This is a genomic window from Arthrobacter sp. Soc17.1.1.1 (assembly GCF_036867195.1).
Lineage (GTDB): Bacteria > Actinomycetota > Actinomycetes > Actinomycetales > Micrococcaceae > Arthrobacter_D.
Map to the genome: position 1 here is coordinate 1 of NZ_JBAJII010000001.1, position 56,588 is coordinate 56,588.

Annotated in this window: 52 protein-coding genes and 4 tRNA genes (1 of these 56 running past the window's edge); 30 read left to right on the top strand and 26 right to left on the bottom strand. The window is 69.6% G+C overall.

Features of this window, described 5'->3' with window-relative positions; translation table 11 throughout:
• The 12 genes from dnaA to V6S67_RS00060 all read left to right on the top strand — a co-directional run bounded on the left by dnaA (position 1) and on the right by V6S67_RS00060 (position 12,953).
• Entirely contained in the window at positions 1-1,413 is a 1,413-nt protein-coding gene (gene dnaA, locus V6S67_RS00005) for a chromosomal replication initiator protein DnaA (protein ID WP_334208293.1), read from the top strand.
• A 497-nt stretch (positions 1,414-1,910) separates the two neighbouring features.
• Entirely contained in the window at positions 1,911-3,035 is a 1,125-nt protein-coding gene (gene dnaN, locus V6S67_RS00010; RefSeq protein WP_334208294.1) for a DNA polymerase III subunit beta, read from the top strand.
• 65 nt (positions 3,036-3,100) lie between these two features.
• Positions 3,101-3,991: a phosphogluconate dehydrogenase (NAD(+)-dependent, decarboxylating) gene (gene gnd, locus V6S67_RS00015; protein ID WP_334208295.1), complete on the top strand. Its 891-nt coding sequence runs from the start codon at positions 3,101-3,103 to the stop codon at positions 3,989-3,991.
• 10 nt (positions 3,992-4,001) lie between these two features.
• Positions 4,002-5,285, top strand: coding sequence for a DNA replication/repair protein RecF (recF, locus tag V6S67_RS00020; protein WP_334208296.1), 1,284 nt, complete (start codon positions 4,002-4,004; stop codon positions 5,283-5,285).
• Positions 5,278-5,904 (top strand): DUF721 domain-containing protein, encoded by a 627-nt coding sequence (locus V6S67_RS00025; RefSeq protein WP_334208297.1) that lies wholly within the window; start codon positions 5,278-5,280, stop codon positions 5,902-5,904. The genes recF and V6S67_RS00025 overlap by 8 nt, the downstream gene beginning before the upstream one ends.
• A 242-nt stretch (positions 5,905-6,146) precedes the next feature.
• Positions 6,147-8,174: a DNA topoisomerase (ATP-hydrolyzing) subunit B gene (gene gyrB / locus V6S67_RS00030; protein ID WP_334208298.1), complete on the top strand. Its 2,028-nt coding sequence runs from the start codon at positions 6,147-6,149 to the stop codon at positions 8,172-8,174.
• Between the two features lie 140 nt (positions 8,175-8,314).
• On the top strand, positions 8,315-10,984 hold the full coding sequence (gene gyrA, locus V6S67_RS00035) for a DNA gyrase subunit A (protein ID WP_334208299.1): 2,670 nt from the start codon (positions 8,315-8,317) through the stop codon (positions 10,982-10,984).
• Positions 10,981-11,517: a DUF3566 domain-containing protein gene (locus V6S67_RS00040; RefSeq protein ID WP_334208300.1), complete on the top strand. Its 537-nt coding sequence runs from the start codon at positions 10,981-10,983 to the stop codon at positions 11,515-11,517. The genes gyrA and V6S67_RS00040 overlap by 4 nt, the downstream gene beginning before the upstream one ends.
• Before the next feature lie 86 nt (positions 11,518-11,603).
• Positions 11,604-11,677: transfer RNA gene (locus V6S67_RS00045), tRNA-Ile, on the top strand.
• A 37-nt stretch (positions 11,678-11,714) separates the two neighbouring features.
• Entirely contained in the window at positions 11,715-11,831 is a 117-nt protein-coding gene (locus tag V6S67_RS00050; protein WP_334208301.1) for a DLW-39 family protein, read from the top strand.
• A gap of 44 nt (positions 11,832-11,875) precedes the next feature.
• Positions 11,876-11,948: transfer RNA gene (locus V6S67_RS00055), tRNA-Ala, on the top strand.
• A gap of 87 nt (positions 11,949-12,035) precedes the next feature.
• Entirely contained in the window at positions 12,036-12,953 is a 918-nt protein-coding gene (locus V6S67_RS00060; RefSeq protein ID WP_334208302.1) for a DMT family transporter, read from the top strand.
• 95 nt (positions 12,954-13,048) lie between these two features.
• Here the strand turns inward: V6S67_RS00060 and V6S67_RS00065 are convergent, their stop codons facing one another.
• Entirely contained in the window at positions 13,049-13,957 is a 909-nt protein-coding gene (locus V6S67_RS00065) for a hypothetical protein (RefSeq protein WP_334208303.1), read from the bottom strand.
• A 177-nt stretch (positions 13,958-14,134) separates the two neighbouring features.
• On the opposite strand from V6S67_RS00065, the gene V6S67_RS00070 reads away from it, so the two are divergent.
• Together V6S67_RS00070 and V6S67_RS00075 are read left to right on the top strand one after the other, a co-directional pair.
• A complete protein-coding gene (locus V6S67_RS00070; RefSeq protein ID WP_334208304.1) occupies positions 14,135-14,677 on the top strand; it encodes a peptidylprolyl isomerase in 543 nt (180 codons plus the stop codon).
• 4 nt (positions 14,678-14,681) lie between these two features.
• Positions 14,682-15,557 (top strand): rhomboid family intramembrane serine protease, encoded by an 876-nt coding sequence (locus V6S67_RS00075; protein WP_334208305.1) that lies wholly within the window; start codon positions 14,682-14,684, stop codon positions 15,555-15,557.
• A 237-nt stretch (positions 15,558-15,794) separates the two neighbouring features.
• Here V6S67_RS00075 and V6S67_RS00080 read toward each other — a convergent pair whose 3' ends face one another.
• Positions 15,795-16,043 (bottom strand): cell division protein CrgA, encoded by a 249-nt coding sequence (locus V6S67_RS00080; RefSeq protein ID WP_334208306.1) that lies wholly within the window; start codon positions 16,041-16,043, stop codon positions 15,795-15,797.
• A 188-nt stretch (positions 16,044-16,231) separates the two neighbouring features.
• Between V6S67_RS00080 and V6S67_RS00085 the strand changes: the two genes are divergently transcribed.
• Genes V6S67_RS00085 through V6S67_RS00095 form a run of 3 tightly spaced genes read left to right on the top strand, consistent with a single transcriptional unit; the run spans position 16,232 to position 17,844 of the window.
• Positions 16,232-17,029 (top strand): class E sortase, encoded by a 798-nt coding sequence (locus tag V6S67_RS00085; RefSeq protein WP_442884841.1) that lies wholly within the window; start codon positions 16,232-16,234, stop codon positions 17,027-17,029.
• Between the two features lie 5 nt (positions 17,030-17,034).
• Positions 17,035-17,196: a hypothetical protein gene (locus V6S67_RS00090; protein ID WP_334208308.1), complete on the top strand. Its 162-nt coding sequence runs from the start codon at positions 17,035-17,037 to the stop codon at positions 17,194-17,196.
• 3 nt (positions 17,197-17,199) lie between these two features.
• Positions 17,200-17,844 (top strand): aminodeoxychorismate/anthranilate synthase component II, encoded by a 645-nt coding sequence (locus V6S67_RS00095; RefSeq protein WP_334208309.1) that lies wholly within the window; start codon positions 17,200-17,202, stop codon positions 17,842-17,844.
• A gap of 105 nt (positions 17,845-17,949) precedes the next feature.
• Here the strand turns inward: V6S67_RS00095 and pknB are convergent, their stop codons facing one another.
• Genes pknB through V6S67_RS00130 form a run of 7 tightly spaced genes read right to left on the bottom strand, consistent with a single transcriptional unit; the run spans position 17,950 to position 27,373 of the window.
• Complete coding sequence (pknB, locus tag V6S67_RS00100) at positions 17,950-19,851, bottom strand: Stk1 family PASTA domain-containing Ser/Thr kinase (RefSeq protein WP_334208310.1); 1,902 nt, start codon at positions 19,849-19,851, stop codon at positions 17,950-17,952.
• A 34-nt stretch (positions 19,852-19,885) separates the two neighbouring features.
• Entirely contained in the window at positions 19,886-21,670 is a 1,785-nt protein-coding gene (locus tag V6S67_RS00105; protein ID WP_334208311.1) for a protein kinase domain-containing protein, read from the bottom strand.
• On the bottom strand, positions 21,667-23,109 hold the full coding sequence (locus V6S67_RS00110) for a peptidoglycan D,D-transpeptidase FtsI family protein (protein WP_334208312.1): 1,443 nt from the start codon (positions 23,107-23,109) through the stop codon (positions 21,667-21,669). The genes V6S67_RS00105 and V6S67_RS00110 overlap by 4 nt, the downstream gene beginning before the upstream one ends.
• On the bottom strand, positions 23,106-24,527 hold the full coding sequence (locus tag V6S67_RS00115; RefSeq protein ID WP_334208313.1) for an FtsW/RodA/SpoVE family cell cycle protein: 1,422 nt from the start codon (positions 24,525-24,527) through the stop codon (positions 23,106-23,108). Before V6S67_RS00115 ends, V6S67_RS00110 begins: the two co-directional genes overlap by 4 nt.
• Positions 24,520-26,103 (bottom strand): PP2C family protein-serine/threonine phosphatase, encoded by a 1,584-nt coding sequence (locus V6S67_RS00120; protein WP_334211476.1) that lies wholly within the window; start codon positions 26,101-26,103, stop codon positions 24,520-24,522. The genes V6S67_RS00115 and V6S67_RS00120 overlap by 8 nt, the downstream gene beginning before the upstream one ends.
• Positions 26,104-26,147: 44 nt before the next feature.
• Entirely contained in the window at positions 26,148-26,636 is a 489-nt protein-coding gene (locus V6S67_RS00125) for an FHA domain-containing protein FhaB/FipA (protein ID WP_334208314.1), read from the bottom strand.
• Positions 26,633-27,373, bottom strand: coding sequence for a DUF3662 and FHA domain-containing protein (locus tag V6S67_RS00130; RefSeq protein ID WP_334208315.1), 741 nt, complete (start codon positions 27,371-27,373; stop codon positions 26,633-26,635). Before V6S67_RS00130 ends, V6S67_RS00125 begins: the two co-directional genes overlap by 4 nt.
• Before the next feature lie 319 nt (positions 27,374-27,692).
• Here V6S67_RS00130 and V6S67_RS00135 point away from each other — a divergent pair.
• A tRNA-Leu gene (locus tag V6S67_RS00135) sits at positions 27,693-27,775 on the top strand.
• A 79-nt stretch (positions 27,776-27,854) separates the two neighbouring features.
• Here V6S67_RS00135 and V6S67_RS00140 read toward each other — a convergent pair.
• The 4 genes from V6S67_RS00140 to V6S67_RS00155 form a co-directional block, all read right to left on the bottom strand.
• Positions 27,855-31,274 carry an error-prone DNA polymerase gene (locus V6S67_RS00140; protein ID WP_334208316.1) on the bottom strand — a complete coding sequence of 1,140 codons (3,420 nt, stop codon included), beginning with the start codon at positions 31,272-31,274 and terminating at the stop codon, positions 27,855-27,857.
• Between the two features lie 54 nt (positions 31,275-31,328).
• Positions 31,329-32,999, bottom strand: coding sequence for a DNA polymerase Y family protein (locus V6S67_RS00145; RefSeq protein WP_334208317.1), 1,671 nt, complete (start codon positions 32,997-32,999; stop codon positions 31,329-31,331).
• Positions 32,996-33,832, bottom strand: coding sequence for a hypothetical protein (locus V6S67_RS00150; protein WP_334208318.1), 837 nt, complete (start codon positions 33,830-33,832; stop codon positions 32,996-32,998). The genes V6S67_RS00145 and V6S67_RS00150 overlap by 4 nt, the downstream gene beginning before the upstream one ends.
• A gap of 187 nt (positions 33,833-34,019) precedes the next feature.
• Positions 34,020-34,412 carry a DUF5997 family protein gene (locus V6S67_RS00155; protein WP_334208319.1) on the bottom strand — a complete coding sequence of 131 codons (393 nt, stop codon included), beginning with the start codon at positions 34,410-34,412 and terminating at the stop codon, positions 34,020-34,022.
• A gap of 55 nt (positions 34,413-34,467) precedes the next feature.
• Between V6S67_RS00155 and V6S67_RS00160 the strand changes: the two genes are divergently transcribed.
• Both V6S67_RS00160 and V6S67_RS00165 read left to right on the top strand, forming a co-directional pair.
• The gene (locus V6S67_RS00160) at positions 34,468-35,181 is read left to right on the top strand and encodes a LysR substrate-binding domain-containing protein (protein WP_334208320.1); all 714 of its coding nucleotides are present in this window, start codon (positions 34,468-34,470) and stop codon (positions 35,179-35,181) included.
• A gap of 82 nt (positions 35,182-35,263) precedes the next feature.
• Positions 35,264-36,940, top strand: coding sequence for an FAD-binding dehydrogenase (locus tag V6S67_RS00165; protein ID WP_334208321.1), 1,677 nt, complete (start codon positions 35,264-35,266; stop codon positions 36,938-36,940).
• A 55-nt stretch (positions 36,941-36,995) separates the two neighbouring features.
• On the opposite strand, the gene V6S67_RS00170 is transcribed toward V6S67_RS00165, so the two are convergent.
• From V6S67_RS00170 to V6S67_RS00185, 4 genes are all read right to left on the bottom strand, one after another.
• Positions 36,996-37,760, bottom strand: coding sequence for an SDR family NAD(P)-dependent oxidoreductase (locus V6S67_RS00170; RefSeq protein ID WP_334208322.1), 765 nt, complete (start codon positions 37,758-37,760; stop codon positions 36,996-36,998).
• Between the two features lie 11 nt (positions 37,761-37,771).
• A complete protein-coding gene (locus V6S67_RS00175) occupies positions 37,772-37,963 on the bottom strand; it encodes a hypothetical protein (RefSeq protein WP_334208323.1) in 192 nt (63 codons plus the stop codon).
• A gap of 130 nt (positions 37,964-38,093) precedes the next feature.
• On the bottom strand, positions 38,094-38,618 hold the full coding sequence (locus tag V6S67_RS00180) for a gluconokinase (protein ID WP_334208324.1): 525 nt from the start codon (positions 38,616-38,618) through the stop codon (positions 38,094-38,096).
• Between the two features lie 110 nt (positions 38,619-38,728).
• Positions 38,729-39,223 carry a Dps family protein gene (locus V6S67_RS00185; protein ID WP_334208325.1) on the bottom strand — a complete coding sequence of 165 codons (495 nt, stop codon included), beginning with the start codon at positions 39,221-39,223 and terminating at the stop codon, positions 38,729-38,731.
• Between the two features lie 208 nt (positions 39,224-39,431).
• Here V6S67_RS00185 and V6S67_RS00190 point away from each other — a divergent pair, with 208 nt between their 5' ends.
• Positions 39,432-39,968, top strand: coding sequence for an SRPBCC family protein (locus tag V6S67_RS00190; RefSeq protein ID WP_334211477.1), 537 nt, complete (start codon positions 39,432-39,434; stop codon positions 39,966-39,968).
• A gap of 53 nt (positions 39,969-40,021) precedes the next feature.
• On the opposite strand, the gene pstS is transcribed toward V6S67_RS00190, so the two are convergent.
• The 5 genes from pstS to V6S67_RS00215 form a co-directional block, all read right to left on the bottom strand.
• The gene (gene pstS, locus V6S67_RS00195) at positions 40,022-41,134 is read right to left on the bottom strand and encodes a phosphate ABC transporter substrate-binding protein PstS (RefSeq protein WP_334208326.1); all 1,113 of its coding nucleotides are present in this window, start codon (positions 41,132-41,134) and stop codon (positions 40,022-40,024) included.
• A 74-nt stretch (positions 41,135-41,208) separates the two neighbouring features.
• Positions 41,209-41,430, bottom strand: a complete 222-nt coding sequence (locus V6S67_RS00200; RefSeq protein WP_334208327.1) for a hypothetical protein — start codon at positions 41,428-41,430, stop codon at positions 41,209-41,211.
• A gap of 102 nt (positions 41,431-41,532) precedes the next feature.
• On the bottom strand, positions 41,533-42,330 hold the full coding sequence (locus V6S67_RS00205; RefSeq protein ID WP_334208328.1) for an SDR family oxidoreductase: 798 nt from the start codon (positions 42,328-42,330) through the stop codon (positions 41,533-41,535).
• A gap of 117 nt (positions 42,331-42,447) precedes the next feature.
• Positions 42,448-42,927, bottom strand: a complete 480-nt coding sequence (locus V6S67_RS00210) for an Hsp20/alpha crystallin family protein (protein WP_334208329.1) — start codon at positions 42,925-42,927, stop codon at positions 42,448-42,450.
• Between the two features lie 226 nt (positions 42,928-43,153).
• Positions 43,154-43,227 (bottom strand) — tRNA-Val (locus tag V6S67_RS00215).
• Positions 43,228-43,402: 175 nt separating this feature from the next.
• Here V6S67_RS00215 and V6S67_RS00220 point away from each other — a divergent pair.
• From V6S67_RS00220 to V6S67_RS00230, 3 genes are all read left to right on the top strand, one after another.
• A complete protein-coding gene (locus V6S67_RS00220; protein WP_334208330.1) occupies positions 43,403-43,654 on the top strand; it encodes a DUF2630 family protein in 252 nt (83 codons plus the stop codon).
• Positions 43,654-44,322: a haloacid dehalogenase type II gene (locus tag V6S67_RS00225; RefSeq protein ID WP_334208331.1), complete on the top strand. Its 669-nt coding sequence runs from the start codon at positions 43,654-43,656 to the stop codon at positions 44,320-44,322. Before V6S67_RS00220 ends, V6S67_RS00225 begins: the two co-directional genes overlap by 1 nt.
• 93 nt (positions 44,323-44,415) lie before the next feature.
• On the top strand, positions 44,416-45,024 hold the full coding sequence (locus tag V6S67_RS00230) for a flavodoxin family protein (RefSeq protein WP_334208332.1): 609 nt from the start codon (positions 44,416-44,418) through the stop codon (positions 45,022-45,024).
• Between the two features lie 13 nt (positions 45,025-45,037).
• Here V6S67_RS00230 and V6S67_RS00235 read toward each other — a convergent pair whose 3' ends face one another.
• The 4 genes from V6S67_RS00235 to ku form a co-directional block, all read right to left on the bottom strand.
• A complete protein-coding gene (locus V6S67_RS00235; RefSeq protein WP_334208333.1) occupies positions 45,038-45,850 on the bottom strand; it encodes an ABC transporter permease subunit in 813 nt (270 codons plus the stop codon).
• Entirely contained in the window at positions 45,840-46,787 is a 948-nt protein-coding gene (locus V6S67_RS00240; RefSeq protein WP_334208334.1) for an ABC transporter ATP-binding protein, read from the bottom strand. Before V6S67_RS00240 ends, V6S67_RS00235 begins: the two co-directional genes overlap by 11 nt.
• 127 nt (positions 46,788-46,914) lie before the next feature.
• Positions 46,915-47,166, bottom strand: a complete 252-nt coding sequence (locus V6S67_RS00245) for a hypothetical protein (protein ID WP_334208335.1) — start codon at positions 47,164-47,166, stop codon at positions 46,915-46,917.
• Entirely contained in the window at positions 47,166-48,005 is an 840-nt protein-coding gene (ku, locus tag V6S67_RS00250) for a non-homologous end joining protein Ku (protein WP_334208336.1), read from the bottom strand. Before ku ends, V6S67_RS00245 begins: the two co-directional genes overlap by 1 nt.
• A gap of 68 nt (positions 48,006-48,073) precedes the next feature.
• Here ku and V6S67_RS00255 point away from each other — a divergent pair, with 68 nt between their 5' ends.
• The 6 genes from V6S67_RS00255 to V6S67_RS00280 all read left to right on the top strand — a co-directional run.
• Positions 48,074-48,580, top strand: coding sequence for an SRPBCC domain-containing protein (locus tag V6S67_RS00255; protein WP_334208337.1), 507 nt, complete (start codon positions 48,074-48,076; stop codon positions 48,578-48,580).
• 75 nt (positions 48,581-48,655) lie between these two features.
• On the top strand, positions 48,656-51,199 hold the full coding sequence (locus V6S67_RS00260; RefSeq protein WP_334208338.1) for an ATP-dependent DNA ligase: 2,544 nt from the start codon (positions 48,656-48,658) through the stop codon (positions 51,197-51,199).
• 62 nt (positions 51,200-51,261) lie between these two features.
• Positions 51,262-53,646: a phosphoketolase family protein gene (locus tag V6S67_RS00265; protein ID WP_334208339.1), complete on the top strand. Its 2,385-nt coding sequence runs from the start codon at positions 51,262-51,264 to the stop codon at positions 53,644-53,646.
• A 93-nt stretch (positions 53,647-53,739) separates the two neighbouring features.
• The gene (locus tag V6S67_RS00270) at positions 53,740-55,104 is read left to right on the top strand and encodes an SLC13 family permease (protein ID WP_334208340.1); all 1,365 of its coding nucleotides are present in this window, start codon (positions 53,740-53,742) and stop codon (positions 55,102-55,104) included.
• A gap of 65 nt (positions 55,105-55,169) precedes the next feature.
• Positions 55,170-56,387, top strand: coding sequence for a CaiB/BaiF CoA transferase family protein (locus V6S67_RS00275; protein WP_334208341.1), 1,218 nt, complete (start codon positions 55,170-55,172; stop codon positions 56,385-56,387).
• A protein-coding gene (locus V6S67_RS00280) for a carboxyl transferase domain-containing protein (RefSeq protein WP_334208342.1) crosses the window boundary here: on the top strand, positions 56,384-56,588 show its start. The gene runs 1,292 nt beyond the window's last position; only the first 205 of its 1,497 coding nucleotides appear in the window; it begins with the start codon at positions 56,384-56,386; its stop codon lies off the right edge, out of view. The genes V6S67_RS00275 and V6S67_RS00280 overlap by 4 nt, the downstream gene beginning before the upstream one ends.

The window sequence follows — 56,588 nt, forward strand, 5'->3', positions numbered from 1 at the left end:
GTGGGTACAGATGAGGTCAATGACGTCGGGAGCTCCTGGCGTAAAGTCATCCGGACCCTGGAACACGACGATCGGGTAACACCCCGCCAGCGGGGATTCATGGTGCTGGCCCAGGCCCAGGGGCTGATCGGCACCACCATGCTCATCGCCGTCCCGAACGAGCTGACCCGCGAGGTCCTGCAGACCCAGCTCAAGGGAGCCCTCGACGAGGCACTGCGCGAGGTGTTCCGCGAGGACATCCAGTGCGCGTTCGTCATCGACCCCGAACTCACGCCCGTCCGGGAGGAGACCCCGGAGCAGGAGCCCGTGCAGGTCTCGCCGGAACCGAAGGGCGAGACCAAGCCGTCCCCGACGCCGCCCAGCAACTCCTCGGAGTTCGGGCGGCTCAACCCCAAGTACATCTTCGACACGTTCGTGATCGGATCGTCGAACCGCTTCGCGCATGCAGCTGCGGTCGCGGTGGCGGAGGCGCCGGCGAAGGCGTACAACCCGCTGTTCATCTACGGTGACTCCGGGCTGGGCAAGACGCACCTCCTCCACGCCATCGGCCACTATGCCCGGCACCTCTATACCGGTATCCGTGTGCGCTACGTGAATTCCGAGGAGTTCACCAACGACTTCATCAACTCGATCCGCGACGACGAGGGGTCGAGCTTCAAGCAGACCTACCGCAACGTGGACATCCTGCTCATCGACGACATCCAGTTCCTCTCCGGCAAGGACAGGACGATGGAGGAGTTCTTCCACACTTTCAATGCGCTGCACAACCACAACAAGCAGGTGGTCATCACCTCCGACATGCCGCCCAAGCAGCTGATCGGGTTCGAGGAGCGCATGCGGTCGCGCTTCGAGTGGGGCCTGCTGACGGACATCCAGCCTCCGGAACTCGAGACGCGCATCGCGATCCTCCGGAAGAAGGCGATCAGCGACAGCCTGAGCGCACCCGACGACGTCCTCGAGTACATCGCCTCGAAGATCGCCACCAACATCCGCGAACTCGAGGGTGCCCTCATCCGCGTGACCGCCTTCGCGAGCCTCAACCGCCAGACGGTCGACGTGAACCTGGCCGAGATCGTCCTGAAGGACCTCATCTCGGACGACGGCGCACAGGAGATCACGTCGACGGTGATCATGGCGCAGACGGCCGACTACTTCCAGATCAGCATGGAGGAACTCTGCAGCAAGTCGCGGACGAGGACGCTGGTGACGGCACGGCAGATCGCGATGTACCTGTGCCGGGAGCTGACGGACATGTCCCTGCCGAAGATCGGGCAGGAGCTCGGGGGCCGGGACCACACGACGGTCATCCACGCGGATCGCAAGATCCGCGAGCTGATGGCGGAGCGCCGAGCGATCTTCAACCAGGTCACGGAGCTCACCAACCGCATCAAGCACAAGCAGCGCGAGGCCTGACCGCACCGCTACCCGAATTCCACGGCTGTAATTAACAGGTGTGGACACAGCTGTGGATAACCAGGGGCGGATCGGCCCTCAACCTGAGGAAAACCCCCGTCCTGCCTGTGGATCCGCAGAATGACAAGGATTTCGCCCACAGTCGCCACCAGCCGGCCGTCGCCCGACCTCACACGTTATCCACAGCCCGGATCCGCGCCGGAGCCGCGATCAGGGCACTTATCCACAGTATCCACAGCAGTTATTAACACTACGAACCTTAAACTTCAAAAGTTCTTCAGATAACACTCCACGTTCCGTTCGTCCCCCGCCCGGCCCGTCCTGCTTCGCCTCGTGCTGCCCGTCCTGCTGCGCCGGACGGCAACCCGGCTAAGCTGTCACGCAGTAGGGTTGTGGTTTCCGTGCCCGGGCACCTCCGTGGACGACCCCGACCCGACCATCCGCCGGTGATTCGCCGGGGGCTGTTTTTTTGATCTGGCGAAAGGCGGCACTGCTCCGTGAAATTCAGAGTTGAGCGGGATGTACTTGCGGAGGCTGTGTCCTGGACCGCTCGATCGCTGTCCCCCCGGCCTCCCGTCCCCGTCCTCGCGGGACTGCTCATCAAGGCCGAGTCCGGCTCACTGAGCCTCGCCAGTTTCGACTACGAGATCTCGGCACGGCTCGAGATCGCGGCCGACGTCCTGGAGGAAGGCACCATCCTTGTCTCGGGCCGTCTTCTCGCCGATATCTGCAGGAGTCTTCCGTCCGCACCGGTCGAGGTCGCGACCGACGGGTCCAAGGTGACCCTGACGTGCCGGAACAGCCGCTTCAACCTGGCCACCATGCCCGAGGGCGAGTACCCGGAACTGCCGAAACTGCCCGCCGTCAGCGGTGTGGTCGACGGCGACGCATTCTCGCAGGCCGTTTCGCAGGTGATCATCGCGGCGAGTCGTGACGACACCCTCCCGATCCTCACCGGCGTCCGGATGGAGATCGAGGACGACCTGATCACCCTCCTGGCCACCGACAGGTACCGGCTCGCCCTCCGCGAGGTCTCCTGGAAGCCGTCCACACCCGGGATCTCGACCAGCGCGCTCGTCAAGGCGAAGACGCTCAACGAGGTGGCGAAGACACTGGGCGGGGCCGGCGACCTGAACATCGCGCTGTCCGACGATTCCGAACTCATCGGCTTCGAGTCCGGCGGACGCAGGACCACCTCCCTGCTGGTCGACGGTGACTACCCGAAGATCCGTTCGCTCTTCCCGGACAAGACCCCCATCCACGCAACCGTGCAGACGAGCACGCTCGTCGAGGCCGTCCGGCGCGTCTCGCTGGTCGCGGAACGGAACACCCCCGTGCGCCTGGCCTTCCAGCAGGGCCAGGTCACCCTCGACGCCGGCACGGGCGAGGACGCCCAGGCATCGGAAGCCATCGAGGCCACCCTCGACGGCGACGACATCACGGTCGCGTTCAATCCGCACTACCTCAGCGAGGGCCTCGGCGCGTTCAGCAGCCCCTACGTGCGGTTCTCCTTTACCTCACCTCCCAAGCCCGCGGTGATCTCGGCCCAGGATGACGCCTCGGGCGAGGACAGGGAAGACTATAGGTACCTGCTGATGCCCGTACGGCTGCCCAACCAGTAGCAGCCCCGGCAGGTATCCCGACCGGCCGGATCGCCGGTCGGTCCCATCGTCAGAAAGAGAAGCTCATGCACATCGGCCTCATTGGACTCGGCAAAATGGGATTCAACATGAGGGAGCGTCTCCGCGGCAAGGGCATCGAGGTCACCGGCTTCGACCGCAACCCCGACCGCACCGACGTGCAGAGCATCGAGGAACTCGTGGCGGCGCTTCCCGCGCCGCGCATCGTCTGGGTCATGGTCCCCGCCGGCCAGATCACCGATGCCGTGATCAAGGACCTCTCGGAGGCCCTGTCCGAGGGTGACCTCGTGATCGACGGTGGCAATTCCAAGTTCACGGACGACCAGATCCACGCCGCGCTGCTGGCGCAGAAGGGCATCCGGTTCCTCGACTGCGGCGTCTCCGGCGGGGTCTGGGGCCTCGAGAACGGCTACGGCCTCATGGCCGGCGGCGTGCAGGACGACGTGGAACGCGCCATGCCCGTCTTCGACGCCCTGCGTCCCGAGGGCGAACGCGCCGAGAGCTTCGTCCACGTGGGCGATGTGGGGGCCGGACACTACGCGAAGATGGTCCACAACGGGATCGAGTACGGCCTGATGCAGTCCTACGCCGAGGGCTACGAGCTGCTCGAGGCCAAGGACATCGTCAAGGACGTCCACGGCACCTTCGCCGCCTGGCAGAAGGGCACCGTGGTGCGGTCGTGGCTGCTGGACCTCCTCGTCAAGGCCCTGCAGGAGGACCCGGGGCTGTCGCAGATCGCCGGTTTCGTCGAGGATTCGGGTGAGGGCCGGTGGACCGTCGAGGAAGCCATCGCCAACTCCGTGCCGGCTCCGGCCATCACCGCCGCGCTCTTCGCGCGCTTCACCTCGCGGCAGGAGGACTCGCCGTCCATGAAGATGGTGGCGGCGCTCCGCAACCAGTTCGGTGGCCACGCGGTGAAGCCCGCCCAGCCGAAGTAGGCAGCTCCCGGTGTACGTGGAGCACCTCTCACTCACCGGGTTCCGGAGCTACGAACAGCTCGACACGGCGATCGAACCCGGCATCACGGTGTTCGTGGGGCCCAACGGCGTGGGGAAGACCAACATCGTCGAGGCCATCGGGTACCTGGCCACCCTGTCCTCGCACCGCGTCAGCGCGGACAGGCCGCTGATCCGCTTCGGCCAGGACCGGGCGATCATCCGGGGCCGCTTCGTCCGCGGTACCCAGCGCACCGGCGTCGAGGTGGAGATCAACGCGGAGTCGGCGAACCGCGCCCGGATCAACCGGGCCAACCCCGTGCGTGCCCGGGACGCGGCCGGGATCCTGAAGACCGTGCTGTTCGCCCCCGAGGACCTGGCACTGGTCAAGGGCGATCCCTCCGTGCGTCGCCGCTACCTGGACGAAGTCATGGTGTCCCTGCTGCCGCACCAGTCGGCACTGCGGGCCGACTACGAGCGCGTCCTGAAGCAGCGCAACGCCCTGCTCAAGTCGGCCCGGGCCGCCGGGCGGTTCTCCACCGGGCACGAGTCCACCCTCGACGTCTGGGACCAGCACCTCGCCGAGGCCGGGGCGCGGCTGCTGTCCGCACGGCTCGTCCTCGTCGACCAGCTGCGACCCCATGTCCAGCGCGCCTACAAGGAGCTGACGGACGGATCGAAGACCGCCGACATCGCCTACGTCTCGTCCGTCTCGTCGTCCGGGCACACCGTGGACGACGACGGCGCGGAGACCGCCCATCCCGGATCCGCCGACGGGCTGCGCGACCTCGACCTGCCGGCCCTCACCGCACTGTTCGTCGAGAGCCTCCTCCGCCACCGGAAGAAGGAGCTGGACCGCGGCATCTCGCTCGTGGGTCCGCACCGTGACGAACTGGGGCTCCTGCTGGGCCAGGCACCGGTCAAGGGATACGCCTCGCACGGGGAGACCTGGTCCATGGCCCTCGCCCTGCGCCTCGCCTCCTACTACCTGCTGCTCGAGGAGGACCACACGCCCGGCGGCGACCCCGTGCTGATCCTCGACGACGTCTTCGCCGAACTCGACACGCAGCGCCGCACGCGCCTCGCCGCCATCGTGGCGCCGGCCGAACAGGTGCTGGTCACGGCGGCCGTGGGCGACGACATCCCCGCGGCACTCCTGGGCCGTCAGATCCGCGTGGTCCCGGGCGCCCTGGCCGGAGCGGATGCCGGACCGGCGGACGACGACGGCCCCGACGAGGACGGTCCGCCCGCCGGGGACGAGACGGCGGCCCCCACCGCCGGAGACGCTCATGCCTGAGGACCGCCCGGAGGACACCGCGGGGCCGGACGGGGAGCGGCGGGTACCACGGCGCCGCGGCACGGAGGAGTCCCGTGGTCCCGATGACTCCGACGGCGGGGCCCGGCCGGAGGCCGAGGACTTCCCCGAACAGGATGCTCCCCAGGCCCTCCTCAACCGGCTGCGCAGCGCATCCGAGGCCCGGGGCACCCCCCGCGGTCCGGCACCGAAGCAGCAGGGGAAGACGTCCCGGCGCCGGTACTCACCCGAGCCGGTCTACGGGGGACGCGACCCGGAAGGCGTGGGGAACGTGTTCTCTCGGATGCTCGCGGAGCGCGGCTGGAAGTCCCCCGTGGCCATCGGGTCAGTGCTGACGCGCTGGGACGAGATCGTCGGGGCGGACATCGCCGCACACTGCGTGCCCGAGAGCTTCGACGCCGACACGGTGCTCGTCCGCTGCGATTCGACCGCCTGGGCGACGCAGCTGCGGCTGATCACCCCGCAGGTGCTCCAGCGATTCGAGGCCGAGCTGGGCGCCGGCGTCGTGAAGCGCCTCTCCGTCGTCGGGCCCGCGGCGCCGAGTTGGCGCAAGGGTGGACGCACAGTCAAGGGGCGAGGTCCACGCGACACCTACGGGTGAGCTGACAGCGTAGCCGCCGGTCCTCTGGACGGCCTGTAGCGCAATCGGGGGTCCCCCCGGCGTATCGGTCCTCATGGAAGGACCCGCCGTGGGCTCTGAACCCGGTTTATTGGCCGGTGAGAGGCGGTTGGTGCGCTCCCGCAACCATCCGCAGGGTAGAATAGTAGGAGATTGATGTGGTCTATCCAGCTGAGGAGCCGTCTACGCCTGTGGCACACGAGAACGAGTTGAATGCAAGTGATGTGTTGATCGGCGAGGGCGAGTCCCCGATTCTGGAGGCTGCGACCGAGCACGCCTACGGCGCCAGTGAGATCACGGTCCTGGAAGGACTGGAAGCGGTCCGCAAGAGGCCGGGCATGTACATCGGCTCCACCGGCCCGCGCGGTCTCCACCACCTCGTCTACGAAGTCGTGGACAACTCGGTGGACGAGGCCCTTGCCGGCTACTGCGACCACATCGAGATCACGCTCCAGACCGACGGCGGCGTGAAGGTCGTCGACAACGGGCGCGGCATCCCCGTGGACATGCACCCCACCGAGGGGCGTCCCACCGTCGAGGTCGTCATGACCATCCTCCACGCCGGCGGCAAGTTCGGTGGTGGCGGCTACGCGGTGTCGGGCGGCCTGCACGGCGTCGGTATCTCCGTCGTCAACGCCCTGTCCAAGCGCGTCGAGACCGAGGTACGCCGCCAGGGCCACGTGTGGCGCCAGACGTTCGCGGACGGCGGCAAGCCCGTGGGCGAGCTGCGCAAGGGTGAGGAGACCTCTGAGACGGGGACCACCCAGACGTTCTACCCGGACGACACGATCTTCGAGACCACCGAGTTCGATTTCGAGACGCTGCGCGCACGTTTCCAGCAGATGGCCTTCCTCAACAAGGGCCTCCGCATCACCCTGGTCGACGAGCACGTCGACGAGGTCGAGGACGAGGTCACGGCGGAGACCGGCGAGGATTCCACGCCGAAGCACCGCGAGGTCGTCTACCTCTACGAGAACGGACTGCTCGACTACGTCCACCACCTGAACTCCTCGAAGCGCGTCGAGGTGGTCCACCCCGACGTCATCGCCTTCGAGACGGAGACGCCGGACCGGACGATGTCCGTGGAGATCGCGCTCCAGTGGACCTCCGCCTACTCGGAGAGCGTCCACACCTACGCCAACACGATCAACACGCACGAGGGCGGCACCCACGAAGAGGGATTCCGCGCCGCCATGACGACCCTGATCAATCGCTATGCGCGTGAGAAGAACATCATCAAGGAGAAGGACGACAACCTCACGGGTGACGACATCCGCGAGGGCCTGACGGCCGTCATCTCCGTGAAGCTCTCCGAACCCCAGTTCGAGGGCCAGACGAAGACGAAGCTCGGCAACTCCGAGGTCAAGGGATTCGTGCAGCGCGTCGTCACCGACCAGCTCGGCGACTGGCTCGAGCGCAATCCCGGGCCCGCGCGCGACGTCATCCGCAAGTCCATCCAGGCGTCGCAGGCGCGCCTCGCGGCCCGCAAGGCGCGCGAGTCCACCCGGCGCAAGGGACTGCTGGAGTCCGGTGGCATGCCCGGCAAGCTCAAGGACTGCCAGTCCAAGGACCCCTCGCGGTCCGAGATCTACATCGTGGAGGGCGACTCGGCCGGCGGTTCGGCCGTCCGCGGGCGCAACCCCGAGACCCAGGCCATCCTCCCCCTGCGCGGGAAGATCCTGAACGTCGAACGGGCCCGCCTCGACCGTGCCCTCGGCAACAGCGAGGTCCAGGCCATGATCACCGCGTTCGGCGCGGGGATCGGCGAGGACTTCGACGTGGACAAGGCCCGGTACCACAAGATCGTGCTCATGGCCGACGCCGACGTGGACGGCCAGCACATCACGACCCTGCTGCTGACCCTCCTGTTCCGCTACATGCGGCCGCTGATCGAGAACGGCTTCGTGTACCTCGCGCAGCCGCCGCTGTACCGGATCAAGTGGTCCAACGCCAAGCACGACTACGTGTTCAGCGACCGCGAACGCGACGAGGTCATCAGGATGGGCCTGGCCAACAACCAGCGCCTGCCCAAGGACAACGGGATCCAGCGCTACAAGGGCCTCGGCGAGATGGACTACACGGAACTGTGGGACACCACCATGGACCCGGACCACCGCACACTGCTCCAGGTCACCATGGACGACGCGGCCGCCGCGGACCAGGTGTTCTCGGTGCTCATGGGCGAGGACGTCGAGTCCCGCCGCAACTTCATCCAGCAGAACGCCAAGGACGTGCGTTTCCTCGATATCTGACGGGTCGGCACCGGCATTCTGCCGGCGCAACGAAATTCGCTCGTTCCTCGCGAATATTAAAGCGCCTACACAGAACGCCGAGCCACCCTCGCTCGGATTCGCCATTACTGCGGGAAAAACATGACGAACGGAACTGATTCATGAGTGACGACATCACCGGCAACGGACCGGACGAACCCATCGAGGGCGAGGTCCTGACGGACCGCGTCGAGCAGGTGGACCTGCAGACCGAGATGCAGCGGTCCTACCTGGACTATGCGATGGCGGTCATCGTGGGCCGGGCGCTCCCCGACGTCCGCGACGGGCTGAAGCCGGTCCACCGGCGCGTCCTCTACGCGATGTTCGACGGCGGCTACCGTCCCGAGCGCTCCTTCAACAAGTGCGCCCGCGTGGTCGGCGAGGTCATGGGCCAGTACCACCCGCACGGCGACTCCGCGATCTACGACGCCCTGGTCCGCCTGATCCAGGACTGGACCATGCGGTACCCCCTCGCGCTCGGCCAGGGGAACTTCGGCTCGCCCGGCAACGACGGCGCGGCGGCCCCCCGATACACCGAGACGAAGATGGCCCCGCTCGCCATGGAGATGGTGCGGGACATCGACGAGGAGACCGTCGACTTCCAGGACAACTACGACGGCAAGAACCAGGAACCGACCATCCTGCCGTCCCGGTTCCCGAACCTGCTCGTCAACGGATCCTCCGGCATCGCCGTGGGCATGGCCACCAACATCCCGCCGCACAACCTGCGGGAGGTGGCTGACGGAGTCCAGTGGTACCTCGAGAACCCGGCCGCCACGAAGGAGGAGCTGCTCGAGGCCCTGATCGCCCGCATCAAGGGACCCGACTTCCCCACCGGTGCGCAGATCCTCGGGCACAAGGGCATCGAGGACGCCTACCGGACCGGCCGCGGCTCCATCACGATGCGCGCGGTCGTCAACGTCGAGGAGATCCAGAACCGCACCTGCCTCGTCGTCACGGAACTGCCCTACCAGGCCAACCCCGACAACCTGGCGATCAAGATCGCCGAACTCGTCAAGGACGGCAAGATCAGCGGCATCGCCGACCTGCGCGACGAGACGTCGGGCCGTACGGGCCAGCGCCTCGTGATCGTGCTGAAGCGTGACGCCGTCGCCAAGGTGGTGCTCAACAACCTCTACAAGCACACGCAGCTGCAGGACAACTTCAGCGCGAACATGCTGGCGATCGTCGACGACGTCCCCCGCACCCTGAGCCTCGACGCGTTCATCCGCCACTGGGTGACCCACCAGCTCGAGGTCATCGTGCGCCGCACCCGCTACAGGCTGCGCAAGGCCGAGGAGGAGGCGCACATCCTGCGCGGCCTGCTGAAGGCCCTCGACGCCCTGGACGAGGTCATCGCCCTGATCCGAGCATCGGCGACCACCGAGGAAGCCCGGATCGGCCTGATGGGTCTGCTCTCCATCGACGAGCTGCAGGCGAGGGCCATCCTCGACATGCAGCTGCGGCGCCTCGCGGCCCTCGAGCGGCAGAAGATCCAGGACCGCCACGCGGAACTCGAATCCATGATCACCGAGTTCAACCGCATCCTCGCCTCCGAGGACGTGCAGCGCGGGATCGTCAGCACCGAGCTGGCGGACATCGTCGCGAAGTTCGGTGACGACCGCCGCACCGAGATCCTCATGGGCTACGACGGCGACATGAGCATGGAGGACCTGATCCCCGAGGAGGAGATGGTCGTCACCATCACCCGCGGCGGATACGTCAAGCGCACCCGCAGCGACAACTACCGCCAGCAGGCCCGCGGCGGCAAGGGCATCAAGGGTGCGCAGCTGCGCGGCGATGACGTCGTCGAGCACTTCTTCGTGACCACCACCCACCACTGGCTGCTGTTCTTCACCAACCTCGGCCGCGTGTACCGCGCGAAGGCGTACGAGCTCGTGGAGGCGGCACGCGACGCGAAGGGCCAGCACGTCGCGAACCTGCTCGCCTTCCAGCCCGACGAGACCATCGCGCAGGTCCTGGATCTGCGCGACTACCAGCAGTCGCCCTTCCTCGTGCTCGCCACGAAGCGCGGACTGGTGAAGAAGACGCGGCTCGAGGACTACGACACCAACCGCACCGCCGGGGTGATCGCCATCAACCTCCGCGACAACGACGAGCTCGTCTCCGCCCAGCTCGTCTCGAGCGAGGACGACATCATGCTGGTCTCCCGCAAGGGGCAGTCGCTCCGCTTCACGGCCGATGACGACGCCCTGCGACCCATGGGCCGCGCCACCTCCGGCGTGACCGGCATGAAGTTCCGCGACGACGACGAACTGCTCGCGGCCAATGTGGTCTCCGACGACTCCTTCGTGTTCATCGTGACCGAGGGCGGTTTCGCGAAGCGGACGAGGGTCGACGACTACCGTGTGCAGGGCCGCGGCGGACTCGGTATCAAGGTCGCCAAGCTGGCCGAGGAGCGCGGCGACCTCGTGGGCGCCCTCGTGGTGCAGGAGGAGGACGAGGTGCTGGTGGTCATGGGCGGCGGCAAGGTCGTCCGCTCCGCCGTCGCCGGTGTGCCTGCGAAGGGCCGCGACACCATGGGCGTGATCTTCGCGAAGCCCGACAAGACCGACCGCATCATCGCGGTCGCCCGGAACAGCGAGCGGAGTGTCGCCGTCGAGGAGGGACTCATCGAGGACCCTTCGGAGGCGAGCCCCGACGTCGACGTCATCGACACCGTGACGCCGCAGCAGGATCCTGCGGAGTTCACAGCCGATGAAGTACGGTTGTCGACAGAGGAAACGGCTGAGCCTGACGCTGAGTCGCCGGAACACGGAGGTACTGAGTGAGCTCGGCCAACACCAACCCGCGGTCCACCAGCGGACAAGTGCGGACGCCCGGTGCTCCTCCGCGCGTGAATGCCCCCGCACGCCCGACGCAGCGCCCGGCCTCGGCCGGTGGCCAGGCAGGGCGTCCCGCGCCGCGCCCGGGGCTCGTGAAGCCGGCTCCGAAGGCCAAGGCCCGCAAGGCCCGGCTGCTCGTCAGCAAGGTGGATCCCTGGTCCGTGCTCAAGATGTCCTTCCTGCTCTCGGTCGCGCTCGGCATCGTGACCGTCGTCGCGTCCTTCGTGATCTGGACGGTCCTGGACCTCACGGGCATCTTCGACGGCGTCAACGCGCTCCTGCGCGAGATCGCAGGGTCGGAGAGCGGCGGGTTCGACCTCCGCCAGTTCGCCTCGCTGCCGCAGGTCCTGTCCTTCGCGACCATCATCGCGGTGGTGAACGTGGTACTCCTGACGGCGTTGGCCATGCTCTCCGCCGTGCTGTACAACATCTCGTCCACCCTGGTCGGCGGTATCGGCGTCACGCTGACCGACGACTAGGAGACCGGCCCCTTCGGCGCCCATGGGCGATTTGAAGAATGCCGAGGCACTACTGTAAAGTCGTATCTCGGCCCGAAGAGGTATCGGGGCGTATAGCTCAGGCGGTTAGAGCGCTTCGCTGATAACGAAGAGGTCCCAGGTTCAAGTCCTGGTACGCCCACGGATCCACCATCTCAGGGAACTGCAAGGAGACGAATGTGAAGAAGTTGCTCATCGCGGCAGCGGCTGCAGCAAGTCTCCTCGTGTTCAAGCGGTGGCAGGATTCAGAGAAGAGCAAGAGCGTCTGGAGCAACGCGACGGACGACATAGCGTAGCAAGGAACCCACGCCCGGCGGACGAGCCGGACAGGGTTCCACTCGGGGGCATGGCGCAATTGGTAGCGCACCTGCTTTGCAAGCAGGGGGTTCGGGGTTCGAGTCCCCGTGCCTCCACCGACGGAAGTCCCGGTCATCGACCGGGACTTCCTGCGTTGGCGGGTGCATTGCAGAGTTGCCCGCGGCGTGCCCTAGGGTTGCCGCGTGACCATCTTCCTCTCGATCCTCGGTGTCATCGGGGTCTCGGCCTCCGGGCCGATCATGGCGGCGACCGCCGCCCCGGTCCTCGCGATCGCGTTCTGGCGCAACCTGCTCGGCGCACTCCTCATGGGAGGTCCGGCCGCCGTGTCCAAGAGAGCGGAGTTCGCAGCGCTCACCGCTGCGGACTGCCGGCGGCTGGCCGTCGCCGCCGTGGCCCTGGCCCTGCACTTCGCGTGCTTCATCACCGCGCTCAAGCTCACCTCCGTCGCCGCGGCCACGGCCCTCGTATGTCTCCAGGTCGCGTGGATCGCCCTGTTCGACGCGCTGCGGGGCTCCCGGCCACAGCGGGCGGTGGTCGCTGGGCTGGGGGTGGCGTTCGTCGGCGTCGTGATCATCACCGGGTTCGATCTCTCCCTCTCCCCGGACGCGCTCCTGGGGGACGTCCTCGCCCTCGCGGGGGGCGCCCTGGCCGGGGTCTACCAGATGGCCGGAGCCGCTGCGCGCCGGACGATGTCCACGGGCACCTACACGACGCTCTGCTACGGGGCCTGCGCCGTGATCCTGCTGGTGCTGTGCATCGTCACACGCCAACCCGTCGTCGGCTTCTCCACCGCGGCCTGGGTGGGGATCCTCGCGGTGACCCTGATGGCGCAGATCATGGGCCACTCGGTGTTCAACCATCTGCTCGCCGTGATGAGTCCGCTGGTCGTCTCCATGATCATCCTGCTCGAGATCCCCGGAGCGGCGATCCTCGCGGCCGTCTTCCTCGACGAGACGCTCCCTGCAGGCACCTACGGCGGACTGGCACTGATCCTCGTCGGCCTCGCCGTCGTGATCCGCGGGCAGCAGCGGCGCAGGTCGCGTCGATCCCTGGCCGAGGAGGCCGCCGCCGGTCCACCGCCGGGCCTCGGCGGAGAGTAGTACCGCTTGAAGCATATGTTCAACATGGAATACGAGGGCACGAAAAAAAGGAACCCCCGGCACAATGCCGGGGGTTCCTTCCTCGAGCTCGGCGATCAGACCTTCGGGTCCTCCGTGGGCTCCGCGGCGTGCTTGGCGCCGTCGGTGCCCTTGGCGGTGTCCGATGCTGACGGCGATGCGGCAGGGTCGGTATTGGCGGTGGCGGCCGGGACCTCGCCGGACGACGCCGCGGCACGGTCCGCTGCTTCCTTGATGCTGATCACGGCATTCTTCGCGTCCTGCGGCTTCTGGGTCGATGCCGGGCCCGCGGTGGCCTTGATCGGGGCCGGGGTCTTCCAGGGATCCTCGACGGGCCTGGACGCGCGCCACGCAGCGACTCCCGCGACGATCGCGGCCGCGATGATGCCGAAGACCAGCCAGCCCTTCCCGGACTTGCGGGCCTTGCTCTTCTTCAGGTCCTTCGACGCCTGCATGGTCGCGGCGACCAGGCGCTTCTGGGCGTTCTTGACGGCTTTCTTGTCACCGGTCACGCGGATCACGGCGTTCTCCACGGCCGGCGGCACAGTGGCGGCCGCCAGGGAGCGGGACGCCGAGTCGGCTGCCTCGCCGAGCCGGGTCGACAGGGCCGGCAGGTACTCGTCGACGACCTTGCCCTTCGCGGTGGTCAGGGCAGGGGTCGCCTTGTCGAGGGTGCCCTGGATCTTCGGGGTGGTCTCGTCGATCGCGTGGGTGATCGAGGAGCCCACCTTGTCGATGCTCTCCTGAAGGATGGGCGTCACGACGGCGACGCCTCCGGCGATCCCCTCCGAGGCCTTGCGGACGGTGTCCTGCAGAGCGGGCTTCGCGGTCTCCAGGCCCTTCTCCCAGCGGGGCTTCGCCCAGCCGTAGGCGGCATCGACGCGCGGTGCCGCCCAGTCCCGTGCTGCTGCTACTCCGGCGGCTGCTGCCAGTCCGAGAGCAACGCCCTCCTCGAGCTCATGGGTGTTGCGTACGTTCTTCTTCACAAAAACCTCCAGGGGGTGGTTGTTCGTTTTGATCAGCCTACGTTGCATGCGTGGGGGGTGCTATCCGATGCGGGCGCAGGTGCGGTTCCCGGGCCGTGTTTCGCGGTGTCCGTTTCACTGTGCGCGGAATGGGACCACTCCAGCTTATTGTCAGGGGCCGCGTGGAAGAATGGCCCAATGACTGCTATTCCCACAGCAAAAGCGACCATCCACACCAACCAGGGCGACATCGAGGTGAACCTCTTCGGCAATCATGCCCCGAAGACGGTGAAGAACTTCGTGGGCCTCGCGACGGGTGAGATCACATGGACCCACCCGCAGACCGGCGAGGAGAGCAACGCGCCCCTCTACAGCGGCACGGTGTTCCACCGCATCATCAAGGACTTCATGATCCAGGGCGGCGATCCCCTCGGTCAGGGCATCGGAGGACCGGGCTACAAGTTCGACGACGAGATCAACCTCGACCTGACCTTCAACGAGCCCTACAAGCTGGCCATGGCCAACGCGGGTCTCCAGGGCGGACGCGGCACCAATGGTTCGCAGTTCTTCATCACCTCCGTGCCCACCACCTGGCTGCAGGGCAAGCACACCATCTTCGGCGACGTCACCGACGAGGAATCCCGCAAGGTGGTCGACAAGCTGAACGCCATCGCCACGGACATGAGGGACAAGCCCCTCGACGACGTCGTCATCGAGAGCATCACCGTGGAACAGCTCTAACCGAATGTCCTACGGTGTCCCTGCGCCCGACGCCGGCAGCCAGGAGGCGCCGGTCTGCCCCCGGCATCCGGATCGCGTCAGCTATGTGAGGTGTCAGCGGTGCGGCCGTCCGGCCTGCGCCGAGTGCCAGCGTCCGGCCGCGGTCGGGTTCCAGTGCGTCGACTGCGTCCGTGAGCAGGCCGCCGCCACGCCGGCCCGCAAGAACGCCTTTGGCGGCGTCGCGCGCGGGGACACCCCCGTAGTGACCTACACGCTCATCGGGCTCTGCGTGGTGGTGTTCCTCCTGCAGCTCGTGATCCCCGGGATCACCCGTTCGTTCACCTACGCGCCCGTGTTCACCGCCGGTGCCGGGGGCGTGATCCCGGCGGAGCCGTGGCGGATGCTCACAGCCGCCTTCCTCCACTCGGAGCGCTCGTTCCTGCACATCGCCTTCAACATGTACGCGCTGTACATCCTCGGCAAGGTGCTGGAGCCCGCGATGGGCAGGGCGCGATTCCTCGCGCTGTACCTCATCTCGGCCCTCGGCGGGTCGATCGGCGTCCTGCTGCTCACCGGGAACCCGCTCCAGGGGGTCGTCGGAGCATCCGGCGCCGTCTTCGGACTCTTCGGGGCGCTCCTCATCGTCCAGCGCAAGCGAGGCGGTGACGTCCGCCAGATCGTCGTCCTGATCGCGATCAACGCGGTGCTCGGGTTCGTGGTGCCGGGCATCGCCTGGCAGGCCCACCTCGGCGGCCTCGTGGCGGGTGCCGCGTGTGCGGCGGCCATCGCCTATGCGCCGCGCGGGAGCCGGCAGGCGAGGACGCAGGTGCTCGGTCTGGGCGGCGTCGTCGTGCTGCTGGCCCTGCTGACCGTCGTGGGCGTCGCGCGCCTCCCGATCTAGCACTGCGAAGACGAAGGAGCCGGTCCCTGCGGACCGGCTCCTTCGTCGTTTTCCACAACCCTTATCCACACGGGGGATAACTTACACACATGTAATTCCACATCTGTGGATAAGCGGGGCCCGGAATCTCGCGGTGATCACCGAATGATCAACAATCCCATGCACATCTGTGGATAACTTCATACACAGCGTGTGTACAGAGCTCCTCGACCGTCCCCGCCCGCACTCCGTGCGGGGTCAGCGCCAGCGCGTCGTCATCAGGAAGCCGACGATCGCGATACCGAAGCCGGCGAGGATGTTCCAGGATCCCCAGGCGGCGACCGGCAGGGTGGCCTCGGAGATGTAGAACGTGATGATCCACAGCAGGCCGATGATCATGAGCCCGAACATCACCGGCTTGTACCAGACCGGGTTCGGTGTGGGCTGCGACTTCGCGGCGGGCGCCGCGGCGGCACCGGCTCTCTTGCGGGGCTTCGACTCAGGCACGGGTTCTCCTCGACGGGGTGCGACTGGGGTCAGTGGCACCGGTGGTTCGGTGGCGGCCCCGACGCGCTCCTCCCCGCAGGTTATCCTGTGGAGAGAATTTCATCCGGCCGGTTCTCCGAACGATTCTAGCCAAGATCGGTCGGGTACCGGTGCACCCAGCGGCAGGAGCGGTAGTGGCCAGGTCGACCATGGACGCCGCGCCCGACCGCGGCGTGCGACGCCCCGCACGGGCGCGCCCGCGCCGTACGCCGCTCCAGTTGGTCGGACAGGTGTTCGGGGAACTCCTGGTCACCGCCGGCATCGTGCTGCTGCTCTTCGTGGGCTGGGAGCTCTGGTGGACCAACATCGACTCCGGTATCAAGCAGGAGCAGGCCCTCGAGGGGTTCTTCTCCGACGCACCGCCCGTCACGGCCCCCGATGCCTCCGGCCAGGGATCGGACGTGCCCCGACCCGAGGACTTCGGTGAGCCCGCCGTCCTCCCGCAGCAGGATCTCGTGGGTACCTTCGGCGTGGTCTACATCCCCCGGTTCGGTGAGAACTACTCGCGGCCCGTCACGGCCGGCGTCGGCACCGACGTGCTCGACAACCTCGGGCTCGGCCACTACCCGGGGACGGGAGCGCCGGGCGAGGTGGGCAACTTCGCGCTGGCGGGTCACCGCCAGACCCACGGCCAGGTGCTCGACCAGATCCACACACTGGTCCCGGGGGACCGCGTCTACGTCCAGACACGCGACGGGTACTACACCTATGTCTTCCGGAACACCGAGATCGTCCTGCCCGACCGCGCCGACGTGATCGCGCCGGTGCCCACCCAGCCGGACGCACGGCCCGTGGACAGGATCCTGACCCTGACCAGCTGCAATCCGCGCTTCGGCGCCCAGGAGCGTATCATTGCGTACTCGGTGCTGGAGTCCTGGCGCCCCGCCGACGCGGGTCCACCCCCCGAGATCGCGGAGAACGTGGCCCGCGCGGCAGGACAGGGGTAGCACGGATGTACGGATGGATCTTCCGGGCCCTGCCCGGTCCGCTCTGGATGCGCATCATCCTGTCCGTGGTCCTGGTCCTCGCGGCCGTCATGGTGCTCATGGTCTTCGTGTTCCCCTGGGTCTCCCAGTTCAACCCGCTCACAGATTCAACGATTGGTTCCCCCTAGCTCATGGCTGACACCACCCGCATCCTCGTCGTCGACAACTACGACAGCTTCGTCTACACGCTGGTCGGCTACCTGCAGGAACTCGGCGCCGAGACGACCGTGGTCCGCAACGACGACGTCACCCTCGCCGAGGCGCAGGAGATGGCCGCATCCCGCGACGGGGTGCTCATCTCCCCGGGTCCGGGCACGCCCGCCGAGGCAGGCGTGTGCGTCGACCTCATCCGGTGGTGCGGCGACCACGGCAAGCCGATGCTCGGGGTCTGCCTCGGCCACCAGGCACTCGCCGAGGCCTACGGCGGTACCGTGACGCACGCACCGGAGCTCATGCACGGCAAGACGTCCCTCGTGGAACACGACGCGACGAGCGTCTTCGCCGGACTGCCCTCCCCCGTCACGGCGACGCGCTACCACTCGCTGGCAGCGGTGAGCGACGACGTCCCGGCCGAGCTCACCGTCACCGCACGGACGGCCAGCGGCATCATCATGGGTCTCGAGCACAGGACGGCACCCCTGTGCGGCGTGCAGTTCCACCCGGAGTCGGTGCTGACCGAGGGCGGCTACCGGATGCTGGGCAACTGGCTGGAGTCCCTCGGGCTCGAGGGAGCCGCGGCCACCGCCGCAGGGCTCAGCCCGCTCATCGCGCGGTAGCCGCCCTCGTTCCCGGTTACCGGCCGGCCGATGCGTGTCCGGACGTGACGCGCCGGGTTCCCGGCTGCAGCGCCGCGAAAGCCGGGAACGACGGCCGGGCAGGTCCTAGTCGTCGCCCTCGGTGGGACGCGGGACGGACTGTTCGCCGGTGCCCTCGGTCGGCTGGGCGGTCGGTATGGCGGGGGGCTCGGGTGCCGGCGCGGCCGGCGGTGCCTTCGCGACCGTGAGCACGATCTCGGTGCCCTGGTCCACCTCGGACCGTGCCTGTGCGGACTGCGCGGTGACGATGCCCGGAGCGACGACGCTGTTCTCCACCTCGCGCACCGAGGACGGCAGCTTCACCGCCGGGTCGGCCAGCAGGGCCTGAGCCTGCTCGAGCGTGAGGTCCGTGAGCAGGGGTACGGTCACCTTCCCGTTGGACAGCACCAGGTCCACCGCACTGCCGACCGGCACCGACTGGCCCGCCTGCGGGCTCGTGGTGATGACCCTGCCCTCGGCGACGTCGGCGCTGGTTTCCTCCGTGACCTGCCCGCCCCGCAGGCCGAGCTCCTCGAGCGCGTCGCGGGCCGACGATTCGGTGAGCCCGGCGAGTGTGCCGGGCAGCACCACGTTGGCCGGTCCCCGTGAGACGGTGATGTTGACGCGTGATTCCGGGTCCACGGACGTCCCCGCAGCGGGATCGGAGGCGATGACGTCACCCTCCTCCACGGTCGCGTTGAACTCCTCGTCGGTCGAGGGCCTCAGCCCGGCGTCCACGATGGCGTCGGTGGCATCCGCCTCGGTCAGACCCACGAGCCCGGGCACGCTGACCGTCACGGCCTCCTGGGAGCCGCGGTCGTCCGCGACGTTGTTCAGGACCACGTAACCGCCCGCGAGCACCAGCAGGACAGCCACGAAGAAGACGGTGATCCAGGCGGTCCTCGAGGACCTGCGTCGCCGGTCCTGCCGCGGGTCCACGGTGTCGTCCGTCCCCAGGACGTCGAGCCGCCCGTCGTCGTCCTCCGGGCTGTACGGCAGGGCCTGCCCCGCGACCCTGTCCATCGCGCGCGTGTGCGGATCGGCGGCGAACGCAGCGGTACCCGCGACGCCGGCACGGGTGCGGGGCGCCGTCGTGTCCAGTTCCGCCGTCGGCATGCCCGAGGCACCGGGCACGGGGATGCCGCGGGCGGCGTCGAGCAGTGCCCGGCGGAAGGTGAGGGCGTCCTGGAAGCGGTGGCCGCGGTCCTTCTGGAGTGCCCGGGCGAGGACGGAGTCGAGGGCCGGCGTCACCTCGGGGTTGAGGCTGCTGGCGGCGGGGGGTTCCTCCCGCACGTGCTGGTAGGCGACGGACACGGGACTGTCCCCCAGGAAGGGCGGCCGGCCGGTGAGCAGTTCGAACAGCAGACAGCCCGCCGAGTACAGGTCGCTGCGGGCGTCCACGGTCTCGCCGCGGGCCTGTTCGGGCGAGAGGTACTGCGCCGTGCCGAGAACGGCCTGCGTCTGCGTCATCGTGGCCTGGGAATCGGCCATGGCGCGGGCGATGCCGAAGTCCATGACCTTCACCCCGCCGTCGGGCGTGATCATGACGTTGGCCGGCTTGATGTCGCGGTGGACGATCCCCGCCTTGTGGCTGTAGTCGAGGGCACCCAGGACACCGGCCAGGTAGGTGATGCTGTCCTCGGCCGTGAGGTCGCCGGCCTTCACGTGATCGCGCAGCGTCCGCCCGGCGAGGTACTCCATGACGATGAACGGGACCCTGACCTCGTGTTCCGGCCGGTCGGGGATCTCCTCCTCGCCCGTGTCGTACACGGCCACGATGTTGGGGTTGTTGAGCCCCGCCACGGCCTGGGCCTCCCGGCGGAACCGCGACTGGAACAGCGGATCGCGCGCCAGGTCCGCGCGGAGCACCTTGATGGCGACCGACCGCCCCAGGCGGAGGTCGCGGCCGAGGTGCACGTCGGCCATGCCGCCGCGCCCGATCAGCTCGCGTACCTCGTACCGCCCGTTCAGGATGCGGTCGGTGGTCATCACTCCGCGCCTTCCCGGCTCCGGTTCGTGCGGATCACGAGGTGGGGGTCGCCGTGGGCGACGCCGACGGGCTCGGCGGCGGTGTGGTGGGCGCCTGGGTGGGTGGCGGGCCGGAGGAGACGATGTAGCCGACGTTCGACCCCGCCGTCAGGACGGTCCCGGCGCCGGGGCTGACGGACACGACCGTACCGGCCGGCAGCGGCGATTCCTGGGAGCCCGTGTTGACGGGCACCAGGCCCAGGTCCACGAGAGCGGCCTCGACGTCGGCGACGGTGCGTCCCTGCAGGCCGGCCGGCACGGTGGCCTGCTCGGGCCCGGCCGACGACGTCACGGTGATGGTCTCGCCGGGGCTGAGGGTGCCCACGGGGTCGATCCCGATGACATAGCCCTCGGCGATCTCCGCCGACGGCTCACGCTGGGTGATGACACGGAAGCCCAGCGAGCCGAGTTCCGCGGCGACCTCGGCCTCCGCCCGGCCCAGGTACTGGCTCGGCGTGATGACCACCTCGGCCGCCTCCGTGGTGCTCGGGGACGGGGCCGGCGAGGTGGACGACGGCGACGGCGACGGCGTGGGCGTGCTGGACTGCGAGGGGGTGGCGCTCGCGGACGTGCTCGTCTCGACGGGCACGCTGTCCGGGTCGCCCGCCAGCAGGGGCTGGAGGATCAGGAAGGCGATCGCGGCCAGCGCCAGCAGGAGCAGGACGATGAGCGGGATCAGCCAGGGGCTCCGGCGGTTCTCCTCGTCCCGCCGGTACGGCTGGTCCGGTTCCGTGGCGTCGAGGTCCTCCTGGGACCAGTCCCGGGACGCGGCGATACCTGCCGCTGCTCCTGCCGCGGCTCCGGCGGCCGCGGGAGCCGCCACGGTGGGCAGGGCGGACGTGCTCGGCGCCGGGACCGCGGTGGTGGCCTGGGTGTCCTGGCGGGGGATGGCGGCCGTCGCGGCGCCGACCCCGGTGCCGAAGGCGAGCATCCCGGGTACGGCCGCCTCGGCGGCGCGGATGTTCCCGGCGCGGATCGCGTCGACGGCACGCGCGAGCGACTCGGCGTCGCGCGGACGCTCGGCAGGGTCCTTGCCGAGCATGGAACCGATGAGGGCGCGGACCGGCCGCGGGATGGACTCGGGCAGGGGCGGAGGCGCGTCGTTGACCTGCGCCAGGGCGATGGCGATCTGTGATTCGCCGGAGAACGGCCGGCGTCCGGCCAGCAGTTCGTACCCGATGACGCCGAGCGCGTAGATGTCGGAGGAGCCGGTGGCGGGCTGGCCGGTGGCCTGCTCGGGCGCGAGGTACTGCGCCGTCCCCATGACCTGACCGGTGGCCGTCAGGGGAACCTGGTCGGCGAGCCGGGCGATCCCGAAGTCCGTGATCTTCACCCGCCCGTCGGGCATCACGAGGATGTTGCCGGGCTTCACGTCGCGGTGCACGAGACCCTGCCGGTGCGCGACGGCGAGGGCCGTGGCGGTCTGCCCGATGATCGAGAGGGTGCGGTCGGGCGAGAGGACCTGCTCCTTCTCGATCACCGCGGACAGCGGCTGCCCCGGCACGAGTTCCATGACGAGATAGGCCGAGCCCGCCTCCTCGCCGTAGTCGAAGACGTTGGCGATGCCCTCGTGGTTCAGCAGGGCCGTGTGGCGCGCCTCGGCCCGGAAGCGGTTGAGGAAGGCCGGGTCGCCCGAGTACTCCTCCTTGAGGATCTTGATCGCGACGACGCGCCCGAGGATCTGGTCCCGCGCCTTCCAGACTTCGCCCATACCGCCGATGGCGATGCGCTCGGTCAGTTCGAATCTGCCGCCCAGGGTGATTCCTGACGTGGGCCTCATCTGTTCAACACCGCCTCTATGAGTCTCTTGGCACTGGGTGAGGTCAATTGCTGACCAGTAGGGATGTCCACGTTCTCCATCACGATCGAAATGGCCACCTGCGGGTCGTCCGCCGGCGCGAACCCGGTGAACCAGGCGTTGTCACCGGTCTCGGAGACCTCCGCGGTGCCCGTCTTGCCGGCCACCTCGACGCCCGGGACCTGCGCCCCGGTCGCCGTGCCGTTGTCCACGACGTTCACCATCCAGTCGGTGAGCTGGGTCGCCGTCGACCCGCTGACCGACTGCCGGAGCACCTCGGGCTGGGGCGACTCGATCAGTTCGAGGTCGGCCGCGCGGATCGACTTGACGAGCTGCGGCTTCATCAGCTGCCCGTCGTTGGCGATCGCGGAGGACACCATGGCCATCTGGAGGGGTGTGACGCGCGTGTCGAACTGCCCGATGGCGGACTGCGCGAGTTCGGGTCCCGTCAGGTCCGAGGGGAAGCTGCTCGCGATCACCTGCGTGGGAATGGTGAGTTCCTCGCCGAAACCGAACTTGGCGGCCTGCTCCTGGAGGGCCTCCTCGCCGAGATCCAGGGCGATCTGCGCGAAGGGGGTGTTGCAGGACTGTTCCAGCGCGAACTCGAGGTCCGCCGTCGTCCTGCTGGCGCACCCTCCGGTCACGAAGTTGGGCAGCGCGTAGTCGATGCCGGGGAACTCCAGGGCGGCCGGGTTCGGGATTTCCGACCGGGCGTCGTACTTCCCGGACTCGAGGGCCGCGGCGGCGTCGATCAGCTTGAAGACCGATCCCGGCGCGACGAGTGACTCCGTGGCGGGATTCGAGTAGATGGACAGGCCCGGCTGCTCGGAGAGCCGCGCGGCGTTCTCCGCGATCACGGCGGTGTCGTGGCCCGAGAGGAGGTTCGGGTCGAAGGTCGGCTTGGAGACCATCGCGAGGATGTTGCCGGTGGAGGGTTCCATGACCACGATCGAACCGCGCTGCCCGTCGGGGATGAGGTCCGAGGCGAGCTGCTGGATCTCCGGGTCGATCGTCAGCTCGACGGACGCCCCCTGGGAGTCGACGCCCGAGAACAGCCGCACCACCCGGTCGTAGAACAGGGAGCTGCTGGTGCCGGAGAGGATCTCCGACTGGTCGCGCTCGAGCTGCGTGGACCCCAGCGACAGGGAGTAGTAGCCCGTCAGGTGGGCGTACAGCTCGGGGTCGGTGTAGACACGCTGGTAGTTGAACTCGTCCTCGGAGGGCACGGACTCGGCGATGGCGCGCCCGTCGACCAGGATGGCGCCCCGCTGCCGGCCGAAGTCCTGGTACAGCTGGCGGCTGTTCCAGTCGTTGTTGTTCAGTTCCTCCGCCTGGAAGAACTGCACGTAGGTGAGCGCGCCGAGGATGAGGGCGAACATGCCGACTGCCACGACCCACGCACTGCGGATGGCCTGGTTCATCGGGTTGCCTCCTTCTCGGACCTCTTCTTCACGGGCTTCCCGTTCACCCCGAGCACCTCGGGGAACGAATCCTTCATGGGCCCCGTCGGCGTCGGGCGCCGCGCCGTCTCGGAGATCAGCAGGAGCAGGGCCACAATGAGCCAGTTTGCCAGCAGGGAGGACCCGCCCGCGGACATGAACGGCGTGGTGAGTCCGGTGAGGGGGATCAGTCGGGTGATGCCGCCGATGACCACGAAGCACTGCAGGGCGATGGTGAAGGAGAGGCCGCACGCGAGCAGCTTCCCGAAGCCGTCCTTCGTACCGAGCGCGGCACGGATCCCGCGGGACACCAGGATGACGTACATCATCACGATGGCGACGACCCCGATGAGTCCGAGCTCCTCGCCCAGCGCCGCGATGATCATGTCGCTGTTGGCATAGGTGACGAGGTCCGGGCGCCCCTCACCGAATCCCGTGCCGATCAGGCCGCCGTTGGCGAGGCCGAAGAGGCCCTGCACCACCTGGCGGCTCCCGCCCGGCGCGCGGTCGTACACCTCGGGTGAAAAGGCGTTGATCCAGGAATCGAAGCGGAGCGCGACGTGGCTGAACAGCTCCAGTGCTACGAAGACGCCGGCCCCGATCATCGCGAGGCCGATCAGCACCCAGCTGACCCTGCTCGTCGCGACGTAGATCATGACCATGAAGAGGCCGAAGAAGAGGATCGAGGATCCGAGGTCGCGCTGGAAGATCAGCACGCCGATGCTGACCAGCCAGGCCGCCGCCATGGGGGCGAGGTCCCGGAAGCGCGGGAACTGCAGGGGTCCGATCTTCTTGCCGGCCAGCAGGATCAGATCGCGGTTCGTCGAAAGATACCCGGCGAAGAATATTGCCAGCGTGATCTTGGCGATCTCGCCGGGCTGGAAGGTGCCCACCCCCACGGAGATCCAGATGCGTGCGCCGTTGATCTCGAGGCCGAGGGGCGTCAGGGGCAGCAGCAGCAGGATGGCGCTGACGATCAGGGAGATGTAGGTGAACCGGCGGAGGATCCGGTGGTCCCGGAACAGGATCAGCAGGACCGCGGCCGCGCCGATGGCCACGGCCGTCCAGAGCACCTGCTGCGGGGCGACGGGGGTGAAGCCGGAGGCCGCGGCGGCGGAGAGGTCGAGGCGGTGGATCATCGCCAGCCCGATCCCGTTCAGTGCGACGACCAGGGGAAGAATGACCGGATCGGCATATTTCGCCCGGAATCGGAGGATGAGGTGGATGAACAGGCTCATCAGGCCGAGCGTCAGGGCGGTCGACCAGAAGTAGTCGTTGAACGGTTCCTCCCGCCCGATCCCGGCCAGGTAGTTGGCGCCGACGGCCACGGCGAGGGCCAGGACCAGCAGCACGAGCTCGATGTTGCGCCGCGACCGCGGCACGGTCAGGACGTCACTCATTGGCTGCACCTCCACAGTCGATGGCAGGGGACGGACTCGGTTGCGGCGAGGGAGCCGCCGACGCTGTCGGTGAGGCGGTCGGTGACGCTGTCGGCGACGCCTCCCCCGACGGAGCCGGTGAGGCGCTCGGCGAGGGCGCCGCCGAGCCGGATGCTCCCGCGGTCGGGGAGGGCGCCGGTCCGGCGGATGCTCCCGCGGTCCCGGACGGGCCCGGAGACGCGGTGGTCCCCGCGACCGGGGGGTCGCAGGTCACGGCCCGCAGTTCGCTGCGCAGATCGCTGACGATCCTCTCCGCCTCCTCCAGGCCGGCCGCGGGAAGCGTCTTGGCCACCTGCGACCGCTGGTACTGGGGAAGGTTGGAGACGGGGATGTCGGTCATCTCGTAGAGCTCACTGAGGTGGATGGGCCCCACCGTCTGGGGCACGCCGGTGAAGATGGCGACACGGTTCTCCGCCTCGGCCACGTAGTAGCGGGTCTGCGTCCACGTGTAGCCGAGGCCGAGCACCGCCACGAGGATGAGGGTCATGAGGGACAGGAACGCCGGGACGAGCCAGCGCCGTCTCGGCCGTCCCGTCTCCTGGCCGGAGTCCTCCCCGGCCTCGCCGTTCTCGGGCTCGGCCTTGTGCGTGAGCATCATCGCCGCGCGGCGCTCGGTGGAGCGCTGGGTCACGATGGGGATCTGGCCGGTCTCCGTGGCGAGGGCCGCGGATCCCACGAGGACATGGGGCCGGGTGAGGAGGTCCTGGCGGATGACGTCGGCGCGGATCGCGGCGCCGGGGAGATCCCCGTTCCGGTCGATCTCGTGCGCCGCGGCCGCGTCGCCGGGCTTGTCGCGTTCACCGGCGGCCTGCCGCGCAGGAGGGATCACGGCCGGGGGCACGGCGTCGTCGTCGTCCGCCTCGATGACCTCGACGACCACGATGGTGATGTTGTCCGGCGAGCCGCCCGCGAGGGTGAGCTCGACGAGCGTGTCCACGCACGCCCGGATGTCCCTCGTCTCCCGCATGACCTGCTCGACGATGCGGTCGTTGAGCACCGCGTTCAGGCCGTCCGAGCAGAGCAGCCAGCGTTCACCGGGCTCGGCGTCGAATTCCTCCAGGTCCAGTTCTGGGCTCGCGTCGACGTCGCCGAGAACGCGCATGAGCACGTTCTTGTGCGGGTGGATCTCCGCCTCCTCCGGCCGGAGGCGTCCCTCGTCGATGAGGCGCTGGACGAAGGTGTGGTCGGTGGTGACCTGGGCGAAGACCCCGTCCTTGAGGCGGTAGGCCCGCGAATCGCCGATATGGGCGAGCTGCAGCTTCGCGTCCTCGAGCAGGATCGCCGTCACGGTGGTGCCCATGCCCGCGAGCTGCGGGTTGGTGGCGACGAGTTCGGACAGCAGCGAGTTGGCGGTCTGGATCTCGTCGGCCAGGTGGGTGGCGGCCTTGCCGCGGTGGGCGCCGTGGTCGAGGTGGACGAGGTCGAGGACGGTGGATGCGGAGGCCACGTTGCCCCCGGCGTGTCCGCCCATGCCGTCGGCGACGACGGCGAGGTACCGGCCCACGTAGGCGGAGTCGTCGTTCTTGGCACGCACCATGCCCACGTCGGAGCGGGCGGCGAACCTCAGGGCGAGCGGCACGCCTACGGCCTCAATTCGATGACCGTCTTACCGATCCGGATGGGGACGCCCGGTTCGACGGGCAGGGCGCGGGTGAGCTGGGTCCCCGCGAGGTAGGTGCCGTTGGTGGAGCCGAGGTCCTCGACGAACCACCGGCTGCCCTGCGGGAAGAGGCGCGCGTGGCGTCCCGATGCGTAGTCGTCCTCGAGGACGAGGGTGGCCTCCTGGGCGCGGCCGAGGAGGATGGGGCTCGCGGCGAGATCCAGCGTGGTCCCGGTGAGAGGGCCCTCCGTGACGACGAGGTGGCGCGCGGAGGGGCGTGCCGGTGCCGGTTCCTCCACGAGTTCGGGGTTCCTGCGGATCTCACGCGCCGTCGGTGTGCCGACCTTGTTGCGCCGGCCCACCACGAGGTCGCGACGCAGCGCTCCGACCGTGCTGAGGACGAGGACCCACAGCAGGAGCAGGAAGCCGAAGCGCAGGAGCGTGACGGTCAGTTCCCCGGCCTCGCTCATGGCTGGAGCCCTCCGTCCTGCGTGGCCACCAGGCGGAAGGTCAGGCGGGAGCGCCCCATCGTGATGGTGGAGCCGTCCGTGAGTTCCGCACGCCCGTCGACACGCCGGCCGTTCACGTAGCTGCCGTTGGTGGAGCCGAGGTCGACGGCGTAGAAGCGTCCCTCGAGCGCCCGGATCTCGAGGTGGCGCCGGGAGACGCCGGTGTCGTCGACCGGGATGTCCGCCTCGGAGGACCGTCCGAGCACGATGGACCCGGTGTTGATCGAGTAGCGCTGTCCGTCGATCTCGAGGATGGGCTGGTAGCGCGTGGGCTGGCGCCGTGGCGCGGCGGGGGCGGCCGGTCCGGCCGGCCGGCGGGCGGCCGCCTGCTTCTCGATGGACGAGTCGATCTCGAAGACGCCCGCCTTCAGGTCAGGATCGTGCTCGAAGGAGACGCGGACCGGTCCCTGGAGGCTGTACTGCTGGCTGTTGACGTGCGCGATGACGACGTCGCACAGTTCCTCGGCGAGGGCCGACCCCCACTGCTGGGCGAGTTCGAAGTCGGAATCTGACAGGCGCGCCGTGAAGACGTTGGGGGCGAGGGTGCGGCCCTGGGACAGGACGAGGGACCTGGTGTCCAGTTCCTTGCGCAGGGCGCTGGCGATCTCGAGGGGTTGCACCTGGGACCGGGAACCCGTGGTGAAGGCTCCCCGGACCAGCTTCTCGAGCCCGCGCTCCACGTTGTCGAGAATGCCCATGCGTCGCCTCCTCCCTCGTGTCGCACTGTGGTGTGAGACCCCGCCAGCGGTGTGCTGCGGGGCTTGTCCCGGCCCTGGAGACGGCGATCTCCGGCCGGGCATGTCCCATCCGATACTACTGGGAGCCCTCGGGAATGGGCTTCACCGGCGGGCCCCGAGCATTACTTTGTCCTAACGATCCATGCTCACGGCCGCCGGGACGAAGGCGGCCCCGCCCGGGAGGACGGCGCCGTTTAGGTGATTCCAGCACGGCTCCGCTATGCTTGATTCTGCTGTTCACAACACCGGCGCCCTGCGTCTGGAGTTGGATCTCGAAATTGCGCGAGTGGCGGAACGGCAGACGCGCTGGCTTCAGGTGCCAGTATCCGAAAGGGTGTGGGGGTTCAAATCCCCCCTCGCGCACAGGTGGTAGACGACGAAGGGCCCCCGCCCGGCGGGGGCCCTTCGTCGTATCCCGGCCGGGGTGCTGGACCGGCACGCGTCAGCGGAAGTCGCGGGACCTGGTGGTCGCCTTGAGCTGCAGGACCTCGATGCGGTCGGCGACGACGTTGACGACCCCCTCCGAGGACCGCTCGAGGACGCCGCGCACGATCACGCTGCTGGCCTCCCGCGCCACCCGGCGGTAGCGCTGCCACACCCCCACGGAGCAGATGACGTTGACCAGCCCTGTCTCGTCCTCGAGGTTCATGAACGTGATGCCGCTCGCCGTCGCCGGCCGCTGCCGGTGCGTCACCACTCCCGCCACCTCGATCCGCCGACCGGACTCCGCCGTCCTCAGCTGCACGGCGGTCAGGGCACCGCGGCGCTGCAGCCGTCCCCTGGCGTGGCGTACCGGGTGGTCGTCCGGGGTGATGCCCGTCGACCAGAGGTCGGAGCCCACCTTGTCGATGTCGGAGAGCTCGGGCATCAGCGGGGGCTGGATGTAGACGGCGGTCCCCTTGATCTGGCCTTCGCGCTCCGTGGCTGCGGGGCCGGCGTTCCACAGCGCCTCCCGGCGGCTGAGGCCCATCGAGTCGAAGGCGCCCGACGCCGCCAGGGCCTCGAGCTGGCCCGTGTTGACGCCGGTGCGGCGCGCCAGGTCCGGCATGTCCTCGTAGGGCCCGTTCCGTTCCCGCTCCGCGACGATCCTCTCGGCGAGCTTCACCCCGAGGGATTCCACGCTGGCGAGTCCCAGCCGCACGGCGTAGTTGCCGTCGCGGCGGTGGGGCGTGGAATCGAACGGCGTGTCCGGGTCGAAGTACCCGACGGGCGCCTGCTCGTCCTCGACGCAGCAGTCCATGCCGGTGGTCCGCGCGCGGGGGTCCTCCGGCGGGTCGTAGCCCTCGAGCGGTTCGAGGTCGGCGTGCACCCCCGAGTGCAGGATGTCGGGGCGCAGGACGACGGCGCCGTGGCGTCGGGCGTCGGCCACGAGCGTCTGCGGCGAGTAGAACCCCATGGGCTGGGCGCGCAGGAGCGAGGCGAGGAACGCGCCCGGGTAGTGCAGGCGCAGCCAGGCGCTGACGTAGACCAGCAGCGCGAAGCTGATCGAGTGGCTCTCCGCGAAACCGAAGTTCGCGAAGGCATGGATCTTGTTGTAGATGGTGTCGGCGACATCGCCGGTGATGCCGTTGGACGCCATGCCCTCGTACAGCTTCGCCTTGAGGGAGTCGATCCGCTCCTCGCCCCGCTTGGAGCCCATGGCGCGGCGCAGGAGGTCCGCGTCCGCTCCCGAGCAGCCGCCCACCACCATGGCCATCTGCATGAGCTGCTCCTGGAAGAGCGGCACCCCGAGGGTCCGTTCGAGGACGGGCCTGAGGTCGGGGTGGATGTACCGGACCTCCTCCTCGCCCATCTTCCGCTTGATGTACGGGTGCACGGCGCCGCCCTGGATGGGGCCGGGCCGCACGAGGGCCACCTCGATCACGAGGTCGTAGAACTGGCGGGGCTGCAGGCGCGGGAGCATGCCCATCTGGGCGCGGCTCTCCACCTGGAAGACGCCCACCGAGTCCGCGAAGCACAGCATGTCGTACACGCCCTGCTCCTCCTTGGGGATGGTGTGCAGCTCCCACGCCTCGCCGAAGTGCCGCTCCGCGAGGTCGAAGTTGTACTGGATGGCCGCGAGGATGCCGAGGCCCAGCAGGTCGAACTTCACGAGTCCCATCCAGGCGCAGTCGTCCTTGTCCCACTGGAGCACCGTCCTGCCGTCCATGCGGCCGTGCTCGATAGGGCAGACCTCTCCCACCGGCCGGTCCGTGAGCACCATCCCGCCGGAGTGGATGCCCAGGTGGCGCGGGAACCTCAGGACCTCCTGCGCCAGGTCCACCACGGCGTCGGGGATGTCGTGGTCGCTGCTCGAGACGAGGCCGCCCCACCGCTCGATCTGCCGCGACCAGGCATCCTGCTGCCCGGGGCTGTGGCCCAGGGCCTTGGCCATGTCCCGGACGGCGAACTTGGGACGATAGGTGATGACGTTGGCCACCTGCGCGGCGTTGAAGCGCCCGTACTTGCGGTAGACGTACTGGATGACCTCCTCGCGGCGGTCCGAGTCGAAGTCCACGTCGATGTCCGGTTCCTCGTCGCGCATGCTCGAGAGGAACCGCTCGAAGGGCAGCTGGTACTTGATGGAATCGACGGCCGTGATCCCGAGCAGGTAGCAGACCGCCGAGTTGGCCGCCGATCCCCGCCCCTGGCACAGGATCCCGTTGCGGCGCGCGTAGTGCACGAGGTCGTGGACGATCAGGAAGTACCCGGGGAAGTTCTTGTCCTCGATCACCGCCAGTTCGCGTTCGATCCGCTCGCGCACGTCGTCCCTGCCCCCGTAGAGCCTGTCGGCGCCCTGCCGGACGAGTTCACGGAGGTAGCTCATCTGGGTGTGGCCCTCCGGGAGGTCGATGTTCGGCAGTCCCGGCTTGACGCTCCGGAGGGTGAAGGCGAGATCGGCGGCGATGTCCACGGTGCGCTCCACCGCGCCGGGGTAAGCCCTGAACCGCCGCGCCATCTCCGCGCCGCTGCGCAGGTGCGCGGCACCGGCCGCGGGCAGCCAGCCGTCCATCTGGTCCAGGCTGCGGCGGGCCCGGACGGCGGCCAGGGCCGAGGCGAGGCGGTGCTGCTTCGGTGTCGCGTAGTGCACGTTGTTGGTCGCGACCGTGGGCAGGTCCAGGCGGGCCGCGAGCGCGGCCAGGGCGTCGTTGTGGGCGGTGTCGAGCGGGTTGCCCTGGTTGATGAGCTCGACGGCGACCGAGTCCCGGCCGAACAGGTCCACGAGTACCCGCAGCTCGGCCTCGGCCGCCGCCTCCCCGTCCGCGACGAGCGCCGAGCGGACCGCCCCCTTCCGGCAGCCCGTGAGGATCAGCCACTGCCCGGCGGCATGCCCGGCCAGGCGCTCCAGGCTGTAGCGGGGCTTGCCCTTCTCGGCGTCAGCGGCCAGCTGGGCCTCGGTGATGGCCGTGGACAGGCGGTGGTAGCCGGCCGATCCACGGGCCAGGACCAGCAGGTGCCGCCCTTCCGGATCGGCTTCGCCGTTCTGCGGCTTGGACAGGCCGAGGGACAGCTCCGTGCCGTACAGGGTCGAGAAGCCCGGGTACTTCTCGGCGGCCTCCGCGAAGTGCACCGCACCGTACAGGCCGTCGTGGTCGGTCAGGGCCATGCCGGTGAGCCCGAGCCGCTGGGCCTCCTCGGCGAGGTGCTCGGGACTCGAGGCGCCGTCGAGGAAGCTGAAGTTGGAGTGGACGTGCAGTTCGGCGTACGGCACCACCGGGCCCTCCGGGGCGGAGGCCTCCGCGGGAGCCGTGTAGGGCTGGCGCTTCCGCGACCAGGCGGGGCTGTCGCCGCCGTCGGCCCCGAGGGGTGGCGCTCCGGGCCGGGTGGCCGAAAGATTCCGTTCGAAATCCGACCAGGGGATCGGTGGATTGTTCCAGCCCATGGCGTCCCTCCCTGTCTGGATGTCCTGTAGTTGTCGCGGGTGGCGGGGCCCCCCTCAGTCGTAGCCGGCCTCCAGCCACCATGCGTGGTCCTCGAGCAGCAGCAGCCAGGCGGATCCCGAGTGGTCCACCAGCTGGAAGCGGTTGAGCACGCGCCCCTTCGGGTCCCACCAGCGCTCGTTGATCGGCCAGGGGCCGGCCCAGGAGTGCACGGGCCGGCGGCCGTCGTCGGGCCCCGCGCTGAAGAAGGCCGGATCGGCGCTCAGGAGGCCGCGCGGGTCCACGTCCACCGGGTTGCCGTGCGCGTCGACGACGGCGGCGGGTACGGGTTCGGCGAACACGGTGGCGGGGGCGGGGCCCGGCAGCCGCCCGGGCCAGGGCTGGTTGCGGTCCTTCACGGGCATCTTCACGGACCGGCCCGCCGGGGCGTCCCCCCAGGGGATGTACACGCGGCGGTCCGCCAGGAGGCGTCCTCCGGCGATGATCGCGGTGAGCACCGCGCCGTGGCCCAGCATGCTCTGCACACGGGCCAGCCCATGGTGGATCCCCTCGTCCGGTCCCGTCCCCCAGAGCCCGTCCGCATGATCGCCGAGGTCCTCGACGATGTCCGGGACGAGGTGGACCCGCGTGATGCCGGAGGTGAGTCCGTGGTCGGAGGCGTTGGTGCCCTGGAGCTGCCAGCGCACACGGTCCACGACGTCGTCGGCGTCGAACCAGCGCGGGTGCTGCCACCGGCGCGCGGACGTCTCGCCCTCCTCCGTGTGCAGCGAGACCTGCAGCGCCGTGCAGACGAGCCCGGCCTCGCGCAGGGCGTCGACGAACTCGCCGGCCCGGGCCCTGAGGGCGAAGGCGAGCTGGTCGATCCGGGCGAGGGGAGGCTCGAAATCGGCGCTGGTGTCGAGGTGGGGCGGGGGCGTCCGGGCCACCACGCTCCGGTGGTCGAGCCCGCTGGCCTGGCGGTGGGCGATAGCCCCTTCGATGCCGAAGCGGTTGCGGACATCGGAGGCCTTGAGCGCCGCGAAGTCGCCGAGGGAGCGGATACCGAGGCGTTTGAGCAGCACGGCGAGTCTGGGCTGTTCGAGGACCTCCAGGGGGTAGCTGCCGAGGAACCAGGGCGAGCCGCCCGGCGGGATGACGACCAGCTGCTCGACGTCGTCGTCCAGCTGGTCGGTGGCCCGGGCCGCCTGCTCCGCGGCGAACGGCCCGTCCGCGATGCCGATCCGCACGTCGGTGAGGCCGATGGCGGCCAGCGTCTGCTGGACCACGGCCGCGGCGTCGCGCTCGCTCCCGTAGTAGCGCGCAGGGCCCTTGACCCTGATGGCGCACAGTCCCGGGCGGAGGACCTGCACGCCGGGCAGGATGGTCTCCACGGCCGCGGTCACGGGCTCGAAGGTGCGCTCGTCGAGCGACGGGTCGTACGGGAGGGCCACGAGCGCTGTGCAGCGGGCCTGGGCCTCGCGGATGCGCAGCCCGCGCTTCACGCCGTCCTCCCGGGCCGCCGGGGAGGACGCGAAGACCTCCCCGCGGTCCACGAGGACGAGCGGGGTCTCGGCGGGCAACGCGTGCTCGCGCAGCGCCGCCGTGATGGGCCAGTCGGGGCACCAGAGCACCATGGTCCGGGTGGCAGGAGCGGGCCCGGCGGGCTCCGTGGGCCCGGCGGCAGGAACGGGCCCGGCAGGTTCTGTGGGTCCTGGGGGCTCCGGAGGCGTGGCCGGCGGGGACGTCATGAGGACTTCATGAGCCGGGGCTCGAACAGGGTCCCGGCCGCCCCGGCCGCGTTCGGGGCGTCGTGCTGCAGCTGCTCGTGCGGGGTTCCCGGGAACGCCGTGCCCGGGAACGCGGTGTCCGCAGGGGTCCCCTGCAGGTCGGCGAGTCCCACATAGGCGTGGCGGAGCCGCCCCGAGGGCTGGGTGGCGGTGATCTTCATGGAGCGCGCCCGGAGGTGGCCCGTCCCCGCGCCGAGCCCCTCCCATGCGCTCTCGGCCACGCCGATCGTGGAGTCGCTCTGCTTCCAGTTGCCCAGGGTGATCAGGGCCGAGCCGCGCTGGCGCAGCCTCGCCCTGAGGCGGGCCCATTCGGTGGGGGCGAGGTGTTCCGGGGAGCGGGTCAGGACGATCGAGACGACGTCCACGAGGGCCGCCGTGACGGTGAGCCACTGCGGCCCGGGATCGGGGACCAGGATGAGGCGTTCGAGGTTGATCCCGAAACCCTGCGCCGCCTCGACGCTGAAGTCCGGCATGCCGACCACGCTGCACCACGCGCCGGTCGCGGAAGGACCGGCGAGCAGGGCCATGGCGAGGAAGGTCGAGTTCCGGACGGTGTACGAGCCGCCGGACTGGAGGCCGCCGCCGGGCAGGATCCGCGCGAGGGCAGGGACCGTGGGCAGGAGGCGGGAATCGAGCTTGCGGGTCTGCATGCTGTTGATGCGGGCCTGGAGGCCGAGGGCGACATCCGCCGTGGATGCCCCCCGGCGGTCCGCGGGGTTCGGGTGGTGCGTGTCCTCGGAGTCGGGGGAAGGCTCATCCCAGGCGAGGGAATGGCCGGCGGCTGGAGGCGTCACTCCCTAATATTCGAATACGTGTTCGATTAAGTCAATCGGCGTGTCGGCGCAGGAAAACACGTCTTCCGTGGTAATCGGAATGCGCAATCAGGGGCCCGAGGCGGCGTGCTCCTCGCGCGTGCGACGCCCCCCGGCAGCTCCCCTGCCTGCGGAAAACGAGCAGCCGGGCGGCCCGGAGGGATCAACCTCAGGCGTCGGTCTCCTTGCGCGCGGTGTCGCGCTCCTTGACCCGTGCGGCCTCAGCGCGGACCGCGGCCTGCGTGGACCTCTCGGCGACCAGCCAGGCGGGCGGGTCCTGCAGCAGGGCGGTGATCTGCTCGCTCGTCAGGGGGTCGGTGATCCCGCCACGAGCCAGCCCGCCGATGGAGATGCCGAGCTTCTGGGCGACGACGGGGCGTGGGTGCGGGCCGGTGCGACGCAACTCGGCGAGCCACTCGGGCGGGGTCTGCTGCAGTTCGTTGAACTCCGCGCGCGTCAGCTCGGTCTCCTGGAAGCCCTGGGGAGCGGCGGGCAGGTAGATGCCCAGTTTCTTGGCCGCGGTGGCGGGCTTCAGGGTCTGGGGGGTCTTCGGGGGATTCATGGTCCCAGCTTAACGGCCACGTCCGCGGCGCAGCGGCAGGCGCTACTGTGATGAGGTGCCCGCCGACCAGCCCCGAATCCTGTCCGTCGGCTTCGTCCCGGGTGTCACCCCCGGCAAGTGGGTGGCGCGGTGGCGCGAGCGGCATCCGGAGATCCCCCTGGAACTCCACCAGCACGACGACGCCCTGGCGGCACTCCGGGACGCATCCGACGACGTCGTCTTCGTGCGGTTGCCCGTGGACCGCACCGGGCTCCACCTGATCCCCCTCTACGAGGAACAGCCCGTGGCCGTCATGTCGCGGGAGAACGAGCTCTCGCTCTACGAGGACGTGCCGCTCGAGGAGCTCGAGGGGGAGACCCTGCTCGACGTCGTCGGGTGCGGTGGCCCGAGGACGGCCGTGGAGGTGGCGGCCTCGGGCGCCGGCGTCGTGGTCCTGCCGATGTCCCTGGCCCGCCTGTACGCGCGGAAGGACGCCGTCCACCGGCCCGTCCCCGGCCTGCCCGCCACCACGATCGGCATCGCCTGGCGCATGGAGGACGAGTCCGACGACGTCGAGGAGTTCATCGGCATCGTCCGCGGACGGACGGCCCAGAGCTCGCGGCAGCCCTCGCAGCGCGAGGCACCGAAGAAGAGCGCCTCGCAGAAGGCGGCAGCGAAGAAGGCCGCAGCCGGGAAGCAGCCGGGGAAGCAGCAGGGCGTGAAACAGCAGGCCGGGAAGCAGCCGGGGAAACCGGCCCGCCCGTCCGGCACGCGGGGCAAGCGGCGCTGACCTCCCACGCCGGGGCTCCAGTGCAGAATGGACCTTCCGGTCACACCGTGCAGTGACCGCCCGCCACGACCCGGAGCAGCCCATGGACGCAGACGTTCTCATCATCGGTGCCGGGCTCGCGGGACTCGTCGCGAGCAACGAGCTGGTCAGGGCGGGCCTGAAGGTGGTGGTCGTCGAGCAGGAGAATGCCCGGAACCTCGGTGGGCAGGCGTTCTGGTCCTTCGGCGGGATCTTCCTCGTCGACACCCCGATGCAGCGGCGCCTCGGCGTGAAGGACTCGTTCGACCTCGCCTGGCAGGACTGGCAGGGTTCCGCCGGCTGGGACCGGCTCGACGGCGAACTGCCGGAGGACGAGTGGGCCGCGCAGTGGGGCCGCGCGTACGTCGAGTTCGCCGCCGGGGAGAAGCGGCCCTGGCTCGAGGAGCAGGGCGTGAAGTTCACGCCGCTCGTGGGCTGGGCCGAGCGGGGGAGCGGGACGGCGGCGGGCCACGGCAACTCCGTGCCCCGCTTCCACGTGCCGTGGGGTACGGGGACCGGGATCTCCGAGCCCTTCGCCGACAAGGCGCGGGCCGCCGCCGAGGAGGGGTCGCTGACCTTCCGTTTCCGCCACCGGGTGGACGGTCTGATCCTCGACGGGGACACCGTGACCGGTGTGCACGGGACGGTCCTGGCGCCCGACGACGCCGCCCGCGGTATCTCCTCGAACCGCGAGGAGACCGGCGGCTTCGAGCTGAGGGCGCAGGCGGTCGTGATCGCGAGCGGCGGGATCGGCGGGAACCACGAGCAGATCCGCGCCTGGTGGCCGGCGCGCCTGGGCACGCCGCCGTCGGCCATGATCACCGGTGTCCCGGAGCACGTGGACGGCAGGATGCTCGACATCGCGGCCGACGCCGGGGTCCGCCTGGTCAACCGGGACCGCATGTGGCACTACACGGAGGGTGTGCGGAACTGGGATCCGGTGTGGCCGCAGCACGGCATCCGGATCCTGCCGGGCCCGTCGTCGATGTGGTTCGACGCCCTCGGGCGGCGCCTGCCCGCCCCGGGCCTGCCGGGACACGACACCCTGGGCACGCTGCGGATCCTCCGCACCACGCCCGACATCGCCGGGTACGACCACTCGTGGTTCATCCTCACCCAGACGATGATCGAGAAGGAGTTCGCCCTCTCGGGGTCGGAGCAGAATCCCGACCTCACGGACCGGGACGTCCGGCTGCTGCTCCGGAGCCGGCTCGGCAAGGGTGCGCCGCCGCCGGTGGAGGCGTTCAAGAGGAACGGCGAGGACTTCGTCGTCGCCGACACCCTGCAGGACCTCGTGGACGCGATGAACGCCCTGACCGACACCCCGCTGCTCGACCACGGGCTCGTCGAGCGGCAGATCCGGCAGCGGGACGCGGAGATGGACAACGCCTACTCCAAGGACACGCAGGTCATGAGCATCCACAACTCGCGCCGTTTCCTGGGTGATCGGCTCACGCGGACCGCGCGCCCCCACCGGATCCTCGATCCCGCAGCGGGTCCGCTGATCGCCGTGAAGCTGCACATCATCACCCGGAAGACCCTGGGCGGCATCCAGACGGATCTGACCGGCAGGGCGTTCACTGCCGGAGGCGCACCGATCCACGGGCTCTACGCCGCGGGGGAGGCCGCAGGGTTCGGCGGGGGAGGTGCCCACGGGTACAACGCGCTCGAAGGCACCTTCCTGGGCGGGTGCATCTTCTCCGGCCGCACCGTGGGCCGCTCCCTCGCGGCACTGCTGTAGCACCGGGGCCGGGTCCTGTCGGCTCGTGTCGACTCCTGTCGACGTCGTGCACCCGTCAGGCCTGGGCCGGCTGCCCGTTGCTGGCCATCGTGCCGCCGTCCACGGGGAGCACCACGCCGGTGATGAAGCGCGCGTCGTCACTTGCGAGGAAGGTGATGGCGGCCGCGACCTCCTCCGGCAGGCCGCCGCGTCCGAGCGCGATGCGCGCGGCGAACTCGTCGGAGAGCTCGTGCGGCCCGCCGTCGCTCGTGAGGTCCGTCCAGATGAAACCGGGGGCGACGGCGTTCACCCGCACGCCGTCCCTGCCGTGGTCCAGGGCGACCGCGCGGGTGAAGTTGCTGACTCCGCCCTTGGCCGCGTTGTAGGCGCTCATGCGCCAGTCTGCGGCCAGGCCGGACACGGAGGAGACGTTGACGATGCATCCCCTGCTCTCCAGCAGGTACTCCAGGGCCGCCTTCGTCCCGTAGAACACGCCGGAGAGGTCGGTCTCGATGACGCGGTGCCAGTCCTCGACGCTCGTGTCCTGGACGGTGCCCTGCGTGATGGTGCCCGCATTGTTGACGAGGACGTCGAGGCGGGCGTACCGCTGCACGGTCTCCTGCACCATGACGGCCACCTGCCCGTAGTCGGACGAGTCGGTGGCCACCGCCGTCGCCTGCGCGTCGGGCAGGGATGCGACGACGGCGTCGATCTTGTCCGCGACGGAATCCGTCAGGACCACACGGGCCCCCTCGGCGACGAACCGCCGGGCGGTCGCCTCGCCGATGCCCGAACCGGCGCCCGTCACGATGACGACCTTCCCCTCGAACCTCTGCTGCATGGCCGCGCCGCCTAGTCCGGGGTCTCGGACTGGAGGTCGATGAACTGCCAGGCGTCGCCGTCGAGCCCGTCGCTCCCCGGTCCACCCGCTTCGGTGATCGCCGTCCTCACGGACTCCGGCAGATCCTCGGCACCGTTGTGCTCCCGGAGCCACTGCTTCGCCTCGATGTCCACGCGTGTCCACCACTGCTCTACGGGGTCCATTGCCACGCTCCTCTCGTTCCCTCCACCGTGGCATCGGGCCCATGCTCCCGCAACAACCGCAGGAGCCCTCCGCTGGAGCGCCGGACCTGCTAGCGGTCGTGCCGGAGGTCCTGCCGGCGGGTGCGGGGAGCTACCGGCACCCGGACCTGAGATCGAGCGTGTCGATGACGGTGGCCGTGACGGCGTCGGGCGTGCCGGTGTTCTCGATCCGGGCACCCCGCTCGTCCGGCTGCAGGGGTTCGAGGGTGCTGACCTGGGAGGGCAGGAGCGATTCGGGCATGAAGTGGCCGCTGCGCGTCTTCATGCGCTCGAGGATCAGGCCGGTGTCGCCGAGCAGGTGCACGAATCTGACGCTGCCCTCGGCCTGCACGAGGATGTCCCGGTAGGAGCGCCGCAGGGCCGAGCAGGTCACCACGGTGCTGCGGCCCGCATGGGCCTGGGCCGTCATCCAGTCCCGCAGGGAGCCCAGCCATGGCCAGCGGTCCTCGTCGGTGAGTGACGTCCCGGAGCTCATCTTCGTGATGTTGGCGGTCGGGTGGAAGTCGTCGGCCTCGGCGAATCTCCAGCCGAGCTGCTCGGCGAGGCGCGTGGCGATGGTCGTCTTGCCCGATCCGGAGATCCCCATGACGACCACGTGGCAGGGGGGTGCTTCCATGTGCGGTGTCCTTCTCTGGTGGCGGGACGGGAGCGGGAACCCCACCGCGGATGCGGGAAGGGAGGCACCGGTCGGTGCCTCCCTTCCTATCGGACGAAGGATGCCGTGCGTCAGACGGTCGCGTTCTCCGTGCCGACGGGCGTGACGACCTCGGCGGTCGGCTCCATGTTCTCGGCGTCGACCATCCAGGCGTACTGCTCGAGCTTCGCGATGAATCCGTGCAGCAGGTCCGCCGTCGTGGGGTCCTCCTCGTCGATCTGGTCGTGGACGCCCCGCATGGTGTTCACAGCGGCATTCAGCATGTTGACCACGAGGCCCACGGTGTCCTTGGTGGAGACGAGCCCGGCCGGGAACGGCTGGATCTTAGTGCCTTCGGCGACGGCGACGCTGCGGCCGTCGGGCACGGCGTGCAGGGCGCGCATGCGCTCCGCCATCTCGTCGGCGAAGGCGCGGGCATCGTCGATGATCTCGTCCAGCTGCAGGTGGAGGTCGCGGAAGTTCTTGCCGACCACGTTCCAGTGGGCCTGCTTGCCCTGCAGGTGCAGTTCGATGAGGTCGACCAGGACGGCTTGCATGTTGTCCGTGAGGGTGGGTGAAGCCTTCATGAATCCTCCAGTGCTCGATTTCCTGCTCCGGACGGGCTCCGGACACGCCGATTCCCGCCGGGTGGACTCCTTTCACCCTAGACCTGCGCGTTGGTCAATTCCAACCGATCTGCCTACGCTAAGGGTACTTACGGTCAGCCGTGCCCGACCCCCGTCCAGGGACCGGGACGGCGCCGGAGTCTCTACGAGGAGGAACCTTTTGGCTTCAGTGCAGGAATCTATCGACGTAGCAGTACCGGTCAGCACGGCGTACAACCAGTGGACCCAGTTCGAGAGCTTCCCCCACTTCATGGGAGGGGTCGAGTCCATCACGCAGACCTCGGACACCCGCACCCACTGGGTGACGAGCATCGGCGGGGTCCGGCGCGAGTTCGACGCCGAGATCACCGAGCAGCACCCGGACGAGCGCGTGGCCTGGAAGAGCACCGACGGCGAGTCCCACGCCGGCGTGGTGACCTTCCACCGCCTGGACGCGAACACGACGCGGCTCATGGTGCAGATCGACTGGCACCCCGAGACCTTCACGGAGAAGGTCGGTGCGGTGGTGAACGCCGACGCCGCCCAGGTGAAGGGCGACCTCAAGAGGTTCAAGCAGTTCATCGAGAAGAGCGGCGGGGAGACCGGCGCCTGGCGCGGGAACGTCGACGCCCCGCCGACAGGTGGCGGGGACGCGGCGCCGGCGAACGATACGCTGCCCGACACGTCCACGAACGACCCCGATTCGGGTGGGCCGCGCGTCGGCTGACGCACGTGCCGAGAACGAGGCGGATCCCTGCGGGGGTCCGCCTCGTCCGTGTCCTAGGGGATCTCGCCGACCTCCACCGACGCGATCGCATCGGTGGCCAGCTGTGACAGTTCGGGCGAGAGGGGCGAGCTCCTCGCCGCGTCCGCGGCCGCGGCCTGCCCCTCCGCGCTGACCGCATAGGTGCCGAAGGCGCGGACGACGCCGGCCGTCGCCTCGTTCTCGTAGCGCGAGCAGTACACGTGATAGGACACGAGGACCAGCGGGTAGACGCCGGGGGCGGTGGTGGTCCGGTCGAGGTCGAGTGCGATGTCGTAGTCCGCGCGGCCCGGGACGCGCCTCGCGAGGTCGACGGCGGCCGCGGCCGCTTCGGCGCCCGCCGGGACGTAGGCATCGCCGACCTTCAGGGACACGCGGCCGAGGGGATCCCCGACGGCGGAATCGTCCGCGTAGGTCACGGCTCCCGCAGTGGCTGCCACGGTACTGACCACGCCGGCGTTGCCCTTGGCGTTCTCGTTCCCGAGGGCGGACGGCCAGGAGCCGTCGGGCTCCTCGGTCCAGATTCCGGGCACCACGGCGTGCAGGTAGTCCGTGAAGTTCTCGGTGGTGCCGGAGTCGTCGGACCGGCTGACCGCCGAGACGGGCAGCGCGGGGAGGTCCACGTCCGGGTTCTGGGCCACGATGGCGGGATCGTCCCACGTCGCGATGTCGCCCCGGAAGATCCTCGCCACGGTGGCGGCGTCGAGCTCCAGTTCCGTGATGCCGGGCAGGTTGAACGCGATGCTGATCGGGGAGATGTAGGCGGGGATGTTGAAGGCGCCGCCCGGCCCGCAGGCCTGTGTGGACTCGGCGAGCTCCTCGTCGCTGAGGTAGGCATCCGAGCCGGCGAAGCCCACGGCCCCGGCGAGCAGCGCACCGCGTCCCGCGCCGGAGCCGTCGGGCGAGTACTGCACCTGCGCGCGCGGGTTGAGGGTGGTGAAGCCCGAGCGCCAGGCGTCCATGGCCGGTCCCTGGGCGGAGGATCCTGAGGCGGTCACGGCGCCCTGCAGGCTCGTGTCCCCGCGCTGCGCCGCCGCTTCCTGCTCCGGGCCCAGCGGGTAGTCGGAGCCGCAGGCCGTGAGACCGAGGACGACGGCGAGGGACAGCGACAGGGGTGCACGGGTTCTCACCCCCGCCACGTTACAGGTGACGAAAAGGTGAACCCAAGATGGACATCAGGTGGACGGGGTGTTCCGTCCGCGGATCAGCCGCGGCGCAGGCGGTAGCCGTCGGCCCGGTGGACGAGCCGGCGGCCACCGCCGTCGTTCAGCTGGATCCACACCACGGACGCGTCGTCGGTCCTCATGTCCAGGACGCCGCGGAGCTGCGCCCCCGCCGCGTGCTGGAGCGTGACGTGCTCGCCGCGCTTGAAGCCCGACCAGTCCTGCAGGTCGGCATCACTGGCCGGGGGGAGGGGGGAGTCCATGGCGGGCCTTTCGCAGGGGTACGGGACTCCCACGCTAGCCACCCCTCCTGAACGCGGCATGAACGTGCGCTGAAGACTGTGGTGTTCCTCACACTTTCCTGATCAGAGGGTGCGCCAGTCCCCGCTCGTGAGGTGCGATCCGGCCTGCGGGCCCATCAGGAGCATGCCGCCGTCGACTACGAACGACGCACCGTTGACGTAGCTGGAGGCGCCGGATGCGAGGAACGCGACGACGTCGGCGATCTCCTCGGGCGCTCCCGGCCGGCCCACGGGGATGCCGGGGCGGTCCATGGTGCGCGGGTCCTGGTCCGCCGACGCGTTCATGGGGGTGTTGATCTCCCCGGGCAGGACAGCATTCGCCGTGATGCCGCGGTCGGCCAGTTCGAGCGCGATGGTGCGGATCAGGCCGCCGAGGCCGTGCTTCGAGGCGTCGTAGGCCGCCGAGCCGACGCGCGGCTGCTCCTGGTGGACGCTGGTGACGGCGATGATGCGCCCGCCCTTGCCGCCGTCGATCATGTGCCGGGCCGCGCGCTGGATGCAGACGAACGCGCCGTCGAGGTTGGCACCCATGGTGCCGCGCCAGGTGTCCCAGTCGGTCTCCATGAACATGGTGCCGCCGTTGACGCCCGCGTTGTTGACGAAGACGTCGAGACCGCCGAGCTCCTGGGCGAGCCGGTCGACGACGTCCCCGCACGCCGGGGCGTCCGTGGTGTCGAGCTGCGCGACGGCGGACCGGACGCCCTTCTCCCGGACGAGGCGCGCGGTCTCCTCGGCGCCGTCCTGGTCCGAGTGCCAGGTGACGCCGACGTCGCAGCCGGCCGCTGCGAGGGCGATGGCCGTGGCGCGGCCGATGCCGGAATCGGAGCCTGTGACGATTGCCTTGCTGGGTGTGAAGTCCATGACCCCATCCTTCGTGTCCGGTGCGTACCCCCGCAAGGGGGTTCACGACGAAGCACCCCCGGGCGGGAAGCCCGGGGGTGCTGGTAGGGGTGCCGGTCGGGGGTACTCGCGGCGGGGTCAGGACTCGACGGCGCCCTGGGTGCCGGAGGCCGAGCCCTGGACGGTGCCGGCCTGGACGGTGCCCGACTGGATCGGGGTCGACGCCTCGCCGCTGACGACCTCGATCCGGCGCGGCCTGGCGCGCTCGCTGACGGGGATCATCACGCTCAGGACGCCGTTCTCGTACCGGGCGGAGATGCCTTCGGTGTCGACGCCCTGGCCCAGGCTGAGCTGGCGGAGGAACGAGCCGCTCTCGCGCTCGCGGGTCAGCCACTTGACGCCCTCGGCGCTGCGGAGGGTGCGCTCCGCACGGATGGTCAGGAGCTGGCCGTCCACGTCGATGTCGACCGATCCGGGGTCGATGCCCGGGAGATCCGCGGCGAGGACGTAGTGGTCCTTCTCGCGGTAGAGGTCCATCGGCATGAGGCGGAGTCCGGGACGGCTCTCGAGGAGGGCGCCGGCAACGCGGTCCAGCTCGCGGAATGGATCGAACTTCATGGCCACTGGAAACAACTCCTTCGCGTATGCCACCGTTAGGTGGGTTCCTGGGGTTGAGCGTCCTTCGCTCAACTACGAAAATATTAGCACTCGGTCCCTGCGAGTGCTAAGCCTCGATGCGTTCGCCCAGAACGAACACCCGGTCCGGTGGGGTCCGGCAACGCAGAAGGCCCGCACCGACGAATCGGTACGGGCCTTCTGTGGTGCTGTCTCCAGCTGATCCTCGTGCCTGCGCGGGGCCTCGATCCCCGGGCCTTCCGCGTGTGAAGCGGATGCTCTACCAGACTGAGCTACACAGGCAATTGGTTCTCCAACAGCTTAGGGCATCCGGGCGCCGCACCAAATTCCCCTGTGGTGCCCCCGGCTCCCGGCACGTCGGTGATCGTGCTGGTCAACCGCCCGCGGCCTCAGTAGCCTGAAGGAAAGCCTGCTGATCATCCGGCACGCCGGGACGGCGACGACGAAGGGACGCACCATGGACAACCAGGACATCCTCCAGCGCATCCAGGCACTCGTGCAGGAGGAACACGAGCTCCGCGAGCAGCCTCAGGACGCCGGTGCCGCCGAGGCGCACCAGGACCACGCCGCACGCCTGAGGAAGGTGGAGGAGGACCTCGACCAGTGCTGGGACCTGCTCCGCCAGCGGCGGGCGAAGGCCGACGCCGGCGAGGACCCGAGCGACGCCGATGCCCGTCCCATCAGCCAGGTGGAGGGGTACCGCCAGTAATGGTGTTGCCGGTGGTGCTGTTCGACGTCAACGGCACCCTGTCGGACATGGAACCCCTGTCCCGGCAGTTCGAGGAGATCGGTGCGCCTCCGCAGCTGGCCGCGCTCTGGTTCACCTCGGTGCTCCGGGATGGTTTCGCGCTCACCGCAACCGGGCAGAATCCTGCCTTCAAAGAGGTCGCCGAGGGGTCGTTGCGAGCGGTCCTCGCGGACGGGATCCTCGACCGGGACCTCGACGACGCCGTCGCCCACATCATGTCGGCGCTTCAGGGGCTCGCGGTGCACCAGGACGTGGTGGAGGGTATTCGTGCCCTGGCGTCCGACGGCTTCGGTGTCGCAGTGCTGACGAACGGCGCGATGGCGACGGCCGAGGCACTCCTGGACCGGGCAGGTGTCCGGGACCAGGTCTCCGCCGTCCTGTCGGTCGAGGACGCGCCGCGCTGGAAGCCTGCGCCCGAGTCCTACGCCTATGCCCTCGGTGCCCTGCAGCGGGAGGCGGGCGACGTCGTGCTCGTCGCCGTCCACCCCTGGGACATCGAGGGTGCCGCGCGTGCCGGGCTCCGGACCGCCTGGCTCAACCGCGACGGCTCGCCCTATCCTTCCGCGATGTCGGCACCCGATCATGAGGTGTCCGCGATCACCGACCTGCCGGGAGTCCTGCAGGTGTGAGGTCCGCCGGTCACCAATGCACGGTGGCCGTCGCCGAATCCCCCACGACCGGTCCGCACCCTGCGGCCGTAGTTCCCACCAGGAGGAGTACCCATGCAGGACCTGACCGCGTTCGCTCTCATCTGCAGCCTCACGCCGTCCCCAGCACCGTCCAGTTCCGACCTGATGGCCCGGCACATCCTCGACGGGTTCGCCGAACGGGGCATCGCCACCTCCAGCGCACGCGTGGTGGACCACGATGTGGCGCCCGGGGTGCAGAAGGACATGGGCAACGGGGACGAGTGGCCGGTCCTCCGCGAGAAGATCCTTGCCGCCGACATCCTCGTCCTGTCCACCCCGATCTGGGTGGGCCACCCCTCCAGCCTCGCGCAGCGGGTGATGGAACGGCTCGACGCCGATATCGCCGAGACGGACGAGGAGGGGCGCCCCGTCATGGCCGGCAAGGTCGCCGTCGTGGCCGTGGTGGGTAACGAGGACGGTGCCCACAAGACGGTCGCCGACATGATGCAGGGACTGAACGACATCGGCTTCTCCCTGCCGTCGCAGGGCTCCACCTACTGGGTGGGCGAGGCCATGCAGGCGGTCGACTTCAAGGACCTCGCCGAAGTGCCTGAGGTGGTGGCCACGACGACGGCGGGCGTCGTCCGGAACGCCGAGCACCTGGCGAAGTTGCTGCGTCGGGAGAACTTCCCGCTGGAGTGACGTACGGGCCCTGCTAGCGGCCGATGTCGCGACGTGACAGCCCGACGACGCCGGCCAGCACCAGGACCCCGCACAGGCCGAGGAGGAGGGCCATCCCGCCGCCTGCGCCGTTCCCGAGGCCGTTGGTGAGCGGCGCCGGGGAGAAGGCCCAGTCATAGGGTGAGAGGTTCTTCATCCATCGCGCGGCCTCCGCCTGGTTGCCGAGCGCGTTGAAGGCGTAGCCGAGGACGGCCACGGCGGCGCCCGCCGCGACCGACGCCGTGCGGGAGCCGGTCAGCGCTCCGGCGGTGACCGCCGCCAGCCCGCTCAGCAGGGTCAGCAGGTACAGGGCGAGCGTCCCGGCGACGGCATGGCCGGCCGGGATCCCGAGCTCCGCGGGGTCATCGAGCGCGAGGATGGCCACGAGCAGCACCGCGCACACGACGGCGAGCCGCAGGCCCAGTGCGAGGGCCGCCTCGAGTGCGACCTGCGCACGGGTGACACCGTGGGCGAGGGTGAGTTCGAGGGCGCCGCTCTCCTCCTCGCCGCCGATCGCCGCCGCCCCCCAGCCCACCGCGGCGATGGTCAGCAGGACGAAGCCGATCAGCCCCAGGAGGGTGGCCTGCGCGTAGCCCGCGCCGGTGGTGATCAGGTCGAAGCCGAGGGTGGAGACGAGTTCCGGCGGCAGGGACGAGATCATGGACTCGAGCTGCCCCGAGGCGCCCATGGACGGATAGATCGGCAGGTAGAGCAGGCTCGCCGCCACCACCCCCGCGGACCAGCCGGCCAGCCCGACGCGGGAGCGCTGGAGGGTGTGGCGCACGAGGGGGAGGGTGTCAGTGGCCATGGTGCGCTCCGGCCGGCACCGGGCCGGGCCGCCCGTACAGGCCGAGCACGGCCTGTTCGAGGTCCGGTTCCTCGATCACGATATCCTGCAGCGCGAGTCCGGCCACGAGCGGGATGAGGGCGGCCGGCGATCCCGACAGGCGGCCCTCCACGACCACGCGTCCGCCGGGAGCAGCGGGTGCGCCCATCGAGAGGATCTCGAGACCGGCGAGGTCCAGCGCCCGGGTCTGCGCCTCGGTCAGGGTGTGGTCCAGCTCGATCCGCACCGAGCGGGGGGCCTCGTCCCGCAGGTCCGCGACCCGGGCGGAGCGGACGAGGCGTCCCTCGCGGAGGACGGCCACGTGGTCGGCGCCGTGCTGTATCTCGGAGATCACGTGGGAGGACAGGAAGACGGCCTGGCCGAGGCCCTTCGCCTCGCGGACGAGGGCGAGGAACTCGCGCTGCACGAGGGGATCGAGGCCCGAGGTCGGCTCGTCGAGGACCAGCAGCTCGGGCCGGTGCATGAGCGCCTGGACCAGGCCCAGCTTCTGCTTGTTGCCCCTGGACAGGGTGCCCACACGCCGTGACGGGTCGAGTCCGAGGCGTTCGACCAGTTCGCTCCGGAAGCGCCCGTCGACGGGTCCGGAGATGCGCCCGAAGTGCTCGAGCAGGTCGGTCCCCGTGATGCGGCTGTCCAGTCGCAGCTCCCCCGGGAGGTACCCGATGCGGCGGCGGAGGCCCGGCCCGGCGCGCCGGGGATCCTCGCCGAGGACCGTCGCCGAGCCTCCGCCCGGCCGGATGAGCCCGAGGATGAGGCGCATGGTGGTGGTCTTGCCGGCACCGTTGGGCCCGATCACCCCCACCACGCTGCCGGGCTGCACGGTGAGCGACACGGCGTCCAGCGCTGTGCGCGTCCCGTAGTGCTTGGTCAGGTCCCGTAGCTCCAGTGCATGCTGCATGGTTCCTCCGACGGACGGATGATACCGGCGGCCGGGACATCGGGACCCTCGACGGTGGCGATGGAGCCGTCGAGGAGCATGCTAGACCCGCGGTGGGGACTGGACAAGGGCGCTGCCGCCCGTCGTGTCAGCGGGCCTTCCGCAGCAGCCAGGAGAGGGTCAGCGCACCGGAACTGCGCCGGAACCCGCTCTGCCCGGAGACCACCTCGAGCGCGGCCCAGACGGCCAGGCAGATCGAGCTGGCGAGGCGGAGGCGCTCGCGGTTCCGCTCCTCCAGTGCCATGAAGGACGCCGCACCGAGCAGGGCCCAGCCGAGGATCGGCGCGTTCGGCTTCTGGGCGATGGTCTGCCGGCCGAGGCTGTCTGTGAAGAAACCCATCACGCGCCCTTCTGCTTGGAGGTGCCGGCCGCCTTCTTGGCTCCGGCCTTCTTCTCGCGGTTCTTCTCGACGCTGCGGCGCAGGGCCTCCATGAGGTCGAGCACGTTGTCGCCGTCGTCGTCGTCCTTCACCGCACCGAAGGTCTCCTCGGTGTCGATCGTGTCGCCCTTCTCGATCTTCGCGTCGATCAGCGTGCGCAGCTGGACCTGGTAGTCGTCGGTGAAGTTCTCGGGGTCGAAGTCGGTGGAGAAGGAGTCGACCAGCGCCGCGGACATCTGCTTCTCCTTGGCGGAGATGCGCACCTTCTCCTCGAGGGCCGGGAAGGATGCCTCCCGCACCTCGTCGTCCCACAGCAGCGTCTGGAGCATGAGCACGTCCCCGCGGACACGCAGCGCCGCCAGGCGGCTCTTCTGCCGGAGGGAGAACTGCACGATCGCGGTGCGATCCGTCTCCTGGAGCGTGCGCCGCAGCAGGACGTAGGCCTTCGTCGAGGTGCTGTCGGGCTCGAGGTAGTACGCGCGGTCGAACATGACCGGATCGATCTGGTCGCTCGGCACGAACTCCACCACCTCGATCTCCCGGCTCCTCTCGACCGGCAGGGACGAGAGGTCCTCGTCGGTCAGCACCACCGTGTGCTCGCCGTCGTCGTACGCCTTGTCGATGTGTTTGAAGTCGACCACCTCGCCGCAGATCTCGCAGCGGCGCTGGTAGCGGATGCGGCCGCCGTCCTCGTCGTGGACCTGGTGGAGGGGGATGTCGTGGTCCTCGGTGGCGCTGTAGACCTTGACGGGCACGTTGACCAGCCCGAACGCGACCGCTCCCTTCCAGATGGCTCTCATGGGTCAAGTCAACACCAAGCAGGCTTAGTGGGCCAGAGGGTGCCACCCGCCCGCCCTAGACTTGGGAGGTGACCTCCGAGACCGTAGAGCCCATCGTCAGCAAGACCACCAGCGACGACGGCGCCACCGTGCTGCGCCTGGAATTCCAGTTCGCATTCCCGCCGACCGTGCTGTGGAAGCACCTGACGGAGGCCGAGAAGCTGAAGTACTGGTTCCCCTGCGAGATGGAGTTCGAGCCGCGCGCAGGGGAGGAGATCCTGTTCCGGTACGCCGACCAGAAGCCCCTGCGCGGCGAGGTGCTGGAGGCCGAGCGGCCCACGGTGCTCGCCTACACGTGGGAGCGGGACAGCCTCCGCTGGGAACTCGCCCGGACCGCCGACAACGGCGCGCAGCTCGTGCTGCTCCTGACCCCGGGCAGCCCGCGGCACTCGGCCACCATGGCCGCCGGCTGGCACCTCACCATCGCCGGGCTCGACGACTTCCTGAACAAGCGCAGCCTCGGGCAGGACCCGGCGCTGTGGGACGTCTACGTGGCCCGGTACCGCGAGCAGTTCGAGGACCCGGACCAGGGCTAGGGGCCCGGCGGGCGCCGTCGGGTGCCCGCCGATTGGTACTGGACCGCCCCCGGGCCCGCGGTCGAGACTGGGGGCATGGCTCCTCCGCGCACGGCCCGGCAGCAGACCGTCACCGTGGACGGACGCACGCTGCGTCTCTCCAATCTCGACAAGGTGCTCTACCCGGTCACGGGTACCACCAAGGCGGACGTTCTCGCCTACTACGCCGCCGTCGCGCCGCATCTCATCCGGCACGCGCAGCACCGGCCCGTCACCCGGAAGCGCTGGGTCCACGGCGTCGGGACCCCCGAGGCGCCCGGCGAGATGTTCTTCCAGAAGAACATCGACGACAACGCTCCCGCCTGGGTGCCGCGCCGCGCGATCCAGCACAAGGACCACACGAACGTCTACCCCCTGGTGGAGGACCTCGCAACACTCACCTGGCTGGGGCAGATCGCCGCGCTCGAGGTCCACGTGCCGCAGTGGCGTTTCACCGCGGACGGCGGCCGGGGCAACCCTGACCGCCTCGTCCTGGACCTCGACCCCGGGACGGATGCGGGCCTGGCAGAATGCGCGGCCGTGGCGCGGCTCGCGCGGCCGATCCTGCAGGGCATGGGCCTCGAGCCGTTCCCCGTGACCAGCGGGGCCAAAGGGATCCACCTCTACTGCGCCCTGGACGGCCGGCAGACCTCGGAGCAGGTGTCCGCCGTCGCGCGTGAACTCGCCCGGGCCCTCGAGGCCGACCATCCCGACCTCGCCGTCAGCGACATGAAGAAGGCGCTGCGTCCCGGCCGGGTGCTCGTCGACTGGAGCCAGAACAACGCGAACAAGACCACCGTGAGCCCCTACTCGCTCCGCGGGCGCTTCGAGCCCACCGTCGCCGCTCCACGGGCGTGGGAGGAGCTCGACGGCGAGGACCTGCGGCAACTGGACCACGCGGAGGTGGTGCAGCGCCTCCAGGAGTCCGGCGACCTCCTCGCCCCGGCGACCCCGCCCCCTCCACCCCCCACGACGGACGGCGGGCAGGTTCCCGGAGGCGCCGCAGCTGCGCCGTCGGACCGCCTGTCCACCTACCGCGCCATGCGGGACGCCGCGAAGACGCCCGAGCCCGTCCCCGATGCGGTGGGCCCTGCAGGAGGCACCAGCTTCGTGATCCAGGAGCACCACGCACGCCGCCTCCACTACGACTTCCGCCTGGAGCACGATGGCGTCCTCGTCTCGTGGGCCCTTCCGAAGGGACCGCCGCTGACGCCGAGCAGGAACCACCTGGCCGTCCAGACGGAGGACCATCCGCTGGACTACGGCTCGTTCGAAGGAACTATTCCTGACGGGGAATACGGTGCCGGCGAGGTGACCATCTGGGATGCCGGGACGTACGAGCTGGAGAAGTGGCGCGAGGGCAAGGAGGTCATCTGCACGCTCCATGGGCGGGCGGACGGCGGCCTGGCCAGGGGTGGGACGGCGATCCGCCGCTACGCGCTCATCAACACGGGCGGCGGATCGAACGGCAAGAGCAACTGGCTGATCCACCTCATGAAGGACCAGCCCGCGGAGGCGCAGCAGAACGGGGGCGACACCGGGGACACCGGGGACACCGGTGCGCCGGCGTCCCCGGCCACGGGAGCCCGCGAGACACGGAGGACGCAGCAGGCGCCGGTTCCCGCCCGGCCCGGACCGGTGGTCCTGCGGCCCATGATGGCCACCCTCGGTTCCGAGGAGGCCATCCCCGACCCCGACGCCTGGTCCTACGAGATGAAGTGGGACGGGGTGCGCTGCATCGCCGTGGTCAGGGACGGTGCGGTGACCCTGACCAGCCGCAACGGCATCGACACCACGCCCGTCTACCCGGAGCTGCAGGACCTCGGGGACCTCGTCCATGCCGGGAGCGCCGTGCTCGACGGCGAGATCGTAGCCCTCGACCGCCGCGGCCGCCCGGACTTCGGCCTGCTCCAGACGCGGATGAAGCTCACGCACCGGGCCGAGATCGACGCCGCCCGCGAGGTGACGCCCGTGCGCCTCATGCTCTTCGACCTGCTCGAGCTCGACGGCACCGACCTGACCGGGCTGGAGTACCGCCAGCGGCGCGAGCTGCTCGAGAGGGCCGTGGATCCCGCGGAGGACGGTCACGTGCAGGTGCCCCCGGCCCTCGATGCGACCCTCCGGGAAGCCGTCGAGGCGAGCCGGCAGCTGGGGCTGGAGGGGATCATGGCCAAGCGCGTCACGAGCGACTACCAACCCGGCGCGCGCTCGTCGTCGTGGGTGAAGATCAAGCACCTGCGCACGCAGGAGGTCGTGGTGGTGGGCTGGCGGCCGGGCAAAGGGACCCGCGCCTCGAAGGTGGGGTCGCTGCTCGTGGCCGTGCCCGACGGCGTGGACCTGCGCTATGTGGGCCGCGTGGGCTCCGGCCTGACGGAGCGGGATCTCGCGGAGGTCGGCGCCCGCCTGAAGAAGCTGGGCCGGAAGACCGCGCCACTCGCCGACGTGCCCGGGATCGACGCGTCGGACGCGCACTGGGTCCGGCCCGCCCTCGTGGGCGAGGTCCAGTACAGCGAACACACCGGTACAGGCCGCCTGCGGCATCCCGTCTGGCGGGGCTGGCGGCCGGACAAGACGCCGTCCGACGTCGTCGTCGAACTCTGACTCCGCACGCACGATCCGCACGCACTCGGAAGCATCACCTGAATATTACCTAGGAGGCATACATGAGCGGTCTCGATGTCCAGGGCCTGGACGCGTGGTGGCGGGCAGCCAACTACGTCTCCGTCGGCCAGATCTACCTGCGGGACAACGCGCTGCTGACGCGCCCGCTCGCCGGTGAGGACGTGAAGGCGCGGCTGCTCGGGCACTGGGGCACCACGCCCGGGCTGAACTTCGTCTACACCCACCTGAACCGCGTGATCGCCGAGCGCGCGCAGGAGATGCTGTTCATCGCGGGTCCCGGCCACGGCGGACCCGCGGTGGTGGCCAACGCCTGGCTCGAAGGGACGTACTCCGAGGTCTACAGCAGCATCGGCACGGACGGTGCAGGGCTCAACGCCCTGTTCCGGCAGTTCAGCTACCCCGGCGGCATCCCGTCGCATGCCGCTCCCGAATCCCCCGGGTCCATCCACGAGGGCGGTGAACTGGGATACGCGCTCATGCACGCCTACGGGGCCGTCTTCGACAACCCCGACCTCGTCGCGGTCGCGGTGGTGGGCGACGGCGAGGCGGAGACCGGACCGCTGGCCACGAGCTGGCACTCGCACAGCTTCGTGAACCCGGCGGTCGACGGCGCCGTACTGCCCATCCTGCACCTCAACGGCTACAAGATCGCCAACCCGACCGTCCTGGCCCGCATGCCCGAGGAGCAGCTCCGACAGCTGATGTACGGATACGGGTACGAGCCGCACTTCGTCACGGTGACCGACCCGTCCGCCACGGAGGCCGCGCACCGGGACTTCGCCGCCGTCCTCGACGCCTGCATCGACGACATCCACGCCATCCAGGACACGGCCCGCACCTCCCCGGCCGGGACCGATGCGGGCGCGGCCCGGTGGCCCATGATCGTGCTGCGGTCGCCGAAGGGCTGGACCGGCCCGGCAGTGGTCGACGGGAATCCCGTGGAGGGGACCTGGCGCTCCCACCAGGTGCCGCTCACGGAGATCCACAGCAACGAGGAGCACCTGCACCAGCTCGAGGACTGGATGCGGTCCTACGATCCGGGGTCGCTCTTCACGGAGGCCGGGGAACTGCGACCCGAGATCGCCGCGCTCGCCCCGGACGGCGACCTGCGGATGAGCGCCACGCCCTACGCCAACGGTGGCCGGCTCCTCCGCGACCTCGTGCTGCCCTCCTACGCCGACCACGCCGTGGAGGTGTCGCATCCGGGCACGGAGAAGGTGAGCCCGATGATCACCGTGGGCGGCTACCTCCGCGACGTCATCGAGCGCAACCCGCACAACTTCCGCCTGTTCGGTCCGGACGAGACGGCGTCGAACCGCCTCTCGGCCGTGTACGAGGTGACGGACAAGGTCTGGCAGCCGCGCCTCGAGGACGTCGACGAGCACCTCGCGCGGGCCGGCCGGGTCATGGAGGTGCTGAGCGAACACCTGTGCCAGGGATGGCTCGAGGGCTACCTGCTGACGGGACGCCATGGGGTGTTCAACTGCTACGAGGCGTTCGTGCACATCGTCGACTCGATGTTCAACCAGTTCGCGAAGTGGCTGAAGGTGCACCGCACCCTGCCGTGGCGGCAGCCCATCGCCTCGTTCAACTACATGCTCTCCAGCCACGTCTGGCAGCAGGACCACAACGGCTTCTCCCACCAGGACCCCGGCTTCATCGACCACGTGATGAACAAGAAGGCGGACATCATCCGCGTCTACCTGCCGCCGGACGCGAACACGATGCTCGCGGTGACCCGGCACTGCATGACGACCCGGGACACCGTCAACGTGATCGTCACGGGCAAGCAGCCGACCCCGACCTGGCTCGGCCCCGAGGAGGCGCTGCTGCACGTCACCCGCGGCATCGGCATCCTCGACTTCGCCGGTTCCGAGGAGTCCGGCGTGGAGCCCGACGTCGTCCTGGGCTGCGCGGGTGACGTGCCCACACTCGAGGCCGTGGCCGCCGCGGGACTGCTGAAGGCGGCCATCCCCGGGCTGAAGATCCGCGTGGTCAACGTCGTGGACCTCATGCGCCTGCAGGACAGCTCCGAGCACCCGCACGGACTGTCCACCCGGGACTTCGACACGCTGTTCACGACGTCGAAGCCCGTGGTCTTCGCGTACCACGGCTATCCGTGGCTCATCCACCGGCTGACCTACCGGCGCACCAACCACGCGAACCTGCACGTGCGCGGGTACAAGGAGGAAGGGACCACCACCACGCCGTTCGACATGGCGATGCTGAACCAGATCGACCGGTTCCAGCTGGCCATGGACGTGATCGACCGCGTGCCGGCCCTCGGCGCCACCCAGGCCCGGTTCCGGCAGGACCTCCAGGACCAGCGGCAGCGCGCCTGGCAGTACACGCGCGACGCCGGGAAGGACCTCGGGTCCATCACGGGATGGACCCTCGACGAGTCCTCACCCGACGACGCCACGTAACCCCGTGACGGCCCGGCGGGGGACCGGCCGCCGTCGTGTAGCGTGCAACAGACCCCACCTGACCACCTGCTCATCGCCCGCCGGAGGATAACGATGTCCGCTCCACTGCTCTCGATCATCATCCTCGCGGCGATGTTCCTGATCGCCACGCTCCTGCCCATCAACATGGGAGCCCTCGCCTTCGTGGGGGCCTTCCTGCTCGGCGCCGTCGTCCTCGGGATGGACACCGACGACATCATCGCCGAATTCCCCGGCGGGCTGTTCCTCACGCTCGTGGGGGTGACCTACCTGTTCGCCATCGCGCAGAACAACGGCACCATCGACCTCCTCGTGCAGGGCGCGGTGAAGCTCGTCCGCAACCGCGTGGCCCTCATCCCGTGGGTCATGTTCCTCATCACGGCCGTCATCACCGCCGTCGGTGCGCTCGGCCCGGCAGCGGTGGCGATCATGGCGCCCGTGGCGCTCGGCTTCGCGGCCCGCCACAGGATCTCCCCGCTGCTCATGGGCATGATGGTGGTCCACGGCGCGCAGGCCGGCGGCTTCTCGCCCATCGCCGTGTACGGCGTGATCGTCAACGACATCGTCGGCGAATCGGGCTTCGAGTCGAGCCCGCTGGCCGTCTTCCTCGCCAGCTTCATCTTCAACCTGCTGATCGCCGTCGTCCTGTTCGTCGTCCTCGGCGGACGCAAGCTCATGTCCTCCCGGATGGGCGAGTTCATCGAGGAGGCCGCCGAGGCCCGCCTCAACGCGAGCCCCGGCATGCGCCGCGCGGACGTCGCCTACAAGGGCACCGGCAGCGGGACGTACGGACCCCGCGACCCCGCGGGCGACGGCGTGGTGGCCACGAAATCACGCGAGGACCGCATCTCGCAGCCCGCCACCATCCTCGGCCTGATCGCGCTCGCCGTGATCGCCCTCGGGTTCAAGGTCGACGTCGGATTCGTCGCCATCACGATCGCCGTGATCCTCGCGCTCATCTCCCCGAAGGCCCAGAGCGGTGCGGTCAACAAGATCGCCTGGTCCACCGTCCTGCTCATCTGCGGCATGCTGACCTTCGTCGGGGTGCTGCAGGCCGCGGGAACCATCGAGTACGTGTCCGACGGCGTCGCGAACCTCGGCATGCCGCTGCTCGCCGCGCTGCTCATCTGCTACATCGGCGCCGTCGTCTCGGCCTTCGCCTCCTCGACCGCCATCCTCGCCGCCCTCATCCCGCTGGCCATCCCGTTCCTCGAGACCGGGGCCGTGGGAGCCGTCGGCGTGGTGTGCGCCCTGGCGGTGTCCGCGACGATCGTGGACGTCTCGCCGTTCTCCACGAACGGCGCCCTCGTGCTCGCCAACGCACCCGAGGGTACCGACAAGGACCGCTTCTACCGGCAGATCCTCGGGTACGGAGCCATCGTCGTCGTGGCTGGGCCGCTCATCGCATGGCTCGTCCTCGTGGTGCCCGGCTGGCTCTGAGCCCCCGGCCCCACCCCGCAAGCCCCCCCCGCAAGCACCCCCACAGCACCCCCTTCGGAGGAAGCATGAGCGCCGAACCGACCGCCACCACCACGACCCACCGCGGGGGGCCCCTGGCCGGCCGCCTCGTCGTCGACCTCAGCCGGGCGCTCGCCGGGCCGCACGCCGGCATGATGCTCGGGGACCTGGGCGCGCGGGTGATCAAGGTCGAGACGCCGGGCACGGGCGACGACACGCGCGGGTGGGGGCCGCCGTTCGTTGGTCCCGAGGACGACCGCCAGGCCACCTACTTCCTGTCCTGCAACAGGAACAAGGAATCCATCGCCCTCGACCTCAAGAGCGACGACGGCAGGAGCGTCCTCACGGAACTGCTGCGCCGCGCGGACGTGGTCGTCGAGAACTTCCGCCCCGGCGTCCTCGACCGCCTCGGTTTCTCCACCGACGCCATGCTCGAGCTCAACCCGGGCCTCGTCATCCTCTCCATCACCGGGTTCGGCCACGACGGCCCCGAGGCGACGCGCAGCGGGTACGACCAGATCGTGCAGGGCGAGGCCGGGCTGATGTCCGTCACGGGGCCGGACCCGGACAATCCGCAGCGCGTCGGGGTGCCCATCGCCGACCTGCTGTCCGGCATGTACGGGGCCTACGGCGCCGTCGCCGCACTGCTGGAGCGGGAACGCACCGGCAGGGGACAGGTGGTCCGCACCTCCCTGCTGGCCGCGATCATCGGCGTCCACGCGTTCCAGGGCACCCGCACCACCGTCGCGGGGGAGGTGCCGCGCGCGCAGGGCAACCACCACCCGTCGATCGCACCCTACGGGCTGTTCAACTGCCGCGGCGGCAAGGTACAGATCAGCGTGGGCAGCGAGCGGCTGTGGTCCACGTTCTCCAGCACGTTCGGCATCGCTGCCCGCCCCGAGTTCGCGTCCAACGCCGACCGCGTGCGGAACCGGGACCAGCTGATCGGCGTCGTCGAGGACGCGTTCTCGGCCTACGAGGCGGAACCGCTGCTCGCGAAGCTCAATGAGGCGGGCATCCCCGCGGGCAAGGTACGGACCCTCGACGAGGTCTACGCCTGGGACCAGGTGCACTCGCAGGGCCTCCTCCTCACCGTGCAGCACCCGGTCCTCGGTGACATCGCCCTGCCCGGGCCGCCGCTGCGGTTCTTCGACGGCGCCGCCGAGACCACTCCGGCCGGCCATACCGCGCCGCCCCTGCTCGACGGCGACGGCGACGCCATCCGCGCCTGGCTCGCCTCCACCTCCGGCGGACCCAGGGCGTGAGTGCTCCGGCACGGCACCTCACCGCGCGCGAGCTCATCGGCGCCGTGCTCGACGCCGGGTCCTTCACCTCGTGGGACGGCCCCGCCCCGACCTCCGCCGGCCCCGCCTACGGGGAGGAGCTGCGACGGGCCCGGGAGAAGAGCGGTGAGGACGAGTCGGTATTGACCGGGGAAGGCCTCATCCACGGCCGCCGGGTGGCCG

What these genes read in the sequence shown, in the direction of transcription:
- gnd (WP_334208295.1), top strand. Translation starts at nt 3,101, where the DNA reads ATGCACATCGGCCTCATTGGACTCGGCAAAATGGGATTCAACATGAGG.
- V6S67_RS00025 (WP_334208297.1), top strand. Translation starts at nt 5,278, where the DNA reads ATGCCTGAGGACCGCCCGGAGGACACCGCGGGGCCGGACGGGGAGCGG.
- gyrA (WP_334208299.1), top strand. Translation starts at nt 8,315, where the DNA reads ATGAGTGACGACATCACCGGCAACGGACCGGACGAACCCATCGAGGGC.
- V6S67_RS00070 (WP_334208304.1), top strand. Translation starts at nt 14,135, where the DNA reads ATGACTGCTATTCCCACAGCAAAAGCGACCATCCACACCAACCAGGGC.
- V6S67_RS00075 (WP_334208305.1), top strand. Translation starts at nt 14,682, where the DNA reads ATGTCCTACGGTGTCCCTGCGCCCGACGCCGGCAGCCAGGAGGCGCCG.
- V6S67_RS00085 (WP_442884841.1), top strand. Translation starts at nt 16,232, where the DNA reads ATGGACGCCGCGCCCGACCGCGGCGTGCGACGCCCCGCACGGGCGCGC.
- V6S67_RS00090 (WP_334208308.1), top strand. Translation starts at nt 17,035, where the DNA reads ATGTACGGATGGATCTTCCGGGCCCTGCCCGGTCCGCTCTGGATGCGC.
- V6S67_RS00095 (WP_334208309.1), top strand. Translation starts at nt 17,200, where the DNA reads ATGGCTGACACCACCCGCATCCTCGTCGTCGACAACTACGACAGCTTC.
- pknB (WP_334208310.1), bottom strand. Translation starts at nt 19,851, where the DNA reads ATGACCACCGACCGCATCCTGAACGGGCGGTACGAGGTACGCGAGCTG.
- V6S67_RS00105 (WP_334208311.1), bottom strand. Translation starts at nt 21,670, where the DNA reads ATGAGGCCCACGTCAGGAATCACCCTGGGCGGCAGATTCGAACTGACC.
- V6S67_RS00110 (WP_334208312.1), bottom strand. Translation starts at nt 23,109, where the DNA reads ATGAACCAGGCCATCCGCAGTGCGTGGGTCGTGGCAGTCGGCATGTTC.
- V6S67_RS00115 (WP_334208313.1), bottom strand. Translation starts at nt 24,527, where the DNA reads ATGAGTGACGTCCTGACCGTGCCGCGGTCGCGGCGCAACATCGAGCTC.
- V6S67_RS00120 (WP_334211476.1), bottom strand. Translation starts at nt 26,103, where the DNA reads ATGGTGCGTGCCAAGAACGACGACTCCGCCTACGTGGGCCGGTACCTC.
- V6S67_RS00125 (WP_334208314.1), bottom strand. Translation starts at nt 26,636, where the DNA reads ATGAGCGAGGCCGGGGAACTGACCGTCACGCTCCTGCGCTTCGGCTTC.
- V6S67_RS00130 (WP_334208315.1), bottom strand. Translation starts at nt 27,373, where the DNA reads ATGGGCATTCTCGACAACGTGGAGCGCGGGCTCGAGAAGCTGGTCCGG.
- V6S67_RS00140 (WP_334208316.1), bottom strand. Translation starts at nt 31,274, where the DNA reads ATGGGCTGGAACAATCCACCGATCCCCTGGTCGGATTTCGAACGGAAT.
- V6S67_RS00145 (WP_334208317.1), bottom strand. Translation starts at nt 32,999, where the DNA reads ATGACGTCCCCGCCGGCCACGCCTCCGGAGCCCCCAGGACCCACAGAA.
- V6S67_RS00155 (WP_334208319.1), bottom strand. Translation starts at nt 34,412, where the DNA reads ATGAATCCCCCGAAGACCCCCCAGACCCTGAAGCCCGCCACCGCGGCC.
- V6S67_RS00165 (WP_334208321.1), top strand. Translation starts at nt 35,264, where the DNA reads ATGGACGCAGACGTTCTCATCATCGGTGCCGGGCTCGCGGGACTCGTC.
- V6S67_RS00170 (WP_334208322.1), bottom strand. Translation starts at nt 37,760, where the DNA reads ATGCAGCAGAGGTTCGAGGGGAAGGTCGTCATCGTGACGGGCGCCGGT.
- V6S67_RS00175 (WP_334208323.1), bottom strand. Translation starts at nt 37,963, where the DNA reads ATGGACCCCGTAGAGCAGTGGTGGACACGCGTGGACATCGAGGCGAAG.
- V6S67_RS00180 (WP_334208324.1), bottom strand. Translation starts at nt 38,618, where the DNA reads ATGGAAGCACCCCCCTGCCACGTGGTCGTCATGGGGATCTCCGGATCG.
- V6S67_RS00185 (WP_334208325.1), bottom strand. Translation starts at nt 39,223, where the DNA reads ATGAAGGCTTCACCCACCCTCACGGACAACATGCAAGCCGTCCTGGTC.
- V6S67_RS00200 (WP_334208327.1), bottom strand. Translation starts at nt 41,430, where the DNA reads ATGGACTCCCCCCTCCCCCCGGCCAGTGATGCCGACCTGCAGGACTGG.
- V6S67_RS00205 (WP_334208328.1), bottom strand. Translation starts at nt 42,330, where the DNA reads ATGGACTTCACACCCAGCAAGGCAATCGTCACAGGCTCCGATTCCGGC.
- V6S67_RS00210 (WP_334208329.1), bottom strand. Translation starts at nt 42,927, where the DNA reads ATGAAGTTCGATCCATTCCGCGAGCTGGACCGCGTTGCCGGCGCCCTC.
- V6S67_RS00220 (WP_334208330.1), top strand. Translation starts at nt 43,403, where the DNA reads ATGGACAACCAGGACATCCTCCAGCGCATCCAGGCACTCGTGCAGGAG.
- V6S67_RS00225 (WP_334208331.1), top strand. Translation starts at nt 43,654, where the DNA reads ATGGTGTTGCCGGTGGTGCTGTTCGACGTCAACGGCACCCTGTCGGAC.
- V6S67_RS00230 (WP_334208332.1), top strand. Translation starts at nt 44,416, where the DNA reads ATGCAGGACCTGACCGCGTTCGCTCTCATCTGCAGCCTCACGCCGTCC.
- V6S67_RS00235 (WP_334208333.1), bottom strand. Translation starts at nt 45,850, where the DNA reads ATGGCCACTGACACCCTCCCCCTCGTGCGCCACACCCTCCAGCGCTCC.
- V6S67_RS00240 (WP_334208334.1), bottom strand. Translation starts at nt 46,787, where the DNA reads ATGCAGCATGCACTGGAGCTACGGGACCTGACCAAGCACTACGGGACG.
- V6S67_RS00245 (WP_334208335.1), bottom strand. Translation starts at nt 47,166, where the DNA reads ATGGGTTTCTTCACAGACAGCCTCGGCCGGCAGACCATCGCCCAGAAG.
- ku (WP_334208336.1), bottom strand. Translation starts at nt 48,005, where the DNA reads ATGAGAGCCATCTGGAAGGGAGCGGTCGCGTTCGGGCTGGTCAACGTG.
- V6S67_RS00260 (WP_334208338.1), top strand. Translation starts at nt 48,656, where the DNA reads ATGGCTCCTCCGCGCACGGCCCGGCAGCAGACCGTCACCGTGGACGGA.
- V6S67_RS00265 (WP_334208339.1), top strand. Translation starts at nt 51,262, where the DNA reads ATGAGCGGTCTCGATGTCCAGGGCCTGGACGCGTGGTGGCGGGCAGCC.
- V6S67_RS00270 (WP_334208340.1), top strand. Translation starts at nt 53,740, where the DNA reads ATGTCCGCTCCACTGCTCTCGATCATCATCCTCGCGGCGATGTTCCTG.
- V6S67_RS00275 (WP_334208341.1), top strand. Translation starts at nt 55,170, where the DNA reads ATGAGCGCCGAACCGACCGCCACCACCACGACCCACCGCGGGGGGCCC.